This window comes from Pseudoalteromonas sp. OFAV1 (assembly GCF_021532595.1).
GTDB classification, from domain to species: Bacteria; Pseudomonadota; Gammaproteobacteria; order Enterobacterales; family Alteromonadaceae; genus Pseudoalteromonas; species Pseudoalteromonas lipolytica_C.
Window position 1 is genome coordinate 1 of sequence record NZ_JAKGBG010000025.1, and the last position, 57,671, is coordinate 57,671.

Annotated in this window: 54 protein-coding genes and 1 tRNA gene (1 of these 55 running past the window's edge); 37 read left to right on the plus strand and 18 right to left on the minus strand. The window is 39.5% G+C overall.

The window, feature by feature from the left end:
- From L1267_RS14080 to L1267_RS14110, 7 genes are all read left to right on the plus strand, one after another.
- A partial coding sequence (locus tag L1267_RS14080; RefSeq protein WP_235383205.1) for an alkaline phosphatase occupies nucleotides 1-765 on the plus strand: 765 nt, incomplete at its 5' end.
- Nucleotides 766-836: 71 nt separating this feature from the next.
- Entirely contained in the window at nucleotides 837-1,553 is a 717-nt protein-coding gene (locus L1267_RS14085) for a hypothetical protein (RefSeq protein ID WP_135922801.1), read from the plus strand.
- A 185-nt stretch (nucleotides 1,554-1,738) separates the two neighbouring features.
- Nucleotides 1,739-2,533 carry a VOC family protein gene (locus L1267_RS14090; RefSeq protein ID WP_235383206.1) on the plus strand — a complete coding sequence of 265 codons (795 nt, stop codon included), beginning with the start codon at nucleotides 1,739-1,741 and terminating at the stop codon, nucleotides 2,531-2,533.
- Nucleotides 2,534-2,650: 117 nt separating this feature from the next.
- Nucleotides 2,651-3,316 carry an SDR family oxidoreductase gene (locus L1267_RS14095; protein ID WP_235383207.1) on the plus strand — a complete coding sequence of 222 codons (666 nt, stop codon included), beginning with the start codon at nucleotides 2,651-2,653 and terminating at the stop codon, nucleotides 3,314-3,316.
- Between the two features lie 138 nt (nucleotides 3,317-3,454).
- Nucleotides 3,455-3,835: a hypothetical protein gene (locus L1267_RS14100; RefSeq protein ID WP_135922798.1), complete on the plus strand. Its 381-nt coding sequence runs from the start codon at nucleotides 3,455-3,457 to the stop codon at nucleotides 3,833-3,835.
- Nucleotides 3,832-6,168 (plus strand): fatty acid cis/trans isomerase, encoded by a 2,337-nt coding sequence (locus L1267_RS14105; protein WP_235383208.1) that lies wholly within the window; start codon nucleotides 3,832-3,834, stop codon nucleotides 6,166-6,168. The genes L1267_RS14100 and L1267_RS14105 overlap by 4 nt, the downstream gene beginning before the upstream one ends.
- A 97-nt stretch (nucleotides 6,169-6,265) precedes the next feature.
- Entirely contained in the window at nucleotides 6,266-8,017 is a 1,752-nt protein-coding gene (locus L1267_RS14110) for a hybrid sensor histidine kinase/response regulator (RefSeq protein ID WP_235383209.1), read from the plus strand.
- Nucleotides 8,018-8,025: 8 nt separating this feature from the next.
- On the opposite strand, the gene L1267_RS14115 is transcribed toward L1267_RS14110, so the two are convergent.
- Complete coding sequence (locus L1267_RS14115) at nucleotides 8,026-8,649, minus strand: hypothetical protein (RefSeq protein WP_199527134.1); 624 nt, start codon at nucleotides 8,647-8,649, stop codon at nucleotides 8,026-8,028.
- A gap of 129 nt (nucleotides 8,650-8,778) precedes the next feature.
- Here L1267_RS14115 and L1267_RS14120 point away from each other — a divergent pair, with 129 nt between their 5' ends.
- Nucleotides 8,779-10,236 carry an ATP-binding cassette domain-containing protein gene (locus tag L1267_RS14120; RefSeq protein WP_235383210.1) on the plus strand — a complete coding sequence of 486 codons (1,458 nt, stop codon included), beginning with the start codon at nucleotides 8,779-8,781 and terminating at the stop codon, nucleotides 10,234-10,236.
- Nucleotides 10,237-10,261: 25 nt separating this feature from the next.
- Here the strand turns inward: L1267_RS14120 and L1267_RS14125 are convergent, their stop codons facing one another.
- On the minus strand, nucleotides 10,262-11,140 hold the full coding sequence (locus L1267_RS14125; RefSeq protein WP_199527135.1) for a TraB/GumN family protein: 879 nt from the start codon (nucleotides 11,138-11,140) through the stop codon (nucleotides 10,262-10,264).
- 535 nt (nucleotides 11,141-11,675) lie between these two features.
- On the opposite strand from L1267_RS14125, the gene ilvG reads away from it, so the two are divergent.
- From ilvG to can, 7 genes are all read left to right on the plus strand, one after another.
- A complete protein-coding gene (gene ilvG / locus L1267_RS14130) occupies nucleotides 11,676-13,325 on the plus strand; it encodes an acetolactate synthase 2 catalytic subunit (RefSeq protein WP_235383211.1) in 1,650 nt (549 codons plus the stop codon).
- Nucleotides 13,322-13,567: an acetolactate synthase 2 small subunit gene (ilvM, locus tag L1267_RS14135; protein WP_135922791.1), complete on the plus strand. Its 246-nt coding sequence runs from the start codon at nucleotides 13,322-13,324 to the stop codon at nucleotides 13,565-13,567. The genes ilvG and ilvM overlap by 4 nt, the downstream gene beginning before the upstream one ends.
- Nucleotides 13,568-13,682: 115 nt before the next feature.
- Nucleotides 13,683-15,539, plus strand: a complete 1,857-nt coding sequence (gene ilvD, locus L1267_RS14140; protein ID WP_235383212.1) for a dihydroxy-acid dehydratase — start codon at nucleotides 13,683-13,685, stop codon at nucleotides 15,537-15,539.
- A 2-nt stretch (nucleotides 15,540-15,541) separates the two neighbouring features.
- Nucleotides 15,542-17,095, plus strand: coding sequence for a threonine ammonia-lyase, biosynthetic (gene ilvA / locus L1267_RS14145; RefSeq protein WP_138557995.1), 1,554 nt, complete (start codon nucleotides 15,542-15,544; stop codon nucleotides 17,093-17,095).
- Between the two features lie 124 nt (nucleotides 17,096-17,219).
- Entirely contained in the window at nucleotides 17,220-18,227 is a 1,008-nt protein-coding gene (locus tag L1267_RS14150; RefSeq protein WP_235383246.1) for an ABC transporter substrate-binding protein, read from the plus strand.
- 41 nt (nucleotides 18,228-18,268) lie between these two features.
- Nucleotides 18,269-19,447 carry a methyltransferase gene (locus tag L1267_RS14155; protein WP_235383213.1) on the plus strand — a complete coding sequence of 393 codons (1,179 nt, stop codon included), beginning with the start codon at nucleotides 18,269-18,271 and terminating at the stop codon, nucleotides 19,445-19,447.
- 19 nt (nucleotides 19,448-19,466) lie between these two features.
- Nucleotides 19,467-20,129, plus strand: a complete 663-nt coding sequence (gene can, locus L1267_RS14160) for a carbonate dehydratase (protein ID WP_135922787.1) — start codon at nucleotides 19,467-19,469, stop codon at nucleotides 20,127-20,129.
- 45 nt (nucleotides 20,130-20,174) lie between these two features.
- On the opposite strand, the gene ubiK is transcribed toward can, so the two are convergent.
- The gene (gene ubiK / locus L1267_RS14165) at nucleotides 20,175-20,438 is read right to left on the minus strand and encodes a ubiquinone biosynthesis accessory factor UbiK (protein ID WP_036971505.1); all 264 of its coding nucleotides are present in this window, start codon (nucleotides 20,436-20,438) and stop codon (nucleotides 20,175-20,177) included.
- Nucleotides 20,439-20,549: 111 nt separating this feature from the next.
- Between ubiK and rep the strand changes: the two genes are divergently transcribed.
- The gene (gene rep / locus L1267_RS14170) at nucleotides 20,550-22,562 is read left to right on the plus strand and encodes a DNA helicase Rep (RefSeq protein ID WP_138557993.1); all 2,013 of its coding nucleotides are present in this window, start codon (nucleotides 20,550-20,552) and stop codon (nucleotides 22,560-22,562) included.
- Here rep and L1267_RS14175 read toward each other — a convergent pair.
- The 3 genes from L1267_RS14175 to elbB form a co-directional block, all read right to left on the minus strand.
- Nucleotides 22,552-25,116 carry a bifunctional diguanylate cyclase/phosphodiesterase gene (locus tag L1267_RS14175; RefSeq protein ID WP_199527138.1) on the minus strand — a complete coding sequence of 855 codons (2,565 nt, stop codon included), beginning with the start codon at nucleotides 25,114-25,116 and terminating at the stop codon, nucleotides 22,552-22,554. The genes rep and L1267_RS14175 overlap by 11 nt on opposite strands.
- A gap of 201 nt (nucleotides 25,117-25,317) precedes the next feature.
- On the minus strand, nucleotides 25,318-25,710 hold the full coding sequence (locus tag L1267_RS14180; protein ID WP_062568504.1) for a c-type cytochrome: 393 nt from the start codon (nucleotides 25,708-25,710) through the stop codon (nucleotides 25,318-25,320).
- 182 nt (nucleotides 25,711-25,892) lie between these two features.
- On the minus strand, nucleotides 25,893-26,543 hold the full coding sequence (gene elbB / locus L1267_RS14185; protein WP_135922784.1) for an isoprenoid biosynthesis glyoxalase ElbB: 651 nt from the start codon (nucleotides 26,541-26,543) through the stop codon (nucleotides 25,893-25,895).
- A gap of 514 nt (nucleotides 26,544-27,057) precedes the next feature.
- Here elbB and polA point away from each other — a divergent pair.
- A complete protein-coding gene (gene polA, locus L1267_RS14190) occupies nucleotides 27,058-29,793 on the plus strand; it encodes a DNA polymerase I (RefSeq protein ID WP_135922783.1) in 2,736 nt (911 codons plus the stop codon).
- Nucleotides 29,794-30,052: 259 nt separating this feature from the next.
- Here the strand turns inward: polA and L1267_RS14195 are convergent, their stop codons facing one another.
- The gene (locus L1267_RS14195) at nucleotides 30,053-30,973 is read right to left on the minus strand and encodes a lipase family alpha/beta hydrolase (RefSeq protein ID WP_235383214.1); all 921 of its coding nucleotides are present in this window, start codon (nucleotides 30,971-30,973) and stop codon (nucleotides 30,053-30,055) included.
- Between the two features lie 421 nt (nucleotides 30,974-31,394).
- Between L1267_RS14195 and L1267_RS14200 the strand changes: the two genes are divergently transcribed.
- Both L1267_RS14200 and L1267_RS14205 read left to right on the plus strand, forming a co-directional pair.
- Nucleotides 31,395-31,982: a YceI family protein gene (locus L1267_RS14200; protein WP_135922781.1), complete on the plus strand. Its 588-nt coding sequence runs from the start codon at nucleotides 31,395-31,397 to the stop codon at nucleotides 31,980-31,982.
- Nucleotides 31,982-32,500 carry a DUF1285 domain-containing protein gene (locus L1267_RS14205; RefSeq protein WP_235383215.1) on the plus strand — a complete coding sequence of 173 codons (519 nt, stop codon included), beginning with the start codon at nucleotides 31,982-31,984 and terminating at the stop codon, nucleotides 32,498-32,500. Before L1267_RS14200 ends, L1267_RS14205 begins: the two co-directional genes overlap by 1 nt.
- Here the strand turns inward: L1267_RS14205 and yihA are convergent.
- The gene (gene yihA, locus L1267_RS14210) at nucleotides 32,497-33,144 is read right to left on the minus strand and encodes a ribosome biogenesis GTP-binding protein YihA/YsxC (protein ID WP_135922779.1); all 648 of its coding nucleotides are present in this window, start codon (nucleotides 33,142-33,144) and stop codon (nucleotides 32,497-32,499) included. The genes L1267_RS14205 and yihA overlap by 4 nt on opposite strands.
- A 284-nt stretch (nucleotides 33,145-33,428) precedes the next feature.
- Here yihA and L1267_RS14215 point away from each other — a divergent pair, with 284 nt between their 5' ends.
- From L1267_RS14215 to L1267_RS14225, 3 genes are all read left to right on the plus strand, one after another.
- Nucleotides 33,429-34,061: a c-type cytochrome gene (locus tag L1267_RS14215; RefSeq protein WP_135922778.1), complete on the plus strand. Its 633-nt coding sequence runs from the start codon at nucleotides 33,429-33,431 to the stop codon at nucleotides 34,059-34,061.
- An 801-nt stretch (nucleotides 34,062-34,862) separates the two neighbouring features.
- Nucleotides 34,863-35,462: a Der GTPase-activating protein YihI gene (gene yihI / locus L1267_RS14220; protein WP_235383216.1), complete on the plus strand. Its 600-nt coding sequence runs from the start codon at nucleotides 34,863-34,865 to the stop codon at nucleotides 35,460-35,462.
- Nucleotides 35,459-35,974 (plus strand): DUF2489 domain-containing protein, encoded by a 516-nt coding sequence (locus L1267_RS14225; RefSeq protein ID WP_235383217.1) that lies wholly within the window; start codon nucleotides 35,459-35,461, stop codon nucleotides 35,972-35,974. The genes yihI and L1267_RS14225 overlap by 4 nt, the downstream gene beginning before the upstream one ends.
- 60 nt (nucleotides 35,975-36,034) lie before the next feature.
- Here the strand turns inward: L1267_RS14225 and hemN are convergent, their stop codons facing one another.
- On the minus strand, nucleotides 36,035-37,408 hold the full coding sequence (gene hemN, locus L1267_RS14230; protein ID WP_235383218.1) for an oxygen-independent coproporphyrinogen III oxidase: 1,374 nt from the start codon (nucleotides 37,406-37,408) through the stop codon (nucleotides 36,035-36,037).
- A 272-nt stretch (nucleotides 37,409-37,680) separates the two neighbouring features.
- Here hemN and L1267_RS14235 point away from each other — a divergent pair.
- Nucleotides 37,681-37,757: transfer RNA gene (locus tag L1267_RS14235), tRNA-Ile, on the plus strand.
- A 223-nt stretch (nucleotides 37,758-37,980) separates the two neighbouring features.
- On the opposite strand, the gene L1267_RS14240 is transcribed toward L1267_RS14235, so the two are convergent.
- Both L1267_RS14240 and L1267_RS14245 read right to left on the minus strand, forming a co-directional pair.
- On the minus strand, nucleotides 37,981-38,409 hold the full coding sequence (locus tag L1267_RS14240) for a JAB domain-containing protein (RefSeq protein WP_235383219.1): 429 nt from the start codon (nucleotides 38,407-38,409) through the stop codon (nucleotides 37,981-37,983).
- A gap of 2 nt (nucleotides 38,410-38,411) precedes the next feature.
- Entirely contained in the window at nucleotides 38,412-38,849 is a 438-nt protein-coding gene (locus tag L1267_RS14245; RefSeq protein WP_235383220.1) for a DUF6641 family protein, read from the minus strand.
- Nucleotides 38,850-39,010: 161 nt separating this feature from the next.
- Between L1267_RS14245 and L1267_RS14250 the strand changes: the two genes are divergently transcribed.
- The 9 genes from L1267_RS14250 (at nucleotide 39,011) to L1267_RS14290 (ending at nucleotide 45,893) form a co-directional block, all read left to right on the plus strand.
- A complete protein-coding gene (locus tag L1267_RS14250) occupies nucleotides 39,011-39,205 on the plus strand; it encodes a hypothetical protein (RefSeq protein ID WP_235383221.1) in 195 nt (64 codons plus the stop codon).
- Nucleotides 39,206-39,363: 158 nt separating this feature from the next.
- Nucleotides 39,364-40,446, plus strand: coding sequence for a hypothetical protein (locus tag L1267_RS14255; RefSeq protein ID WP_235383222.1), 1,083 nt, complete (start codon nucleotides 39,364-39,366; stop codon nucleotides 40,444-40,446).
- A gap of 109 nt (nucleotides 40,447-40,555) precedes the next feature.
- Nucleotides 40,556-41,179 (plus strand): hypothetical protein, encoded by a 624-nt coding sequence (locus L1267_RS14260; RefSeq protein ID WP_235383223.1) that lies wholly within the window; start codon nucleotides 40,556-40,558, stop codon nucleotides 41,177-41,179.
- A 177-nt stretch (nucleotides 41,180-41,356) separates the two neighbouring features.
- Nucleotides 41,357-41,548 carry a hypothetical protein gene (locus tag L1267_RS14265; protein ID WP_235383224.1) on the plus strand — a complete coding sequence of 64 codons (192 nt, stop codon included), beginning with the start codon at nucleotides 41,357-41,359 and terminating at the stop codon, nucleotides 41,546-41,548.
- 104 nt (nucleotides 41,549-41,652) lie between these two features.
- Nucleotides 41,653-42,333, plus strand: a complete 681-nt coding sequence (locus tag L1267_RS14270; protein ID WP_235383225.1) for a hypothetical protein — start codon at nucleotides 41,653-41,655, stop codon at nucleotides 42,331-42,333.
- Nucleotides 42,334-42,410: 77 nt separating this feature from the next.
- Nucleotides 42,411-42,950, plus strand: coding sequence for a hypothetical protein (locus tag L1267_RS14275; RefSeq protein WP_235383226.1), 540 nt, complete (start codon nucleotides 42,411-42,413; stop codon nucleotides 42,948-42,950).
- A 1-nt stretch (nucleotide 42,951) separates the two neighbouring features.
- On the plus strand, nucleotides 42,952-43,464 hold the full coding sequence (locus L1267_RS14280) for a hypothetical protein (protein ID WP_235383227.1): 513 nt from the start codon (nucleotides 42,952-42,954) through the stop codon (nucleotides 43,462-43,464).
- A gap of 51 nt (nucleotides 43,465-43,515) precedes the next feature.
- On the plus strand, nucleotides 43,516-44,319 hold the full coding sequence (locus tag L1267_RS14285) for a bifunctional DNA primase/polymerase (protein WP_235383228.1): 804 nt from the start codon (nucleotides 43,516-43,518) through the stop codon (nucleotides 44,317-44,319).
- On the plus strand, nucleotides 44,316-45,893 hold the full coding sequence (locus L1267_RS14290) for a DNA primase family protein (RefSeq protein ID WP_235383229.1): 1,578 nt from the start codon (nucleotides 44,316-44,318) through the stop codon (nucleotides 45,891-45,893). Before L1267_RS14285 ends, L1267_RS14290 begins: the two co-directional genes overlap by 4 nt.
- A 116-nt stretch (nucleotides 45,894-46,009) precedes the next feature.
- Here the strand turns inward: L1267_RS14290 and L1267_RS14295 are convergent, their stop codons facing one another.
- Nucleotides 46,010-46,162, minus strand: a complete 153-nt coding sequence (locus L1267_RS14295; RefSeq protein WP_235383230.1) for a hypothetical protein — start codon at nucleotides 46,160-46,162, stop codon at nucleotides 46,010-46,012.
- Between the two features lie 148 nt (nucleotides 46,163-46,310).
- Here L1267_RS14295 and L1267_RS14300 point away from each other — a divergent pair, with 148 nt between their 5' ends.
- Nucleotides 46,311-46,502 carry a hypothetical protein gene (locus L1267_RS14300; protein WP_075594324.1) on the plus strand — a complete coding sequence of 64 codons (192 nt, stop codon included), beginning with the start codon at nucleotides 46,311-46,313 and terminating at the stop codon, nucleotides 46,500-46,502.
- On the opposite strand, the gene L1267_RS14305 is transcribed toward L1267_RS14300, so the two are convergent.
- The 3 genes from L1267_RS14305 to L1267_RS14315 form a co-directional block, all read right to left on the minus strand.
- Complete coding sequence (locus L1267_RS14305; protein WP_235383231.1) at nucleotides 46,494-46,754, minus strand: hypothetical protein; 261 nt, start codon at nucleotides 46,752-46,754, stop codon at nucleotides 46,494-46,496. The two genes, L1267_RS14300 and L1267_RS14305, sit on opposite strands and share 9 nt — an antisense overlap.
- Nucleotides 46,741-47,829: a tyrosine-type recombinase/integrase gene (locus tag L1267_RS14310; RefSeq protein ID WP_235383232.1), complete on the minus strand. Its 1,089-nt coding sequence runs from the start codon at nucleotides 47,827-47,829 to the stop codon at nucleotides 46,741-46,743. Before L1267_RS14310 ends, L1267_RS14305 begins: the two co-directional genes overlap by 14 nt.
- Before the next feature lie 126 nt (nucleotides 47,830-47,955).
- Nucleotides 47,956-48,975, minus strand: coding sequence for an integrase (locus L1267_RS14315; protein WP_235383233.1), 1,020 nt, complete (start codon nucleotides 48,973-48,975; stop codon nucleotides 47,956-47,958).
- 174 nt (nucleotides 48,976-49,149) lie between these two features.
- Between L1267_RS14315 and L1267_RS14320 the strand changes: the two genes are divergently transcribed.
- Nucleotides 49,150-49,305 carry a ribbon-helix-helix domain-containing protein gene (locus tag L1267_RS14320; protein ID WP_235383234.1) on the plus strand — a complete coding sequence of 52 codons (156 nt, stop codon included), beginning with the start codon at nucleotides 49,150-49,152 and terminating at the stop codon, nucleotides 49,303-49,305.
- On the plus strand, nucleotides 49,292-51,523 hold the full coding sequence (locus L1267_RS14325) for a DNA-methyltransferase (RefSeq protein ID WP_235383235.1): 2,232 nt from the start codon (nucleotides 49,292-49,294) through the stop codon (nucleotides 51,521-51,523). The genes L1267_RS14320 and L1267_RS14325 overlap by 14 nt, the downstream gene beginning before the upstream one ends.
- Before the next feature lie 18 nt (nucleotides 51,524-51,541).
- Here L1267_RS14325 and L1267_RS14330 read toward each other — a convergent pair whose 3' ends face one another.
- The 3 genes from L1267_RS14330 to L1267_RS14340 all read right to left on the minus strand — a co-directional run bounded on the left by L1267_RS14330 (nucleotide 51,542) and on the right by L1267_RS14340 (nucleotide 54,141).
- Nucleotides 51,542-52,528 (minus strand): hypothetical protein, encoded by a 987-nt coding sequence (locus L1267_RS14330; RefSeq protein ID WP_235383236.1) that lies wholly within the window; start codon nucleotides 52,526-52,528, stop codon nucleotides 51,542-51,544.
- A gap of 217 nt (nucleotides 52,529-52,745) precedes the next feature.
- Nucleotides 52,746-53,204 carry a hypothetical protein gene (locus L1267_RS14335; RefSeq protein WP_235383237.1) on the minus strand — a complete coding sequence of 153 codons (459 nt, stop codon included), beginning with the start codon at nucleotides 53,202-53,204 and terminating at the stop codon, nucleotides 52,746-52,748.
- Nucleotides 53,176-54,141 carry a hypothetical protein gene (locus tag L1267_RS14340; protein WP_235383238.1) on the minus strand — a complete coding sequence of 322 codons (966 nt, stop codon included), beginning with the start codon at nucleotides 54,139-54,141 and terminating at the stop codon, nucleotides 53,176-53,178. The genes L1267_RS14335 and L1267_RS14340 overlap by 29 nt, the downstream gene beginning before the upstream one ends.
- 401 nt (nucleotides 54,142-54,542) lie before the next feature.
- Between L1267_RS14340 and gapS6a the strand changes: the two genes are divergently transcribed.
- Complete coding sequence (gene gapS6a, locus L1267_RS14345; RefSeq protein ID WP_235383239.1) at nucleotides 54,543-54,857, plus strand: GapS6a family protein; 315 nt, start codon at nucleotides 54,543-54,545, stop codon at nucleotides 54,855-54,857.
- Nucleotides 54,858-54,869: 12 nt separating this feature from the next.
- Nucleotides 54,870-57,671 carry the 5' portion of a tetratricopeptide repeat protein gene (locus tag L1267_RS14350; RefSeq protein WP_235383240.1) on the plus strand. The gene runs 522 nt beyond the window's last position, so only the first 2,802 of its 3,324 coding nucleotides appear in the window; it begins with the start codon at nucleotides 54,870-54,872; the stop codon falls past the right edge of the window.

Here is a 57,671-nt window from a genome sequence, read left to right on the forward strand (position 1 = left end):
GTGATGGACCAAGCCGGTTTTGATGCAATCAATGCTGATACGACAGAACGTGTATTTGGTTTATTTAATGAAACTCACATGCAATACGAAGCAGATCGCGCGAACGACGTAGCGGGTGAGCCGTCACTTTCTGAAATGACAGCAAAAGCAATTGATGTATTAGATAACAACGACAAAGGCTTCTTCTTAACTGTTGAAGCAGGACGTATTGACCATGCTCACCACGCAGGTAATGCCTATAATGCATTGAGCGATACTGTTGAGTTATCAAAAGCTGTACAAGTTGCTCTTGATAAAACCAGCATCGAAGACACGTTAATCATCGTAACAGCTGACCACAGCCACGTATTTACCATTGCAGGCTACCCAAAACGTGGTAACCCAATCTTAGGTAAAGTGGTACCAGTTGGTAGTGATGAGCCATCACTTGCCGCAGATAACATGCCATACACAACCGTTGGGTATACCAATGGTGGCGGTTTCCGCGACTTAGGTGACGAAACAGATGCTGATGTAGGTTATAACTTTGCGCCAGTGACCGGTCGTGTTGATTTAACTGATGTTGATACAACCACACCAGGCTTCCATCAAGAAGCTGTTGTACCACTTGGTTCTGAAACACATGCAGCAGAAGATGTGGGTGTGTATGCAGTGGGCCCAGGTGCACATTTAGTAACAGGTACTAATGAGCAAAGCCTTATTTTCCACGTGATGGATTATGCCGCCGACCTTGTTAAGCAAGCCGATGCTAAATTAGCACAGTAATGAGTTATTGGGAGGCTTTGAGCCTCCCTGATTTAATCAGTTAATTAAAAATCAAATATAAAGAGAATCCCGTGAAAGTAGCTATCTTAATTGCCTCATTACTAAGCCCATTAGCCGTTGCTGGGCAATGCGATATGAACACAGGTTACACGCAAGCTGACTATAAAGTCACTACAGCTATTGTTGCTAATAAGCAGCAGACTGAAAATACTTTTACACTTTGGCGTACACCACATCAGGTGGCTAAGCAAAATCCACAGTTTATTGAGCTGTGGCAACAGTTACGTAATCAACAAGTTCGCCCAATCCGTTACTTCCAAGACGCACAGCGTGGTATTGAGTATCAACCATCTGAAGTACAAGGTGAGCAAGATTGGAGTAGTAAGTATCAGCTAGTAAGCGATAAATTTTTAGCCTCTATGACGCACCAAAAAAGCACCGGTGAAGGTTGTGAGCTAACAGAGTATTACACCCAGCAGCAAGGCCAAAGCAAAGTAGAGCTAAGCTGGCTTGCCAATCAAAAATTACTAAAATCACTTCGAATTTCAACACCCAGCTATAGCCGAGAGATTGTGTTAACAGCCAGCAATCATAATCAACAAGATGTACAGGCAGAGTTTGCGAAATGGGATAACTATCAAACAACCGATTACGCAGATATCGGTGATAATGAAAGCGATCCATTTTTAGCCAAAATGATTAACCAAGGTTTTGTTGAACATGGTGCGAGCGGTTTTTATGATGCGCAAGGTAATCAGCTCAAAGGTGAGCATGGGCATCATCACTAATTAATTATTGCAATGCCGCTTTTTTAGCGGCATTTTTGTCTCTGTAACTTAGCGTTGCTAGCGCTGTTCATTGTCTGTTTTAGCTAAGGCAAAATTACGTACTTTAACGAAATACCACAACTATTGTTTGGTTTGATTGGTAAATTTAGAGATTGTTGCTTAAGTTTAACCAAGGAGGAACAGCCATGACAAAAATAAATACAAAGCACCCAGCAGGTACTTTCTGTTGGGCCGAGTTATGCGCGAAAGACTGGCAAGCTGCAAAGCAATTTTATACGCAACTTTTTGACTGGGGTTTTGACGATCAGCCAATAGGCGAAGATATGTATTACACCATGCTGCAAAAGCAAGGTGATGATATTGCCGCTATGTATCAACTGCCAGCAAGTATGAGCGAGATGCCAACCCATTGGTTATTATATATTGCTGTTGATGATGTTGATCAAAGCACAGAGCTTGCAAAATCATTAGGTGCAACGGTTTTGGCAGGGCCACATAATGTAATGACAGCAGGTCGCATGGTGATGCTGCAAGAACCGGGCGGTGCAACATTTGCCTTATGGCAAGCGGGTGAGCATATCGGAGCTAAACGAGTGCAAGAGCTAAACTTGCCTTACTGGTTTGAGCTTGTGTCGAAAGACATGCAAAAAAGTCGCGACTTTTATTGTCAGTTATTTGGGTGGCAGTTTGAGGTGAAACCCATGGAGGGCATGGACTACACCTTATTTACCATCGATGAGCAACCGATTGCAGGCATGCTTGAAATGACCAGCGAATGGCCCGATGACATTCCATCTCATTGGATGCCATATTTTGCGGTAGCAGATTGCGACCAGGCAGTCGCCAAAGCAACGCAGCTTAATGGGGCTATTTGTGTGCCAGCAACAGACATCCCAGATGTTGGACGCTTTAGCGTTATTACCGATCCCCAAGGGGCCGTATTTTCCATTCTTAAGTCAACCATTGATGAATTAACTTAAGCCCTTGGTTTTTGCCAATCTGTCCCAAGGTATATATATACTCAAACCACCTGAAGATGCAGAACCTCGCACCTTGAGGTGGTTTGGGTATAGAAAAGCCAATTAAGGAGCAGATTGATGACTAAGCATGTGGTGGTTACAGGGGCCAATAAAGGTATTGGCCTTAATTTTTGTAAACAGTATTTAGCTCAAGGTTACCGTGTTAGTGCAGTAGTTCGCACTCCAAGCGAAGAGTTACAAGCACTCGATGTAAAAATTATTAGCGACATTGATGTATCTAACGCCGATGATGTTGCAACACTTGCCAACTACTTACACGGCGACAAAATTGATATTTTGGTTAATAACGCCGGTATTTTTCATAACGAAACATTAGCTGACATGGACTTTGCTGCCATCGAAAAGCAAATCAGCGTTAACAGTATCGCACCAATTCGCATTACTCATGCATTACTGCAAAGCTTAGGTATTGATGCCAAAGTGGCGATGATCACATCTCGTATGGGCTCAATTGCAGATAATAGCTCGGGCGGTTACATTGGCTATCGGATGTCAAAAGCAGCACTTAATGCCGCCAGTGTTAGTTTGGCCCATGAGCTAAAAGAGAAAGAAATTGCAGTAGGGTTATTTCATCCAGGCTTTGTACAAACGCAAATGGTTAATTTTGCCGGCGACATAAGCCCCGAAACTGCGGCAGAGCGGCTCATTAAGCGTATTGATGAATTAAACCTAAGCAACACTGGTGGGTTTTGGCATTCAAATGGCGAAACGCTACCTTGGTAGTTGTTTTTTCTGCTTTTTTTATCTTCAGCTGGTTAGTAGTGATTAAGCTGCTAACGGCTGATAACTTTCGCTAATTATTGAACTTATAGTTTGCTATACTCGTACAATTGAAAGTCATTTTGATGTAGAGAAAAGCACATGGAATTAGAGCAAAATAGCGATTTAACCCTTCCACTTTTTTATTTCGATGAAAATCTTCACAGCCGCGATATCGAATCTCCAGATTTATTATTACATGTAACACTTAGCGAAGAGTTACTCGCACAGCTTTGCCAAAACCCAGCTGTTGATAGCAGTGTCGCAATTGCCATTAATGAATACCGTCTTGAAGCGTTAAATGATGATTATCAAGTATTAATTGATGGTGAGCACAGCGCGCAACTGAGTTTAGTTCGTGGGCCACTATTAAGCGCTATGCTTAGCTGCGACAACGACCAAACCTTTGTGTCGCCGCAAGTAGATATGATGCCAACCTTCGATTTAGGTGATGACATTGAAGATATCGAGGAGGAAGGATGAGAAAACTCCTCACTACCGTATTTGGTCTCATTCTGTTAAGTGGCTGTGCTTATTTGGGTGCAGCACACTATGATAAATTGTTTGGTGAAGAGCAACCAAGAGAGCGTGTTGTTGCTGCATCAACCTTAGAAGGGGCTGAGTTTTTAAATGATGTAAAGCCTGTTCTTGATACTCGTTGTGTGGTGTGTCATGGCTGTTATGACGCACCGTGTCAGCTCAAGCTATCTTCTGTAGAAGGTATCGACCGTGGTTTAAGTAAAGAGCGTGTTTATGACGGCACACGGTTATTAGCGCAAGAGCCAAGTCGCTTACTATTTGATGCGACAACGACCGCTCAGTGGCGTGAGAAAGGTTTCACTCCAGTACTCAATGAAAGAATCCAAACAGCAGAGGCAAACCTTACCGGAAGCGTGCTTTACAATGCCTTAGTGCTTAAGCAAAGTAGCCCATTGCCTAAGCAAGCTATTTTAGGCGATGAGTTTGATTTTTCACTCGATCGTGAGCAAACATGTACCACAATGAGTGAGTTTGACTCATTTGCTAAGGATAACCCGCACAGCGGTATGCCTTATGGGTTGCCTGGTATTTCAACTGAAGAGTTTCAGCATCTGGCTAAGTGGCTTAGAAAAGGCGGCTATCTTGCTCATATAGATCCTCCTGAAAAGGACGTACTAAAACAAGTTGAACGCTGGGAAGCATTCTTAAATCAAGATGGTTTAAAGCATCAGCTTGCCGCTCGCTATATTTATGAACACTGGTACTTAGCGCATATTTATTTCCCTGAGCATGGCGATAAACATAGCTACTTTAAATTGGTGCGCTCTTCGACGCCGCCGGGTGAAGAGATCAAACACATTAGCACCCGTCGCCCATATGAAGACCCTAAAGTTGAGCGAGTTTATTATCGTTTAATGCATGACCGTTCGACTATTTTAGCGAAAACACATTTACCTTTAGCATTAAATGACGAAAAGCTTGCACGCTTACATTTACAATTTATTGAAGCTGATTATCAAGTAAACAAGCTACCAAGTTATAAGCCTGAAGTGGCATCAAACCCGTTTAAAGCCTTTGCTGCAATTCCAGTAAACTCACGTTATCAATTTATGCTTGATGAAGCTGAGCTTATTATTATGGGCTTTATTAAAGGGCCTGTTTGTCGTGGTCAAATTGCGTTAAACGTGATTAACGATCAGTTCTGGGTAGGTTTTGCGAAGCCTGAAATGGCGGCGACACCGAAAGTCGGTGAAATGTTGTTACAACATGAAGATGCGCTAGCCTTGCCTGCAGAAGAAGAAAGTAATGCTTTGCCGATTTCTAGCTGGGTGAAGTATTCAAAACGCCAAAACAAATATTTGTCTGCCAAAGTTGCACTGGCAAATAAGATGTTTGCCAACGGTCAGCACCTCACAACCGATTTACTTTGGCAAGGTGATGGTCATAACCAAAATGCAGCGCTGACGGTATTTCGTCATTTCGATAGCGCAACGGTTGTTAAAGGCTGGATAGGTCAAGAGCCAAAGACCACTTGGATACTCGACTACGCGTTATTTGAACGTATTCATTATTTGCTGGTGGCGGGTTTTGATGTGTATGGCAACATTGGTCATCAGTTATTAACTCGTTTGTATATGGACTTTTTACGCTTAGAAGGTGAAGCAAACTACCTTGCATTATTACCAGAAGCTAAACGTAAAGAAATTAAAGCCCAGTGGTATCGTAAATCGCCACCTAGCCTAACGAGTTTCTTTGAAGATGAGTTGTCGTTTAGTCAGCCTACAGGCATAGAATATAAAACCGCAGATCAACAGTCTGAACTTTATAATATGCTCAAAGAGAAGCTCAAACCAATTTTGAGTCCTCGCTACGACTATACGAAAGTGCCTGAACCACTGGCGAAAATTAACGATCTTCCTGTTAAAGCAGTTAACTTGCTGCCACAAATTTCGTTTGTGTTGGTCAAAGACAGCGATGATAAACATAAAGCCTACACCTTGATCCACCATAATGCTCATTACAATATCTCGAGCTTATTGAATGAAGAAGGTCAGCGTGCTTATGATGAAGATACCGTAACAATTGTGCCTGGATTTATAGGTGATTACCCAGAAGCAATTTGGTACTTACACAATGAACAGCAGGTTGCTGCATTTGCATCTGGGCTTGCAAAAATAACAGATGAAGCTGCCTACAGAGAGCTAAAAAGTGAGTTTGCTATTCGTCGCACGCATCCACAGTTTTGGCAATACAGCGATATTTTACACCGTGTAGCGAAAGAGTATCGCGGCGTCGAATTTGGTTTGTTTGATTATAACCGACTTGAAAATAGGTAAATTAATTTACCTATTTAGCTGATATTTAAAGCCCACCTTGAGTGGGCTTTATTGCATTATATGATCTACAATTACTCTAAAAATAAACGAGTAAAACATGTTTAAGTTAGTCACAGATATACGCAGAAGATATCGCTTCGGATTGTTAGCGATAGCAATTTTGATATCAACTTCAGCGGCGTTGATCCAAACCCTTTTGTATGTGCAAAAGGGAGATGCGAAAGTGATTAACATTGCAGGTAAACAGCGCATGCTTTCGCAAAAGATAGCTCTTTACGGTAATGCGTTAATTTATCATGAAGCTGATAGCTTTCAGCAACAGCATCGTCGATTGCTAGAGCAGGCGGTCGATCAGTTTATTGCAGGTCACCAGTTTTTAATTCAGCAAGATAGTGAAGGTGATTATATTTATCTAAACGAATCATTACAGGCTCACTACTTCTTACCGCCCACAGCTCTTGATGCCCACGTTAAACGCTACATCAGTAAAGCCCAGTTACTTCTCAATAGCCGCGAAAATTATTTAGAAATAGACAGCTCACTATTTGCCAGTAATCAGCTTGAAGCCTTACTTACAAAATTAGATCAAGCCGTAAAGCTCTTAGAGCAAAAGTCAGTGCATAAGGTCACACTACTTGCCGTTCTCGAAATGATGTTCTGGGTTATTGCAATGGTATTACTACTCATTGAGTTACTATTTGTTTTTAAACCAATGGAGAATCTAATCACAAAAGCACTTACAAGTTATAAAGAACAAAAAGATTATGCAGAACAGGTAAATAAAACTAGAGAGCGTTTTATTGCTCGCACTAGTCATGAATTTAGAACACCTTTACAAGGATTAACAGCATCCATAGAGTCTCTTGATATTAAAGAAGAGCAAAAGCTGGCTCAGCAACAAGCACTATATTGTGCTAACCGCTTGGTGGTGATGTTAGATGAGTTGCTTGATTTACAAGAAATGACTACAGGCCAGTGGCAGCCTAAACTTGACCAAGGCAACTTGTTAGAAACATTAAAACAAGCGATTGCACCCTATGAATACGCTTGTCACGAGAAAAAGATTACTCTTAGCGTCAGTTTATCTGATTCGCTTAACAGCGAATTTATTACTGATCATCCGCGGTTACAACAAGTCGTTGCTGAATTGATAAATAACGCGGTTAAATTTACGCCGGTGCAAGGGCGAATAGCAATTACAGCGACTAATCAAGGCAAGCAACGCCTGCTATTAGAAGTGCAAGATAATGGTAAGGGGTTTGACGAATTACCCTCAGATATACAAGATAATGAAAATAGAACTGAGCAACATTTTCAAGGCTTAAAAACAGGGCTATTGCGAGTCAAGCACATTGTTAAAGCATTAAATGGCGACATTCAATTTTTTAATGCGCAGCCACAAGGCGCCAAAGTGGTTATAAATCTTAACTTCGTAAGTTCACCGGGCATAGAACAGTCTGCAAAGTTGCCAGGTGCTTTAAACTGCTTAATTGTTGAGGATAATCCTCTTAATGCCACGATACTAGGTCGCATACTTAAGCATTTTAACTACAGTTTTGACGTTGCTGAAAATGGTTTAATCGCCACAGATATGGCCTTGCATACTCAGTATGATGTAATTTTTATGGACCTAAATATGCCCGTAATGGATGGTTTTAAAGCGATAGATATCATTCGTAATGAGCAAGGACAGCAAACCCCAATCTTGGTTGTGACAGCGAACACCTCTAATGATGATTTACAACGAGTATATGAACTAGGGGCTAATTTACACGTATATAAACCGATTTCTGCTGACTCGGTCGAAAAAGCCCTCAGTATTTTATTTACCGAGAGCTCACAGGGATAAACCGGTATTTAGTTAGTTACTTTGATATCGCCGACACCCACTTCAACGTCAATAGCATATTGACCATTACCACGGTAGCTTGAGTGAGAGCTGACAACTTTACGACTAGTGTTTGCATCATTTTTTAACCCACGAATTTTGGTATCGCCAACGCCCGTATCGAGTTCAATACGTTTATAGTCGTCAAGCGCACTATCAATTCGAACGGCACCTACGCCTAGCTCAATATCTACCGAGTTGCTAGCGTCGTTAATTTCAATATCACCAACACCCAGCTCAACATCAATGGCCATTGACTTCGGCATTTTTACATACCAGCTTTGTTGAATGTCATCGTTATCTAGTTTTAAGTTCAACGACCCTGCGCTTTGTGAATGGCTTAATTCGATATCAGATAAATCAACCTCAGATCCAAACCAACCTTTATCATTTTTAGGCTCAATACGAACAGTAACGACCACTTCGCTGCCGTCATAGTTTTCTACTTCTAAGCTGCCTACTGGAAAATCAATTTCAAGCTGGCTTGCACCACTCACTGCGAAGTTATGATTTAATTCACGTGAATCTTTCGCCATTGCGTATGTTGTTGTTAGTGCTAAGCCAATAGCTGCTACATAAAGTAATTTTTTCATTGTCTGTTTCCTGTTGATGACCTTTTATACCTTAGTCGCAGCTATGTTCAAAAAAGGTTTAAACGATTTTTATTTTTTTGTTGAATGTTGTAACGTCAGGCTAGTAATAAGCCGGAATGAGGATTCATAGTGCAATATGTTCAGTTGGTTAATGTTAATGCCAGCCTTAAGGGGCAGGGTAATGAAGAGTATCGTTTACGTGATTTAAGTTTAACTGTATCAGCAGCGCAGCAATGGGTATTACTGGGTGAAAATGGAGCAGGAAAATCAGCAGTAGCAGCTGTCATTGCAGGTTGCTCGCGTATTGAGCAAGGCCAGTTTACCAATAACTTTGCACGAGTTGCTGTGGTGTCACCTGATAGACAAAAGCAATTATTGGCCGATGAGCTAAATAAAGATCAGGATGATATTATTGATGGTCTTACGCCGCTAAGCACAGTTAAAGACATTATTTTGGCCGCCAGAAGCGACCATGACATTGATACTGAGTTACTTGAGCTACTCATAAAAACATTTGATTTTGATAGTAAAATGAATAATGCATTTCGTGACCTATCAACCGGTGAAACGCGAAAGCTGATGCTGATCCAAGCGCTAATTGGACGCCCTGAGTTACTTATTTTGGATGAACCGTTTGATGGTTTAGATGTAACAGCACTGCAAACTCTTAATCAGTTATTAGCTGAATTAAGCAAATACACGACGATGATTTTTGTCCTTAACAGGTTGAGTGAAATCCCTGACTTTGTTGATCATTATGCGTTTATAAAACATGCTCAGATCACTCACCAATTAGCGCAGCCAACGAAAGAGCAACGCCAAGATCTTTTTAAATTGCTACATTTAGCGCAAACCGAATTAAACGTGCCCGAGGCAGATAACGACCATCAAGCGCCAGCCTTAACTGATCCCATATTAGTAAAACTTAAAGATGCCTCTGTAAGTTTTGGCGGAACCGTTATTTTTGAAAAGCTAAACTGGCAAATTAATCAAGGTGAACATTGGCAGTTAACGGGTAAAAACGGCTCGGGTAAAACTTGCTTACTTAATCTAATTACAGGCGATAACCCGCAGTGTTATAACAACGATATTAAGGTGTTTGGCTATCAGCGCGGCAGTGGCGAGAGTATCTGGCAAATTAAACAGCATATTGGTTATATTTCAAATGCCTTGCATATGGATTATCGCGTTAATATAACAGCGCTTAATACCATTGTATCGGGTTTTTATGACAGCATTGGTCTTTATCAAAAAGCCACTGAAACACAGCTATCAATCGCTAAAAAATGGTTAGCCTTACTAGGGTTAAACGACAAACAAAATAGCTCATTTAGCCAGCTTTCTTTTGGCGACCAACGCTTATTATTGATAGCGCGAGCTATGGTAAAACATCCTAGTTTATTGATTTTAGATGAACCATGCCTAGGTCTTGATGAAGCGAATAGGCAACGCGTGTTGTTACTGATAGAAAAAATCTGCGCCGCGGGTACCAGCACTGTGGTTTACGTTAATCACCATGCCAGTGATAAAATTGCAGGCATCGACAACTATTTAGAGATGGCTGATTTCACAAAAAAAGCGCCATAAGGCGCTTTTTGCTGATGTTTATATATTAGATACGGGTAATGGTGAAACCTTTATCTGTTAATTGTTTTAATAAACCATGTTGCTCAGGTAAGTGTAAAGCACCTACAGCTATGAACAGTTTTTCTTTACCAATGCGAGTCGATAGTTGCTCAACCCAGTCATTATTGCGATCAATCAGCATAACCTGCTCACTTAATTCACCGTATTGTGAGTCGTCAAAACTTTCGTTATAAAAAGAGGTTAACGTTTTCATGTCGCCTGACTTCCACGCCTTAATCAGACCTAAAAAGTAGGTATCGACATCAGCGAGTTGCTCAAAGGTTTCCTCAATCATTTTGTCGTTCATGATCGCTAGGTGTTCAAACATTTCCATTTGTCGTTCTAGAGTTTCTAACTCACCTACGGCAATGTTATTTTCTTTAGCGTAAGCAAGAACCTGTTTGTCTATCCCATATTGATCTGAAAATCCAACGCGTTGAAATTCCATTTGCATCATCGTAATCATAACCGCCCAAGGTGCTAAGTTCTTAAACATTGCGATATCAATTGATTTGTCAGCAAAGTACTTTTGCAGTTTCGCATAGTTAGCTGGCGATAATTCTGACTGTAAGGTTTTACCATCTTTTAGCATCATAAATGGCAATGAGCGACGTTGCATCTCCATAGGAGATATTGAGCTAATATCCACTTCAACAATCACTTTATCACTATTATCAAGGGCCTGAGTTACTTTGTTTGGCAAGCCTTTCATGCTGGTATCACCCACATGAACAGTGCCAAATAAATAAGAGGCAACCCCGTTTTTTTCTACCTTCCATAAGCCAGGTTCTGCAAAAACATGCTGACTAAAGCCAAGCACTAAAACAAGACAAAACAAAACCTTGATATGCTGAATGAGTTTCATAACTTTCCTTTTAAGCTGTCGTTATTTTCAATACTAAACTAATTTTTTGTTGGTCGTTAAATTAAATCGCTCTCAAATAGAAATTCAGCAATATCCTAGATAAAAATTAATCAATCATTTAATGGCTTATTACGAGGTATGAAATTTCAAAAAACGAACGATATCGAAAAATAAATCCGTAATAATTGTTTTTGCGCATATATTTTTCTTTAAATTCGCGTTTGCCTTGTTTTTTTGAATTGATTTTTATGTTGACTTAACGGGCTTGTCGCGGTACTAATAGAAAAAGGCAGCGGGATGGCTAGATTTCCGCTACAAATGAACAGAATTTGGTTACAGATAATGCTTACTAACAAACTCACTCTTATTCTAATTAACGTCGTGGTGATTATTATTACCGCGGGGGCTAGTTAGTGCTTGGAGAAAAGTAAAGCATTTAAAAAGCCCCCCGCACTCAATAGTCCGGGGGGCTTTTTCGTTTAAAGGGTTTGAATCGCAGCAAATACACAATGTCACTGAGGAATGAGGATTTACGATGACAGGCGCAGAGTTAACAATCGATTTATTAGCCAAACATGGCGTTAAGGATGTTTTTGGATACCCAGGTGGTGCCATCATGCCTATTTACGACGCTTTGTACGGTGCGCCAGTCAAGCATTACCTGACACGCCATGAGCAAGGTGCTGGTTTTGCGGCCGTAGGCTTTGCACGTAGCACGGGTAAGTTAGGTGTGTGTTTTGCAACATCGGGCCCAGGTGCAACTAACTTAATCACTGCACTTGCCGATGCCATGATGGATTCAGTGCCATTACTTGCTATAACAGGGCAAGTGCCAACCGCTGCGATAGGCTCAGATGCTTTTCAAGAAGTGGATGTGTTGGGTATGTCATTATCATGCACAAAGCACAGCTACATGGTTGAACGTGCAGAAGACCTTGCCGAAATCCTGCAAGAAGCCATCCACCTAGCACAAAGCGGTCGCCCTGGCCCTGTGTTAGTTGATATCCCCAAAGACATTCAAATGGCGCAAGTGCCATTCCACCCTTGGCTAGCTGCAGAAGATTATTTACCTAAACTAGAACCGAACCAAGTTGCTATAGCAAATCAAATCTTAAGCGAAGCACAGCGCCCAGTAGCCTACGTGGGCGGTGGCGTACAAGCCGCTGATGCGCAAAACGAGCTTATGCAGTTTTTAGAAAAAACACATATGCCTGCGGTTTCAACCTTAAAAGCGTTAGGTAGTGTGTTACCTGATTACGATTATGACTTAGGTATGCTAGGTATGCATGGCGGTAAAGCGGCTAACTTAGCGGTGCAAGAATGTGATGTATTAGTTTGTATCGGCGCCCGTTTTGACGACCGAGTAACTGGCAACTTGAGTAAGTTTGCGGCAAAAGCAAAGGTGATCCACTTAGATATCGATGCTGCTGAAGTAGGTAAACGCAAGCCTGTAAAAGCGTCGTTAGTGGCAGATTTAAAAACCTCATTACCGCAACTTGATTGTTTTGTGACACCTGACGAGTGGTTGACTCATATCGAAAGTATGATGAAAGAGCATGCTTGGCGTTACGACTACCCGGGCGAAAAAGTATTTGCTCCATATTTGTTAAACCAACTAAGTCAAAAAATGCCATCAACCGGCGTGGTGTGTTGTGATGTTGGCCAGCACCAAATGTGGGTTGCGCAGCATATGAAATTTAGCCACCCAAGCAATCATTTAAGTAGTGGTGGTGCAGGTACTATGGGCTTTGGTTTACCGGCAGCGATTGGTGCCCAAGTTGCTCGCCCAAATGATTTTGTGATCACTGTGTCAGGTGATGGCTCAATCATGATGAACATTCAAGAGCTGGCAACGATTCGTCGTAACAACTTACCAGTTAAAATTTTAATCTTAGATAACCAGCGTTTAGGCATGGTACGTCAATGGCAACAGCTATTTTTTGAGGGCCGTTATTCTGAAACCAATCTTTCGGATAATCCTGATTTTGTAGCACTTGCGGCAGTATTTGGTATTCCAGGTCAAACCATCACTAAAGCAGATGAGGTCGATGCTGCGGTTGATGCGTTAGTGAAAAGTGAAGGTCCTTACATTTTACATGCTTGTATTGATGATAAAGAAAATGTATGGCCGCTCGTACCACCAGGTGCAGCCAATGATGAAATGATGACGGAGACAGTAAAATGAAACACACCCTAACGATTACATTAAAAAATCAAAGTGTCGCAGTTGAGCGCTTTTTACGCGTTGTTCGTCATCGCGGTTTTGATTTAACAACAATGAACCTAGAAATGGCTGATGGAACTTTTCATGTCACCATGACAGTCGACAGCGATAAGCCAATTTATTTACTAACATCACAGTTAAATAAATTGGTTGATGTAAGACAGGTCAGCATTGAAAACCAGTTTCACCAACAGGCAATGTAACAACGAATAAACTAATTCAACAGGTCGCTTAAGCGCTAAAACGACGGTTAAGCGAATAAATAAATTTTTGGAATGAGGAAGTCAGTGGCATGCCACTGCAACAACTGAGGTAATTATGGCTAAATTAAGAAGTGCAACAACAACAGAAGGTCGCAAACGTGCAGGTGCGCGCGCACTATGGCGTGCAACGGGGATGACAGATAAAGACTTTGGTAAGCCGATTATCGCAGTTGTTAACTCATACACTCAGTTCGTTCCTGGTCACGTTCACCTTAATCAGTTAAGTGAACTAATGGCCGAAACCATCACCGAAGCAGGTGGTGTACCAAAAGAGTTTAATACCATTGCAATCGATGATGGCATCGCAATGGGTCACGGCGGTATGCTTTATTCACTGCCATCGCGTGATTTAATTGCTGACTCAGTTGAATACATGGTTAATGCACACTGTGCCGATGCCATGATCTGTATTTCTAACTGCGACAAAATCACCCCAGGAATGATGCTGGCAGCGCTTCGTTTAAACATTCCAGTTATCTTTGTATCGGGTGGGCCAATGGAAGCGGGTAAAACACGCCTTGCTGATATCGATATCAAGCTCGACTTGGTTGATGCCATGGTTAAAGGGGCTGATACCTCTGTGAGCGATGAAGATTCAGAAAAAGTAGAGCGCTCAGCGTGCCCTACTTGTGGCTCGTGTTCAGGTATGTTTACTGCCAACTCAATGAACTGTTTATTAGAAGCGATTGGTCTGGCACTACCGGGTAACGGAACCACACTTGCAACGCATAAAGACCGTAAGCAGCTGTATGTTGAAGCGGGCGCACGCATTGTTGATTTATGCCGTGAATACTATCAAAAAGATAATGCAGCGGTATTACCACGTGCTATTGCAAATCGCACCGCTTTTATGAATGCGATGGTGGTTGATATTGCCATGGGTGGTTCATCAAATACGGTGCTTCACTTATTAGCTGCGGCGCAAGAAGCAGGTGTAGACTTTGATATGTCGCACATCGATGAGCTGTCTCGCAAAACACCATTCCTATGTAAAGTGGCACCCGCGACAAACAAATACCACATTGAAGATGTTCACCGTGCTGGTGGCATGATGGCCATCATCCGAGAGCTAGGCAAAGCTGGTTTAGTTGATTTATCAGTTGATCACGTAGCAGGTCATACTATGGCTGAGATGGTTGCTAAATGGGACGCGACCGATCCAAGTAACGAAGTGGCGCAAAAATTCTATAAAGCGGGCCCTGCAGGTATTCGAACTACAAAAGCAATGAGCCAAGAATGCCGCTGGCCAGAACTTGATAATGACCGAGAAAACGGTTGTATCCGCAGTGTTGAAAATGCTTTTCGTCAAGATGGTGGCTTAGCTGTGTTATCGGGCAACCTTGCCCTTGATGGCTGTATTGTTAAAAGCGCCGGTGTTGTTGAAGAGATGCTACATTTTGAAGGCCGTGCCGTTGTTTATGAATCACAAGATGATTCGGTAGAAGGTATTTTAAATGGCGAAGTAAAAGCGGGTGATGTGGTTGTTATTCGCTACGAGGGGCCAAAAGGTGGTCCGGGCATGCAAGAAATGCTGTACCCAACAAGTTACTTAAAATCGGTTGGTTTAGGCGAAAAATGTGCGCTTATCACAGATGGTCGTTTCTCAGGTGGTACGTCGGGCTTATCAATTGGCCACGTTTCGCCAGAAGCAGCAAGCGGCGGTGCAATAGCCTATGTTGAAAACGGCGATAAAATAATCATTGATATCGCGACCCGTGAAATCACTTTGGCGTTGTCTGATGAAGAGCTTGAAGCGCGTAAGCAAAAACAATTAGCGCGTGGTAAAGATGCATATAAACCATTAAATCGTGAACGCTATGTATCGCCTGCACTTAAAGCCTATGCGTTACTTGCAACCAGCGCAGATAAAGGAGCTGTGCGCGATTTAGCTAAACTTGAGGAGCTAAGTTAATTATGGTGTCCCAAGAGCTCGATTATTTTCGCGCTATCATCCAAGCGAACATGGAGCCGCTTGCAAAAGTCACTGAGGTCAGCGAAATGGCTGAACTCAGTACGCGATTAGGCAATCATGTGTGGTTAAAGCGTGAAGACCAACAACCGGTTTATTCATTTAAGCTACGTGGTGCTTTTCATAAACTGGGCAAGCTGCCAAAAGGGTCTGATGTGATCACGGCTTCAGCTGGCAACCATGCACAAGGCGTAGCACTGAGTGCCTCTTTTTTAGGGCATAAAGCAACTATTGTGATGCCAGTTACAACACCCGAAATTAAAGTCAATGCAGTGCGTGCTTTAGGTGGTGAAGTGGTATTACACGGCCATCATTTTGATGCGGCAAAAGCCCATGCTTTAGAGCTCACAGAGCAGCGCAATGGGGTATTTGTGCCACCGTTTGATGATCCTGATGTGATTGTTGGCCAAGGTACGGTTGCCCGTGAATTAATGCAACAGCTTAATGATCTTGATGCAGTCTTTATTCCTGTGGGGGGCGGTGGCTTACTTGCAGGCATGGCGGTGTACATTAAATCTTTACGTCCCGATATCAAAGTTATTGGTGTTGAAGCCGACGAGAGTGCTTGTTTAAAAGCTGCGCTTGAGGCTGGCAAACCCGTTGAGCTTGACCGTGTTGGCAGCTTTGCGGATGGCGTAGCAGTAAAAATCATCGGTACAGAAACCTTTCGTTTAGCGCAAAAGTTTTGTGATGAAGTTGTCACTGTAACGGGCGATGAAATCTGCGCAGCAATGCAAGATATCTTTGTTTCAACCCGTGCTATAGCGGAGCCTTCAGGAGCACTATCAACTGCGGGTTTAAAGAAGTGGTGCCAACAAAATGGTGTGAAAGGCTTAAACGTAGCTGCGATTTTATCGGGTGCAAACTTAAACTTTGACCGTTTACGTTATGTTGCTGAGCGAACTGCGCTTGGTGAAAAGAACGAGGCACTTCTTGCCGTAACTATCAAAGAAGAAAAGGGCAGCTTCAAGCAGTTTTGCGCTTCTTTAGGTGGGCGTGCAATCACCGAATTTAACTATCGTTATGCAGGACCAGGCGAAGCACAAATTTTTGTTGGTATTGCTTTGAGGCAAGGCCAACAAGAGCTTGATGAGCTGAAAGGCGCACTGACTGAAAATGGTTATACGTTTTGCGATCTATCAGATAACGAGCTGGCTAAATTGCATATTCGTTATATGGTGGGTGGTAAAGCACCGGCTCAGTTGCATGAACGTCTGTTACGTTTTGAGTTTCCTGAATACCCAGGTGCACTAGCGCGCTTCTTAGATACACTAGGTAGCAATTGGAGTATCACTTTATTCCACTACCGCAATCATGGTGGGTCGATTGGTAATGTTCTGGCTGCCTTTGCTATTGAGCCGAGTGATTATGAGGTATTTAACGAGCACTTGAACCGGTTGGGTTATAACGTTCAAGATGAAACTAATAACCCATGTTTTACGCAATTTTTAACCACTCAAGGCCAAGAGTTAGCTGATGTAAAAGCGGCTAATCAATAAAACCGATTTAAGGCTCCTTTTGGAGCCTTGATTTTTTATTGGTTTTTCCTATAGTTAATGGATGGTTTTCAAGCAAGGATGATGCGTGCGTGGAACTCGCTATTACCTAGGGTTACTTTGTTTAATGTGCAGCTTGAGTGCATTGAGTAAGGATAAGGTTACCCTACAATTAAAATGGACTCATCAATTCCAATTTGCTGGCTATTATGTGGCATCACAGAAAGGCTTTTATAAAGAAGCAGGCCTTGATGTAACAATTTTACCCGCCGATCCAAACGACCCTGATACCTTCCCTAAAGTGTTAAGTGGCAAAGCTGACTTTGCAATTACTCACTCAGGCATATTGCAAAAGCGCCAACAAGGAGCGCCAGTTGTTGCCTTAGGAGCCATATTGCAGTTTTCACCTTATTGTTGGATGGTGAAAAATAACTCAGATATTTTTCAGCCTCGAGACTTTGTAGGCAAGAAGATCAGTAAAGTCAGCTCGTTGGAAAACGCCGAATTACTAGTCATGCTTCGTAAAGCTGGATTAGATTATCAACATTTAATAGAGGCAAGCGCCGAAGGAGGAATTGAGCAGTGGCTTAATGGTGAGCTTGATGCGGTGCAAGTGTATGTTACCAATGAACCTTATACAATGACGCTGCGTGGTGTAGGGCACCGATTAATCTGCCCACAAAAGTTTGGTCTAAATGTGTATAGCGATATTTTATATACTTCAGAGTCGATGCTCAAAGCTAATCCTGATGTTGTTAACCGCTTTTATCAAGCAAGTATTAAAGGCTGGCGCTATGCATTACACAACATGAATGAGACGATTGCATTGACCAAAAAGCACTATGCGGTTCATAAGAGTATTCAAGAACTTGCCCATGAAGCTGATGTGTTGGTCAATTATATTCAGCCACCAGGAATTAACATCGGCAATATGTCGATGGCTAAATGGCGATTGATTGCTGACTTATATGGACTCAGCCAAGATGAGTTTGATCAAACGTTTGCCGGTTTTATGTATCAACACCAGCAAGATGAGGGATTAGAATTATCGTGGATGCTGATTTTAGCAATTTTATTAAGCATTGCCTGCATTCCATTATATATCCACTTGAACAGAAGTAATCTGCGCTTGTAAAAACTGTTATACTGCATTTTATTTGTTGTCGTTTTGTAGTTATGACCCTTGCTCAGCAGTTTGCTGCCTTAGATACTTTGCTTTTTTCAACCCGCCAGTACTGGCAATGTACCGCATTTGATTATGATGCAATCCCTTGGCCTGAACTTTCGTCTTTATTATGGGCGCTTGACGATCAACAAGTTAGTGAACTAGATAGTGACCAGAATGCGTTGTATGCCTATTTTGCAAAGGCAATTAAGGGGCTCGATGAGCTTCAATCGTTATGCGAACTTCCCACAACCCAACAAACCCGAGATGAGTTTCCATTTTGGATCAGTAACGGCATTAAAGGACGTAAGTTCGAGCAACTACAGGACTTTGTTGCAGCGATTAGCCAGCAGAAGTCACAGTATCCAGTACTTGAATGGTGTGCTGGAAAAGGGCATTTAGGGCGCATGCTCGCTTTTAATGGAGCACCGAGTATTCATAGCATAGAACTACAAGCGCATTTGTGTGAACAAGGCCAACACAGTGCTAATCAACAACAATTACCTATGCAGTTTTCGCAAGCTAATGTACTTACAGATGATGTTACTGAGTATTTTAAAGAGCAACAGCATGCCGTTGCGTTGCACGCCTGTGGTCGATTGCATCAAACATTTATGCAGCAAGCAAGTGATGCTAAAACTCAGCAAATAAGCTTTTCTCCATGTTGTTATCATTTATTCACGGATAACGATTATCAAGCAATGAGCGAGCCTGCAAAGCAAAGCCAGCTTGCGTTGACTCATCGCGATTTAAAATTGGCACTACAAGAAACCGTCACTGCTCCGAGTCGTGTTGATAAAGTACGAAAAACTGAAGTCGAATGGCGGCTTGGTTTTGATGCGTTGCGTAAATCAATCACGGCAGAGCAGCACTATGTTAGTGTCCCGTCGGTGAACAAAGCGATCTTTTCTGATTCTTTTAAATCATTTTGTTTATGGGCTGCTGAGAAAAAATCATTATCACTGCCAGAAGATATTGATTACCATGAATTTTTAGCAATAGGAAAACAACGAAAACGAGTAACTGAGCGTGTTGAACTCGTCCGACATGTGTTCAGAAGGGCAATTGAAGTTTGGCTCGTGCTCGATCGTGCTTTATATTTGCAACAACAAGGGTATCAAGTAACGGTTAGTACGTTTTGTGAAAAGCAGCTCACCCCAAGGAATATCTTGATCCAAGCTAATTATTAAAACATCGTAAAGAGGCGCAATGAGAAAGTTAAAAAATTTATTCGAAAATAATAGACGTTGGGCAGCGCGTACGAGTGAAAATGATCCTGAGTTTTTTAAAATTCTATCAATGCAGCAAAATCCAGAGTATTTGTGGATCGGTTGTTCAGATTCGCGTGTACCGGCTAATGAAATCGTTGACTTGTTACCGGGTGAATTATTTGTTCACCGTAATGTAGCAAATGTCGTTGTTCATACTGATCATAACTGTTTATCAGTAATGCAGTATGCTGTTGAAGTGCTTAAAGTAAAACACATCATGGTGGTCGGTCACTATGGTTGTGGTGGTGTGCAAGCGGTATTAAATGAAGCGAGCTTTGGTTTAATTGATAACTGGCTTCGTCATGTAGGTGATGTAAAAGAAAAACACATCGAACAACTTAACGCATTACCTGAAAAAGAGCGTTTAAATAGTCTGATAGAATTAAACGTTATTGAACAAGTACGTAATGTGTGCCGTACTAACATAGTGCAAGATGCATGGGCGAAAGGCCAAGAGTTAACAATCCATGGTTGGGTTTATGGCTTAGCGAATGGTCACCTCAATGACTTAGAGTCGGTTGTGACGTGTGCTGAAGAAGCTAATGAGACCTATGGTATTGCGGTTAAGCGTGTATTTGAACGAGTGGCTGAAAAAAGCTAATACCGAATAAAGTAGAAAAAAGGAGAGCTAATTCGCTCTCCTTTTTTATTGTTCGTCTTGTTTGCTAGCAAGTTGCTGCTCAAGTAATGCAACTTTCTCTTCAAGCTCAGTGAGTTTTTCACGAGTACGAATAAGTACTTGGCTTTGAATATCAAACTCGTCACGGCTTACAAAGTCCATCTCAGCAAGTTTGTTTTGAATAGCTTGCTTAGTTTTGCCTTCGATTGTATCGGCAAGGTTTTTCACACCTTGCGGCATGTTATCAGTAATTTGCTTAGCGATTTCTTCAAGTTTTGCTGGGTTGATCATGTTCGTCCCTTGAGTCACGTAAAAAAACAATCTTACCTTATTGGCTAGGCGTAGTGTAGTGATTACGGTAAAATTGCCCGTCCTGTCTTTGGATAATTTCTTTAGGGGCTTATGAAACTCAACCCAAAACAAGATGAAGCGGTAAAGTATATTAGTGGGCCGTGTCTGGTATTAGCCGGTGCGGGCTCTGGTAAAACGCGTGTTATTACTAATAAAATCGCTTACTTGGTGCAAAAGTGTGAGTATCAAGCACGCAATATTGCTGCGGTAACTTTTACCAACAAAGCAGCAAAAGAGATGCGTGAGCGTGTCACGCAAACACTCGGCAAGCAAGAGTCGAAAGGCTTATGGGTTTCAACGTTTCATACCCTCGGGCTTGAGATCATCAAAAAAGAGCTAACCACTTTAGGCTTTAAGCCCGGATTTTCGTTGTTTGATGATCAAGATACCAATCAGCTATTAGCTGAGCTGACCGAAGAAGAGCTTAAAAAAGACAAAGACTTACTCAACCTGCTTAAGATGCAAATAGGCAGCTGGAAGAACGAATTAATTCTACCTGAGCGTGCTATTCGCGAAGCCAGAGAGCCGCAAAAAGCTTTATTTGCCCAGCTGTATGCGCGTTATCAAAATCAACTGCGGGCTTATAATGCGCTTGATTTTGATGATTTGATAATGATCCCCACTTTATTACTTAGCCAAAACGCCACTTCTCGTGAGCGTTGGCAACAGCGTTTTCGTTACTTGCTGGTGGATGAGTATCAAGATACTAATACCAGTCAGTATCAACTGGTTAAATTATTAGTGGGTGAGCGAGCTCGTTTTACCGTGGTAGGCGATGACGACCAATCAATTTACTCATGGCGCGGTGCCAGACCACAAAACCTTGTGTTATTGAGTAAAGACTTTCCGGGCTTACGTTTGATTAAGCTTGAACAAAACTACCGAAGTGCTGGGCGAATTCTTAAAGCGGCGAATATTTTGATTGCCAATAACCCTCATGAGTTTGATAAAAAGCTATTTAGTGAGCTTGGTTATGGTGAGCCTATCAAGGTCATTGGTTGTCGTGATGAAGAGCATGAATCAGAGCGAGTGGTGGCAGAGATCATTTCTCATAAATTTATGAAACGCACCAGCTATAAAGATTACGCAATTTTATACCGTGGTAACCACCAAGCGAGAGTGTTTGAAAAAGCACTCATGAGCAACCGCATTCCTTATAAGATCAGCGGTGGTATGTCGTTTTTCTCTCGCTCAGAAATTAAAGACATCATGGCTTACTTACGCCTATTGGTGAACCAAGATGACGACAACGCATTTTTACGAATCGTTAATACGCCACGCCGTGAGATTGGTACGGTCACTTTGGAAAAGCTAGGTACGCTTGCTAATGAAAAACATATCAGTTTATTTGCTGCTTGTTTTGAGCCTGAGCTTGCACATCGACTAAAAGGCCGTGGTTTTAATGCTTTAGCTGGTTTTGCCCGTTGGGTGGTTGAGCTATCTGATAACGCTGTACGTGGTGACACCCTTGAAGCGGTTAAAGAATTAGTTAGGCAAATTAATTACGAAGCATATCTTTACGAGTCATCACCGAGTGCAAAAGCCGCTGAAATGCGCATGAAAAACGTCTCAGAGCTTTATCGTTGGATCACTGATATGCTAACAGGGGACGCAGACAACCCGCCGCTGAACCTTGCTGAGGTGGTTAGTAAACTGACCCTGCGCGATATGCTTGAACGTAACGAAGAAGAAGATGAATCTGACGCAGTACAATTACTGACACTGCATGCTTCAAAAGGTTTGGAGTATCCGTATGTGTTCATGGTTGGCATGGAAGAAGGCTTATTACCGCACCAAGTGAGCATTGATGAAGATAACGTCGAAGAAGAGCGTCGCCTTGCTTATGTAGGTATTACGCGTGCTCAGCAAGAGCTGGTAATGACCTATGCTAAGTTACGCCGTCAATTTGGTGAAACCTCAGAGACTGAGTTGAGCCGTTTTGTACAGGAATTACCGCAAGATGACCTAGCCTTTGAATCTAAAAAGCCACCGTCATCGCAAGCAGAGCGTATGGAAAAAGGACAGGCTCGTGTGGCTAATCTAAGAGCAATGCTTAAGAAGTAATCGACTTTGCGTTTGGCACGACTTGATCAAAGGGTGCCAGCGCACGTTGTTTTCCAATAAACAAAGACAAGCCATGCTTTTCTAGCAAGGTGCGGTAATTGAAAATAGACGGCCCTTTAGCGATTACTTGGATATTTTGCAGTTTAGTAATCGCCAGCACACCTTGCAGTTGTAAATGATAATTTTCTTGCTGTAGTACTCGTTTGCTGAAGGTTGAGCTTAACAGTAAGTAATCGAACTCGAACTCAGTAAGCAGATTTAGTTCACAGCGATCTTTAGCAAATTCGTTCAAGCCGATAGATACTCCTAAAGAAATAAGCTCTTTTAAGTTCTCTATTTGCACAGCTGATGCATAACGGATCTCTTGCTCATTAAATAGCAAACAGATTTTGCTCGCATGATTTACTTGTAATAGCTTAGTCAATACTTTGAAATTAATGCGTTCAAGTACTAAGCCTGAGCATGGGAATAATACTTTTTTAAGATTATTCGTATTGATTAACGTAAAAGCTTGTTCAATGAGCTTTAGCTCAACTTCAAAGTGCTGCACGCGATCAGTCGCAAACTTCTTCAAAACTTCAAAGCTAGTACTGCCTAGTACAGGGTGTTCACCAAATGCTTCGAGTAAAGACTCTGGGTGAGGTTGCTCATCAAGGGTAATGATTTCTGCACTTCTAAAGTGCATTGGCAAATCATCCAAGTGATGCATTGATTCTGATTCGTGATGAGTTAGCGACGTATTAAGCAATGGATGAAAAGATTCAAATCGATTACGACCTGCATTTTTAGCGTAATACATAGCAGCATCAGCATCGCGAATAATTTCGTCAGTGTGCTTATAACTCGGTTGAGAGTAAGTAATACCAATACTCGCACCGCTTTGAATACATTGACCTTTTAAACAAAACGGCTTTTTCATTATCTCAATAATTCGCTTAGCAACATCTTGTGCTTGCTGCTGCTCTGTTAGATGAGTCAACAACACAACAAATTCATCGCCGCCTAAGCGCGCTAATAAATCATGCTCACGAATACAGTGCGAAAAGGATTCTGCAACACTAATTAAAAACTGATCTCCGGCTTGGTGACCAAGCTGATCATTAATGTCTTTAAATTTATCTAAATCGATAAATAACACTGCAAATTGTTGTTCTGGATAGCGCTGGTAGTGCTGAAGTGTTTTCTCAAGCTGAGTTAAGAATAAACTGCGATTTGGTAAACTAGTGAGAGAATCATGATGGGCATCATGATAAAGCTGTTGCTCTATTTTTTTACGTTCTTCCATCTGCATTTGCAAGTGCATATTAGCTTGGCGTAATTCTTTGGTTTTTTCGGCCACTCTATGTTCAAGCTTTTGATGGCTTTGTTTAAGCGCTTGATTGGCTAAATGTGCTTGGATAACGTTGGCAATTTGATGTGAAACAAAGGTAATGAGCTCACAGTCATCTTGGCTAAATTCATGTTTGTTATTATATGCTTGGCAGACTATTAAACCGATAACACCTTGCGATGTTTTAAGAGGGGCACCTAACCAGCTCGTGGCTGTTTGTTCTCGGGGAACATTAACAGGCTTTTCAACTATGCCAAGTTTAACCAGTTCTTGCTCTCTTTTACTATCAATAAGCTGGCATTTTTCGGTACTTAGCACTAATTCACTGTAGCCTTTAGCAAACGGACGTGGCTTAGCATTGTTATTATATTCATCAACACAATACGGAAAGCTTAACCAGTTTGTGTTTTCATCATACAGTGCAATATATAAATTATCTGCGTATGTAATTGTTTTAATAATTTCATGCACATGCAGATAAACATCCTCTAAGTTTTCACTGAGCGTAGCTAGCTCTGAGATTTTAAACAGGATCTGTTGTCGCTCGAGGGCATTTTTCCGATGTTGAATTTCTTCGTTGAGGGCTTGGTTACTTTGCGTTAGTGCACGAGTACGAATTTTTACTTCTGATTCTAGTAATTCACGTTTTTTGACCCGCTCAATCGCTGTTGCTAAGTACATCGACATCGCTTCGAGTAGTTCAATTTGCTGCTCGGTGTAGCCATTTTGTTCATCGTAACTTTGTGCAACCATTACACCAATGATTGTTTTATCTCGGTATACAGGTACCCCCACCCAATGCTCCGCCGGGGTACCAAATACTTTAAACAGACCTTGCTGCTCTGCTAGCTCTGTTTGTTGTTTAGTAAAGTAACTGGTTTCTCCGTGTTTAAACACATACCCCGTTAATCCTTCCTTGAAGTACTGCTCATATTTTAAAGGCACCGATAAACCATCTTTTTCATCGGCAAAATAAGACAGTTCGAGGTTATCGTATACAGGATTGTGTAAAACGACGAAAAAATTCTTACTAGGAATAAAATCTTGTAAAATTTCGTGAATAGCTGGATAGAGTAGGGTTAATTCGGCAACAGTGCTGGCCTGCTCTGATAATTGTAAGAGAGCATTTTGCAGGTGATGTGATTGCTTATACTGTTGTAAAAGCGATTTTAAACGAGCATTTTTACGGGCTAGTTTATCAATGTGTGTTGCTGAATCTTCCAATGATTTAGAACCAGATCTTATTATTGTTTAAATATCGTCCTATATAGTTCCACTTTTTTATTAGATCGTCAAGTAACAGTTGTTAACAAAATACTAATTAATTGTGGGGCTAATTCGGCGACAGAGCTAGCCTGGCGAGCAAAAATGGGCACAAAAAAAGGGCTTAAAAAATTTAAGCCCTTAGTATTAGTTTTTGAATTGTTACTTGCTAGTCATAAAGTCGATAGCAGCACTGATTTCTTCATCAGAACAATCCATACATGTACCTTTTGGTGGCATCGCATTGAAGCCATTGATAGCATGATCTAATAGTGTATCTTTACCTTTAGCAATACGAGGAGCCCAATCATCAGCTGATTTAGGAGCACCTAATGCACCAGTACCATGGCATGCAAAACATGCTGCTTGATAAACTTGTTCACCAGAACGAGGGCCTGTAGGCTCAGCAGCGGCCGCAGCTTTATCACCTTCTAGATATACAGAACCAATTGGCGCTAGACGCTTTTTAATAGCATCTTCAGTCAAAGAGTTGTCATACGCTTGTGCATATGCCGTTGTTGCTAGCAGTAATAATGCAGCTGATAGTTTTTTCATTTTGCCTTGCTCACTTCGATTTGAACGTGATCAATCACGATATCTGACGGAAATTAGAACGATTATAACGCTAAGCCACAATTTATAAAATGATCTAAAAGGCTTTTTCTTGATAAAAAACGTCATTTTTTTGCGTTAGCGCAAGAAAAGCCAGCATTAGATGCTGGCCTTAACATAAATAATTAAACGAGTTCTAAGACCTTATTTACTAATTTTTCGATACCTGCATCTGCATCTAAAATGCTTTGCGCCAGCATATATGCAGGAGTCGTGACCACTTTGTGTTGCTCATCAACAACGATATCATTAACTGCACAGCTTTGGTGTGAACCACCAAGTTGTTCAATGGCCGCTGCTGTATCTGCATCATTACCAATGGTTGTTTTGACTCCTTTACCATAGATCATTGGTAACATTGCCGGTGCAATACACATATATCCAGCAGCTTTGTTTGCATCAACAAAGGCCTTTGCTGTTGTAAGTACATCATTTTGCACTTGGGCATCAGCACCTTTTACTGCAAAGTCAGATAGATTTTTCGCGGCACCAAAACCACCTGGTACGATTAAGGCATCAAACTCATTCACATTAAGCTCGGTTAATGCTTTTATTTCACCACGTGCGATACGTGCCGCTTCTACTAATACATTACGGTTTGGAGTCATTTCTTCGCCCGTTAGATGATTAATAGTGTGCATTTGCTCAATATCAGGAGCGAAACATTGATAGCTTGCACCTGCTTTAGCAATGTGTAGTAAAGTTAGGACGGCTTCGTTGATTTCTGCACCATCATAAACACCGCAACCCGCTAAAATTACAGCAACTTTTTTCATTTTTTGTCTCTCCTTAATGTGACTAACGCTAGTGTAACAATTATGCGAGTCAGGCGACAAAATAAAAAATTTTTGATGCTCAGTTACTCGCAAAGCATGATGAATGGCTGTTTATGCCATTTCATAAATAGCTAACGAAAAAAAAAGTATAAAGGATCGCTATGATCTTTGATCCATTATGCTAGAATACTCCTCCGGTTATGAAAAGGGATGTTAATTCGGTATCGAATAAGCACAAGGTAAATCGCTGCTAAAACCGTTTTCCACATCGGATAAAAATAATAAAAAAAGAACCACGCATTATCTTTTTTAAATAAAAACATAGTCTTAATAAAATTTTCCTAAGTGTTTTTACATTTTGGGAGGATTAACTGTGTCCGTTATCTACATAGTTATCCACAGGTTGCTATTGAGTTAAACGCTTGTTGGTTAATAATTCACAGTCGTTTTCTTCATAGCCTTATGGCATGCTTACAAACAATTTAATGTTATTCAATTAGGATCCAATTTCACCATGGCTCAGATCCCTGAAAATCCACTAATTCTTGTTGATGGTTCTTCTTATTTATTCCGTGCATATCATTCGCCACCGCACCTTACTAATTCTAAAGGTGAAGCGACAGGTGCTATATACGGTGTTGTAAATATGCTGAAGAGTTTGATCAAACAATATGATCCATCACATATGGTTGTAGTGTTTGATGCGAAGGGAAAAACCTTTAGAAATGATATGTACAGCGAATATAAAGCTAATCGTCCACCTATGCCGGATGACTTACGCACACAAATTGCGCCCTTACATAACATTATTAAAGCAATGGGCTTTCCGCTTATCAGTATTGAAGGTGTTGAAGCCGATGATGTGATTGGTACATTTGCACGTATTGCCTCTGAGCAACAGCGCCATGTGCTGATCTCTACCGGCGATAAAGATATGGCGCAGCTAGTAAATGAACATGTAACGCTTATCAACACAATGACCGATAGCATCTCAGATCCAGAAACGGTCGTTGAAAAGTTTGGTGTTGGACCTGAGCTGATCATTGATTACCTTGCCTTAATGGGTGACAAAGTCGATAACATTCCGGGTGTTGATGGCTGTGGTCCAAAAACGGCGGTGAAATGGTTACAAAAATACGGATCATTACAAGGTGTTATTGATCACGCTAGTGAGATCAAAGGCAAGATTGGTGAAAAGCTTGCTGCAGCACTTGATCATTTGCCACTTAGCTATGAGCTGGCAACCATAAAATGTGATGTTGAAGTTGAAACGGACCTTGAAAGTTTCAAACTACAAGAGCCAAACCGTGATGAACTGATTGCACTTTATGGTGAATGTGAGTTCCGCCGTTGGTTAGCTGAGCTACTTGATAACCCTAAAGATGCTGACACTCATTTAGATGTACCAACAGAAGCCAACGAACTACCTAAAGTGGCTGATGCGCACTACGAAACAATCTTAACTGAAGAGCAGCTTGATACCTTAGTTGCGCAGTTAAATGACGCCGAGCTTTTTGCCTTTGATACTGAAACAACCAGCCTTGATTACATGCAGGCCCAATTGGTTGGTATGAGCTTTGCGGTTAAAGCCGGTGAAGCGGCTTACCTTCCGGTTGCTCACGATTACCCAGATGCGCCAGAGCAATTAAGCTTAGACACAGTTATGGCAAAAATTGGCCCAATCTTAGCTGACGAAAACAAGGCAAAAGTAGGCCAGAATCTAAAATACGATAAAAGTGTATTAGCGAATGCAGGCTTTGAATTAAAGGGTATTAAGTACGACACTATGTTGGAGTCGTATGTATTTAATAGTGTAGGCAGCCGTCATGATATGGATTCGCTGGCACTTAAATACCTAGGCCACAAAAATATCAGCTTCGAAGATATTGCTGGTAAAGGTAAAAAGCAGCTGACATTTAATCAAATTGAGCTCGAAAAAGCCGCACCATACGCTGCTGAAGATGCAGATATAACGCTTCGTCTTCATCAAGTGTTATGGCCAAAAATTGATGCTGATAGCCAATTAAAATCGGTATTCGAAGACATTGAATTACCACTTGTGTCGGTGCTTTCTGATATTGAACGTACCGGTGTTGCAATTGATAGCAACATGCTGGCAGCTCACAGCCAGCGTTTAGGCGAACGTTTATTAGAGCTTGAGCAAGAAGCCTATGATATGGCTGGTGAAAAGTTTAACTTAGGTTCACCTAAGCAGCTACAAGCAATCTTGTTTGAAAAGCTAGAGCTTCCGGTTATCAAGAAAACACCAAAAGGTGCACCGTCGACGGCAGAAGAAGTATTGCAAGAACTTGCTCATGATTACCCGCTACCTAAGGTAATTATTGAACACCGTGGTTTATCGAAACTGAAATCAACGTACACAGATAAACTACCGTTAATGGTGAATGAGCGCACTAAGCGTGTGCATACTTCTTACCATCAAGCGGTAACAGCAACGGGGCGTTTAAGTTCAACGGATCCAAACTTACAGAATATTCCAATTCGTTCGGAAGAGGGTCGTCGTATTCGTGAAGCCTTTATTGCTGCACCTGGCCATAAAATTGTCGCTGCCGATTACAGCCAAATTGAATTGCGTATCATGGCGCACTTATCACAAGATAAAGGCCTACTTACCGCGTTTGCTAATGGCTTAGATGTTCATAGCGCCACCGCAGCAGAAGTATTCGGCGTTAGCCTTGAAGAGGTTACCAGCGATATGCGCCGTAAAGCCAAAGCGGTTAACTTTGGTTTAATTTATGGCATGTCAGCGTTTGGTTTATCACGTCAGTTAGATGTTCCACGTCATGAAGCACAGCATTATATTGATAAATATTTCGAGCGTTTCCCGGGCGTACTTGAGTACATGGAAACTACCCGTGAAAAAGCGGCAGATAAAGGTTATGTAGAGACTATTTTTGGTCGTCGCTTACATTTACCAGAAATCAACGCCCGTAACGGTGCTCGTCGCAAAGCCGCTGAGCGTGCAGCAATCAATGCGCCAATGCAAGGTACTGCTGCTGATATCATCAAAAAAGCGATGCTTAAAGTTCATCAGTGGGTAAACGCACAAGCTGAAGGGTCAGTGAAGCTTCTAATGCAAGTGCACGATGAATTAGTGTTCGAAATTAAAGAAGAGTGTGTTGACGACTATAAAGCTGAAATCTGTAAGCTAATGTCAGAAGCTGCCACTCTTGATGTGCCACTGATTGTTGAAGCCGACAGCGGTGACAACTGGCAACAAGCACACTAATAGTCGCAATAGGTGAGAGCTGTCAGCTATCAGCCGTCAGCTTTCAGACTGAAAGTTAGCGATTTGCTTGACCGTTATACCGTATTTATCTCGAATCTAGCTTCCAATTTAAGGGTCGCGGCATAAAGGCGCTGCTACAGGTAGGCGTGAAGCTTGTTTCGCGCGTCTGACCGCTGAAGGCTGAAAGCTGATCGCTTATGTGTATAGAACATCACTTCTAGCGACCCGACTTAACCAAAAATAAATCATTACTCGTTAACTATAACCCCAACTCTTGTAACCTTTTTACATGTTGACGATAAAGCTCAACAGGGTCGACTTCGCGTAAATGATGCAAACCTATAAATTGATTGATTTCGTCTAAATGATTCATTTTATAATCATCTTTAATGACATGACCTAAGTGGCTACTACAGCGTGAAATCAGGCCATCATCTTGACCTACGATCAATATTGATCCAAGCAGCATAGATAAGTCGGTTGGATCAAGAATATTGGTAAGCGCTGCTGTGCCACTCCACGAAAAATAATACACCCCATTACTGGCAAGCATTTGTCCTTGCTCGCATGCCGTTGGCGGTAAACCTTCTGGGTACTTTTGATTGAATACAGAGGCTCCTTGGCTGGTTAAGCTATATAATGCTGCTAACGGATCTTGCGGTAAATCACTGTGACCTGATAGTAACGAAATCATGCTGCCTAGTGCTGCAAATGCTAGCTTAAACGAATGTTCAGATGGTGAGTTTGGTTTTATTTCTTCGCGAATAAGATCAGCAAGTGTACTGCCATAGTTTGCCCCCCCGATACTGGTCACAGAGGCAACTAAGTTAGGCGAGATCGAAGCGACATAGCGAACCGTTTGCGCTCCTTGACTATGACCAATTAAGTTAACCTTTTCTGCGCCCGTGAGTGCCAAAATATGATTAACCTGAGCCAGTAATTGTTGACCACGAAACTCTGAACTGTGAACAGCTGACACAGCAGCAACAAAAACCTGATGGCCATCAAGCGATAAAGTGCTGGGGATATTATGAAAATAGTCAACGCCTAATAGGCTATCAAAACCTAACAGCCCATGTACCAAAACAATCGGGTATTGAGTGTTATTATTTTTCGCGTGACAGGGCAAGCTCAGCGAAATGAGTAAGATGGTAGCTAGTGCTAGGAGGCATTTTTTCATTCCTTTTTACTCTTGTGCTAAGTTTTTGCCATCAACATGTATTAATAATGCTGCTATTTTCTCTTATTAATTTAACGATACCTTAAATAACCACTTGATGTAATGTTAATTATAGGTAAACAAGAAAAGATAGTTTTAGAGTTTCGTTATATGTTTATCAAATCGAGCGTTTTCTTTGCGGATGCAATTTCTTTTTAACGCGGACTTTGTTAAAGTCCGCGCCGTCCTCATCCTGTAGGACATCCTGTTGATGATGCATCTGAAAAGATGCAACGTATTGATAGCTTCTCCCCAGTTTGCTATACCGGCTCGCTTGTTATTGAGCGAGCCGTTTTTTCTCTTCTTATCATACAATTCATTGCACAAATTAACGCAGGTGATACCATCTAATAGATTGTTATTATCTTCGAAGGAATGCGTTATGTTTAAATCTGTGGCCTTTGCCGCCTTATCATTATCAAGTTTATTAGTTGCTCCTTTTGCTAGTGCAAACTGGCAGGTTAACAATGAGCAAAGCAAGGTTAGCTTTGTATCTATCAAAAAGAATTCAATTGCTGAAGCGCATCATTTCAAAAAAGTATCAGGTACGTTGAATGAGCAAGGTCAATTCAAGTTAATGATCGATCTTAGCTCTGTTGAAACGCTAATTCCTATCCGTAATGAGCGCATGACTAAATTGTTGTTCGAAACAGCTGAGTTTCCTCATGCAGTTTTAACTGCTGATTTAAGTAAATCATTATTAGCACTGAAGCCAGGACAACATGTATTAACTGGTTTGAAAGCCGAGCTTGACTTCCATGGCAATAAAAAAGAGTTAACGATTGATGTACTGGCAAATATGTCACCCAATGGTGATGTGACAGTTTCTTCGTTCTCACCAGTGATTATTAATGCAGATGATTTCAAAGTAACAGAAGGCATTGCACAGCTACAAAAGCTTGCTGGTTTACCATCTATTGCAACAGCTGTTCCTGTAACTTTTTCTCTGACGCTCGATAAAGATAAGTAATGCAGTCGCTTGCCGAGCTAGAAGCTGCACTTGCAGAGCCTGATAAACCTTTTGATCAATGGCAACCAGACAATTGTGGTCAGTTGCCTATTGAGATCAATGGTCAAGGAGTGTGGTTTTATGCTGGTAGCGAAATTCAACGGGAGGCAATGGTCAAACTTTTTGCCTCCGTACTTTGTAAAGAAGCCAATACTTACTATTTAAAAACGCCAGTAGAGAAAATGGCGATTACAGTCATTGATGTGCCTTTTGTTATTGTTGATTGGTATTTTGAAGAGACCGAGCAAGGGCAGGCTTTATGCTGTGTTGATAATCTACAACGCACTTGGTTAGTGACATCATCGCAACCACTACAATTACGCAAATTTGAAAATCTGCAGGTACCTTATTTAAAGTTAGCACATGGGTTAGCGGCAAGAGTATCGAGAAATGTTTATTATCAATGGGCTGAAATAGCCTGCTCAGACGAGCAGGGCTACTTTATAGAGTCATTAGGTAAGCGTTATTACTTGGCCTAAGCTTCTGGTTCTTCCTCAGATTCAGGAGTTTGAACTTCAATTGGCCCTAAGAACCATTCATCTAGCTTTTTAGCAACTTCTGGTAAGCCTGTTCCTTTTAATGATGAAAATGCATGAACAGTAATATCACCTTCCAAGCTACTTAGCTCACGGCGAACTTGTAAAACTTGTGCTTTACGTGCGCCCTGTTTTAATTTGTCGGCTTTAGTTAAAAGTGCAAGTACTGGGATCTCACTGCCAACGGCCCAGTCAATTAAGTCACGATCAAGATCTTTTAGTGGATGACGAATATCCATTAAAATAACAATCCCTTTCAAACTTTGGCGCTTTTGTAAGTACTCACCTAACGATTTTTGCCATTTCTTCTTCATTTCGATTGGCACTTTCGCAAAGCCATAACCAGGTAAGTCGATAAGGCGTTTATCAGCATCAAGCTCAAAAGTATTGATCAACTGAGTACGACCCGGCGTTTTAGAGGTACGTGCTAACTTTTGATCAGTTAGCGTATTAAGGGCACTTGATTTACCCGCATTAGAGCGACCAGCAAACGCGACTTCAATCCCCGTATCAGCAGGCAAGCGTGAGATGTCAGGTGCGCTAGTAACAAAGGACGCAGTATTGTATTTGATACGAGATTTGAGCACAGGCTCTCCTAATCTTTTATAAATAATGTTGAACAGTGACTAAAATTCACTTAAGACGCGTATTTTATACTATTAAAGCAGCATTCAAAAGCGTATTTAAGCGTGCTAAATTTAGTTACATAGTGGGAAAATTTCTAGATAGAAACTTAATCTAAGTCAAATCCCTATAAATTATGAGCTTAAAGTGGGCAGAAAACGTGCCAGAGAATTTATTATCGTGTAGAATATAGAAATCACAACATCCATATTGTAGATGATACAGGGTCGGAAACAGAGAATTCACCATGAAAAAAATAGCACTATCTTTAACTATATTGCTTGGAACGTTGTCAGCAAGCAACGCAACAGCATTTGATGGCGATGTAAACGCAGGTAAAGAGAAATCGGCAACGTGTGCGGCCTGTCACGGCCCAGACGGTAATGCACCGGTTAATATCTACCCTAAAATTGCAGGCCAACACGCAGATTATATCTATAAACAATTACAAGAGTTTAAATTAGGTATGACGTCTGGCGGCAAAGAAGGCCGTATGGATCCAGTAATGAGTGGTATGGCTATGCCGCTTAGCGATCAAGACATGAAAGACCTAGCAGCTTACTTCTCTTCTTTAAATATGTCTGAAGGTTCAACACCTAAAGATGTAGTAGAAGTGGGTCAGCAGCTTTATAAAGCCGGTGATGCAGAGCGTGGTATTCCAGCATGTGCTGCGTGTCACGGTCCTCGAGGTAACGGTACATCACTTGCTAAATTCCCAAAAATTTCGTTCCAACACCCAGAATACATCAAGTCTCAACTTGAAAAATTCCGTGATGGTACACGCAATAATGACCTAAACGGCATGATGCAAGACATCGCTAAAAAATTAACAGACAAAGACATCGAAGTTCTTTCAAAATACTTAGGTGGCTTACACTAAAGTCTGATTGCCGAATGTAAATATTGGCATTAAAGTGTACAAATTGTAAAAAAAGCAGCGCAAGCTGCTTTTTTTCATATTTATCTCATCGAAATTTCTTACTTCCTTGTGAGACATTGCCCACACTTCAATGTGAGCTAAATCTTATTTTTATTTTTTTTTATAATATAACGAATTGTTTTAAAAGGTAATTGTCGTTTTTTAATCTTTTGACTGTAAGAAAAGTTATATAAATTAGTTGTAACAAAATTATTAATGAGTAAATTAACCACTGTCGCTGAGACAATAAAAACAACAAGGACAAAGCAATAAGGAAAGTGATTGCGGCAAATCTTTAGGGGGTTACATCGTTTGATGTACTAAAGGAAATAACAAAAAAGTGTCAGGATTGACCGAGAATAATAAAAGCTCACGGAAGTTTAATAATAAAAACAAAATGGAATGCTACACGGAAGGTTTAAAAATAACAAAATGGATAAAAAATAATAATAAAAATAATAAAGACTAAAAGTCGAAGGGAGAAGTGTCCAAATTATTGGCGCTCAGATTAGTAGGCGGTAGAGATGTTTTCTCTACCGCCTTTTTATTTGTCCTGTTACAATAGCCACCGTTTGTACTAATACCAATCGACTTAAATATTTAGCTGCTAAATAACTTAACACGATTGATATGAGAGTATGAAAAGTGCGCAGTTCGTCATGTTGACAAACCACATCCGCACACCGAATTCTTCTGGTTATGCCAGCATTACAATGCCGCTAAAGGTGTTGTGCACAACCTCTTAAGTGAGACGATCAAGATATGAGTAGAAAGAAAAAGTCGCGTAAAATTCCATCAAATGGCCCGGTACGTCTGAGTAAAGAAAAACTTAGAGAGATGCGAGCGTTGAAGAAGCAGCGAGTTAAAAAGACCAAAGGTGCTAAACCAGGTTCTCGAAACGCCCCTGACGTGCAAAAGGGAGAGAACACAAAGGCTAATAACCAACCGAAAGATAAACGTGTTGGTAGCAAAAAGCCAGTTTCATTAGTTGCGCCTAAAGCTGAACCAAAAGTTGAAATGAAACGTAACTTAAAACCAATGGTTGAGCTTAAGAAAGTTAATGAGCCAGAGCTAACACCAGAGCAAGAGCTAGAAGCATTAGAAAATGATGAGCGCTTATTAAAGCTTGTTGAGCGTCACGAACGTGGTGAGCTGTTGACAGGTAAAGATGCTAAGTACTTCAATAGTCGTATCGCACGTCACCAAGAGTTATGTGAACTGCTAGGTATTGAAGACGAAGACGAGTACGAAGATGACTTTGAAGATGATTCATACGATGAAGGTGAATCTGACTTCGATAAGTACTTATCTGATGACCTAGCAAACGAATGGTTAGATGACGAAGATGAGGATGAACGATGAGCATACCCTTGATTATTGCCATAGTTATTGGTGCGGCAATTATCGCAGGACTTGCGTTTTATGCAGGACAACTTCTGTATAAACTAAAAGAGCAAAATAAGCTTATCGCTAAGAAAGAAGCTGAGTATGCGCTAAAGCTTGCTGACTCAAAAGCAAAGCGTAATGCAAAGTTAGCCGACAGCATTCATTTAATTGCCCGTGCGATGAATGAAGAGCAATGTGAGTTCTCAGAAGGCTGTCTACGCATTTGGGTGCTGATCTCTCAATACAGCTTTGCAGAAGAGTTTGAGTTAAGTGAGCGCTACCCAGGCATATTCAAAATGTACGAAGTTGTAAAAGACATGCCAACGCACGATGCCCGTAAAAAGTACTCTAAAAAAGAGATCTTTAAAATGGACACCACTCGTTGGCGTGCTGAAGAGCAGCATAGCGATGAGATTAAAGCCGATTGCGCACGTATCATTGAAGAGTTTAAAGCAGCTCCAGGCAGCGAAAACGTAGTATTTAATTAAGCCGACGTATCGTTGAATTAAGCTAGTTAAACAGCAGAGCCTAGGCTCTGCTTTTTGTTGTTAAATTACTCGTGAGAAACGAGTTTGCTTGATTTGTTGTTGTAGGTGCGCATCAAAGCACATACAAATAATACGAATAAATAAATTACCGCGGGCTGTTACTGTGATCTTATCTTGGCTAACAGACACCAAGCCATCAGCTAGTAATGGGTCCAGTGCTTGCAATGCCTCACAGAAATAGCTGGCAAAGTTGATATTAAACTGTTTTTCGATTGAGGGAATATCCAGCTCAAACTGGCAGATCAATTGTTTGATCACCGCTGCACGTAACGTATCGTCATCAGTTAAAGCAACACCTTTACAGATTGCACTGCCATAGCCTTCTTGCACAGCTTTGTAATAGTGCTTCAACTCTTTTTCGTTTTGTAAAATGGCATTGCCTATTTGCGAAATAGATGACACACCCAAACCTAATAAGTCACACTGACCATGTGTTGTGTAACCTTGGAAATTACGGTGTAATTTACCTTCATTTTGGGCAATCGCTAGTTCATTATCCTTACGAGCAAAGTGATCCATACCGATAAACTGATAGCCCGCCGCTAACATTTGCTCAAGTGTATTTTTGAACATAGTAAGTTTATCGCCAGCAGAAGGTAAGTCAGCGTCTTTAATTTTACGTTGCGCTGCAAATCTATCTGGTAAATGAGCGTAATTAAACACAGACACTCGGTCAGGATTTAGCTCAATCAGCTGTGCAATTGTCTCTTTAAAGCTTTCAGGTGTCTGTAATGGCAAACCGTAAATCATATCAGCATTAATAGATTTAAAGCCAAGCTCACGAGCCTCGCTAATTAAACCTTTTACTGACTGCACGCTTTGCGGACGATTAACCGCCAGCTGTACAGCATCATTAAAATCTTGAATACCAAACGAGACACGATTGAAGCCAAGCTTACGTAGATGTACTAACATGCCATCAGCTAAAGAGCGAGGGTCAATCTCAATTCCGCGCTCAGCATCATCAGCAAAATTAAAATGCTGCTCAACTAACGCCATTAAGCGGCTCATTTGCTCTGCAGATAAAAACGTTGGCGTACCACCCCCTAAATGCAGTTGCTCAACGTTATAATCAGCAAAAAGCGTTGCCTGCTCAGCAATCTCAAGCGCTAAATTATCGAGGTATAAATCGGCTTTAGACTGATGACGAGTGATCACCTTATTACAACCACAGTAATAACAAAGCTGACTGCAAAAAGGGATATGGATATACAACGATAAAGAACGACTTTTCGATGCCGCAATCGCGTTAATCATATCTTGTTGGTTATAACCATCAGCTAGAGACAACGCCGTGGGGTAAGATGTATATCTTGGCCCTGAAATATTGTATTTATTGATCAAAGATTGATCCCAGCTTGGTAAATTTATCACAGTCAGCACTCCGCAATTGATTGAGCGGCTATTTTAACGAGTTTAGTGATTTAGCTATTTGATCTAGAACAATGTCGGAGGCTAGAAATCAATCGACATGCTTTAAGGTCGTTGAAAAAACAAAGAGTTTACTATTTGAGCAAATAGTTTAAGGATTTTTAAAATAAAGAGTTTTGCTAGTGACAAGGTTACAAAAACTTTTTATACTGCAACCCGCTTTAGTGAGTTAACCCTCCTAAACGCATCTCAAAATTAGCAAAAGCTAATACAATGGCCCCTTAGCTCAGTTGGTTAGAGCACACGACTCATAATCGTTAGGTCCCCAGTTCGAGTCTGGGAGGGGCCACCATCTCCACTAAATATGTGGTCTGTATGGTGAAAGACCATAATCTTTTTACTGTTTTACCAGATAAGTCGCCAATCCCGACCAAGGTCAACTAGGACCACCTCAATTTTCCCTAAATTTCATTTTAAAAAGTAGTCACGTTTGATAGGGGATCGCCCCTAGTAACGAAATTCGTGTAATTTTTTAGTAACTATGAATTTGGTTGAAACCCTGATTTTAACAGGGCTTAATCTCTAACAGCTCTATCAAAACGCTCATATCCAATAACAACATGGTCAAGCACATCGATACTGAACATCTTTGCGGCTTGTTTAATTTGTTCGGTAAAATGAAAATCTTGCTGACTTGGTTTTGGATCACCTGATGGATGGTTATGAATTAGAATAATAGCTGGTGCGTTAATTAAAATGGCTGTTCTCAATACTTCAGCCGGACGAAGTGATATCTGATTTACCGTGCCAATCGCTATAACTTCATAATTGATGATTTGATGCTGGCTGTTCAAGTTCACCACGATAAAACGCTCTTTGGTTTCATATTTCAAATGCTTAAACACTTGATAGACCTTCTTTGGACTATCAAGTGTTACATTCAAAATGTCATCATCTACTTCCCTAAAGGTATATACACAGCTTATTTCACGTAATATAGCCAAGCCTAGACCTTTGCTTTTCTTGGTCCAGTAACGGCTTTTAGCTGAGTATCTAACTCTCCTTTTTCAACACCCTGAATTAAGGTGTCGATTGTTGTCAGTAAATTTTCTTGCTTACCCACTTCAATCGCAACTTTACCTTTCTGTAATTCCAATGACTTGTTGCCATACTTTATTTCAAAGAACCAAGTATCATTCACTTGATAGAACCACTGTCTTAGCTTCTTAGGTTGCTTTACTCGTTTCTTCTCTCCGGTAATACCATCGGTTATCCAAACCTCTTTATAAGCGGTATACACCTCATTTTCCAATAAGCAAGCAGCCATAGCACGTTGTTCGTTTAATCGGGCAATCAGTTTTTCGCGTTTAACTTGAATAGGCTCGATAGCTGGAATAGTCGGGCGGGCTGTACATTTCAGTTTTGCTAGTGTTGATTGACTCATTACTTCACCTGTTGGTTAATTTAGACCCAATTACCATCCAGCGATTAACCTATTGTTGGCAACAGCCAATTTCTTTATTTAGATGACGCCTTTTTACTGTGCTCCCGTTGTCTCTTGCAAGAAGGTGCAAGAAAGTTAACTGATACTTTCAAGGAGGCACCATGCTAACGCAGAAACAAATTAACCAGATCGCTGAAATGCTAATTGAATCAGATATCCATAACGATGATGATATTGGTGAACACATAGGATTAATTTTGGAGAACATTGCTGGTATTGAGCTATTGGATAATGACCAACTTAATTCGCTGCATTCAAAAATTGAGCAAGCAGTAAAAAACCTCAAAAGCTCATAGAAAGCCCACCTGCTTAGCCTGAACCCGAATAATTTGGTGCAGAGTTTATTTCACCTGAAAGGATATCCAGATCCGCTCACTTTTTTCTACTTATCAGGTAACGACTTCAAGGTCTATTCATGTAAAATCTGCGTAAGGATCCCATAAGAGTGCTGTCTATGAATTACATTGATTTTATAAAAAGCAGAGAATTTTCAAACACTTTTGAAGTTATAATTCCTGAGGACTTAAGCTTTCCTATAAGCACCATAAAAAATACAATATTCGATTATCTCAGCGAAGATGATGGCTTTTTCGATGAAGGTTTTATCGCTGATATGTTCGAGTTTCTTGAACAATTTAACTTTGGTGAATTTGAGTTACGGCTAGAGAGGTATACAGCAATCGTAACTGAAGTTCTTCGGGGTGATAATCAAATTACAGATTTTGATTTTGCGATTTTTATTGACAATGACTTTATAACTGGCGGTGAAGTAACGTTTTTTATCATAAGAACCCTCGTTGACATGGCTAACGCGAAGTCTTTTGACCTACAACGAATATATAAACTTAACTCGATGGCAGCACAGATAGTATGGTTGGATGCTACCTTTCACTCATTGCTTCAATTTGAGTATTTTCAAAAGGTTCAAGAAAAAGCTCGTAAACCTAAAGTTGCTATTAATGAATATAGTAAGCGCTTAATGGCTGTTATATGGGAGAAACACCCCTATATATCAAATAGACTAGCAACTCAGCTATCGATTACTTATGCAGAAAAAATATTAAGCGATAAAAACGAATTTGGTTGCTTGCAATTTGAACAGGTGGGCCTATATGACGTGTTTGCTAAATACCCCAAGTCTGAAGCATTTAGATACCGTGGCATAGAGTTTGAACTCCGTAAAGAATCTCAGTACGACCGTAAATTTGGTGAAGGCAATTGGACATCGAAAACAGACAAATACGCAATTACTTATTTTAAGCCTACTGAAGTGTTTGATTCTTCACTTTCAAGGACTGATCTTCATGTGCCGTCTGTAAAACTTAAGGTTAGCGCCATTGAAAAAGCATTAGAGCGTTTTAAAAATACATTGGGCATCCCTAAAGGTAGTGATGGCAAGTTGGCTTTAGCCAAACTGAAGCAAGAGTATTTTGTGGATTACGATAAAAAAACAAAAACTTTCACCTTAGAAAAGGGGCATATTTTATGTAAAGATAAAAGTTGCCCATGTCATAAAAAACGCAAAGCTCAATCTTAATTTATCACTTTCCGACAATTGCTCTGTCGTAAAAAGCTCGTAGCCCTAATAGCAGTGATCATCTCCTTTGTTGGCAATCAAGCCATAGTCTTTACGAAGGAGAAGTCTCATGACTAACAAAAATGATACATTAGCTTTTAACGAATACCCAGCAATTAAATATCTGCAGAGAGAGAAAGGTGATTATCTAATTGGCAGTGATTTAGAACCCATGTTTGTCTTTAGTGCTTTTGGAGCGCTAATATTAAAGGTTGTGTTTGCTCATAAGAAATTACCGAACAAAATCACTAAGAAGCTTCAAAAGAAACTAAAGCCGTTTAACAATCAAAAGCTTACCTTTGAGCATCATGATAAGCATATCGAGCAAATAATTAACGATGCAATTACATGCGAATTAGCCGTTTGCAAATTTCATAATGAATCCTTCCGCTATGTAAATGTAACAGCAATAGGAAACTACAGCCATTACTCAAATGAAGATGCAGTACGTTACCCTGTTTCAAGAAAACACTTCGGTGATTTTTTAAGCATAGTTGAAGATTTTACTTGCAAACTTCGCGAAGACGGTTCGACAGCGATCAATTACCTCAAACTTAAATCAGGGCTAGAATTTGACCTAAGACCGGAAATTGGTCCATTTTACATGGACGGCATTACTTTAACGGCAGAAAGCCTTCTCATGTTTAAAGACATGGTAACCAACTACGAGTTTAAAGAATCGGAGATATTCTAGATTCCGTTAAAAGTAAAAAGGTGGTGATGGCCACCTTTTTTTATACCTTTTCCAAGCTTTACGACAAATGCCTTGTCGTAAAAAAATCCAATCTGATTTTGCCTCTATTGTACCTACCGAAACCTTGGTTAAGGCTGCTTAACCACTCTTTTAACTAAAAACTACGAGTAAGTATAAATGACTGAACATACGAACAATTCCAGCCATGTAAACCAAAATAAATTCATTACTGATGAGCGTATAGAAATCAAACTATCCAAGGGTAACGATTATGAAGAAATCTTGCCAGATGGCAGTGTCAATTACCCCTACATTCATGGAATTCCGGCTTTTAGTGAAGGTACCACTTGGTTCTGTGTGAAACCTTAATTTTTATTTTAAAGCGTAAAGCTCATTATCTTTACGCTAAACAAACCTACTTAAACGCTTCACTTTTGCATCGAGTGCCTGTCAGTGAAGCTAAGGAAAATTAAATGTCTAATTCAAATGTTCAATACCACAACTCAATTAAAGCTCAGATCAAGACGTTCAAATTATCAGGCGAGCGAATTGAGCTCGGTGAAAGGGCTTATAGTTTAACATCAGGTTTTATCGCTGATATGTCTAACTGGAAAGTTAGTCTAATTAAAGACTCTACACTTGCTAATATTTCAATTTTTCAAGGCGTAAGCAAAGACTCGTTAGTTATTGAACTCGAACACTCTGATAAGTACGTTACTGCTGATCATTTAAGAGATGTTTATGCGGTTGTAATTACTGAGAATCAACTAGAGTACGTCGTTGTTAAATCGTGGTATCAAAAAGGAGGAATGGAGCTTGATACGTTTACACTACCTACAACTTCTTCATTTGGGTATTTCTCAGCCACAACGTGCTTAAACATCTTACTCGCTTGCAAAATAAGTATTAAAGCATCTACAAAAATCAATGAGCAGAAGAAGCAAGCAATACTCAAGTTAATCGAAGTAGACCACGCTTTTGTTCTTGGGTTTATACAACGCATACCTGCTTCACCGCACGAGAAACAAGCGCAGTGGCTCCATTATGAAATTCAAAGGATGACTGCAGCCTTATATACCAACAGTCGGTATTACTGGTCGCTACTGGTTGATCACAAGCCAAGTGATTATGACCTCCAAGCACTCAACCGTTAACCAAAACTTTTAACTAAACATCTAAATGTATAGGGCGAGCACCATTCTGTGGTCAAGTGCGCCCTTAAGGAATTGAAATGAAAAAAGAACTCAATATACCCAAAACATGGCAATACCAAGTCAAAGAAGCTGTTATTTCGTCGATTGATATGAGTTTTGCTGTTGATATGGTGTCACTGATGCCTGTCGATAATTGCTCACACGAAATTAACATTCTACTTCTACCGAATAATGGCCTTAGTTTTACAGTAAAACAAGATGAAAGCTGGCAAAGCTATGAAAACCTAGATGAACTAGCTAAGCACTGCAGTAACCCTAAAATCATTCAAGACGTGTATTTTGGCCTTTTTAAATTATGGCAATGCTTAACACCAGCAAAAGCAAGAAAAATGATACTTCGCAATAAACTGTATCAAGAAACTATCGGCGATGCGGCAAAAGATAAAACGTCGTCAATTTATTTTGACAGACTCGCTTATGTTACAGGTCACCTATACCGCTTTATTAAAAGCTTATTACAAAATAAGTCACCCAATTGGTCAGTGATAGCTGCACCTATAATTTATGACTACACCCCGCCTACTCATCCGCAAACACTTAATGATGCAGAGGCTTAATATGAAATATCTAGAGAATTACGTTTGGCAAAAGCAGCCACTATCCATTGCATATATCTTTGGTGATATTGGTGTCAGTGATGATGTTTGTGTTGACGCAATAGCACTTAAGGGCGGTGATTTCGGTGAAATTGCGATTATCAATAGAGAGCAGCGTGAACTATTGGTGGCATATAAAAAAGTTAGTTACCAAACAATGCAAGTAGAGGATTGTGATCCTGCACGGTCAGAACCAATTAATATCAAAATACCTGACACTAAAGGACAAGCATCGATTAGCAATCTAGAAGATTGTTACTGGCTCTACCGTGATGTCCCGTTCACTCATGCAGTATTAACCGGTGTATTTCGATTAGCACAAATCTTAGGTGTATTAAAAGGTCACGCTTTAATCGAAAAAGCAACACGCATTAATAAGTTAATAGAACAGTACATTGGGCAAGAACCTTGTACCGACTACCACCAAACGCTGTTTAATGAGCTAACTTATCTTGCTCGTATCATTCGTCATTAACTTCAAACGATAAGCACGCTGATATCGTCAGCGTGCTTTTAAGGAATCATTATGAATAAAGTTACAGCTGCACTGTATTTTGCAGGCATGGGTATTCATGTTTTTCGGGTAAAAGAAAACGGTAAGACACCTTTAAACACTGGCTGGCAAGATGAAGCAACAACGGACATTAACACACTAAAAAACTGGTTTAACAGTGGCAAATACAACCTTGGTCTTGCAACGGGTGAAATATCAAAATTTAACGTCATTGATGTTGACGTTAAAAACGGTGTTGATGGTCGAGAATCACTCAAGGAAAGGTATGGAAAGATTGTTAGTCAATCGCCAATTTTACAGTTTAAAACACCAACAGGCGGTTACCATATTCCAGTGAAGTGGACACCTGAAACTAACGTGTCAAATGGCTCAAAAGTTTGTGGTTTGGATGGCGTTGATGTTCGTGGTAACGGCGGATATATCGTTGCTGCACCTTCTACGAGTGTTATCAATGGCAAACTTGTCGAATACGAAATTAATGATCCGGATTTACCAATGGCAGAACCTATTGGCTGGATGGAAGATCTACTGCTGAGCCATAAAAACAAACAGTCGGATAAGTTTAATCCAACACAAGTGATGCAGGGCTTGTCTCAGGGAGAACGCAATGAAACCCTATTTCGTTATGCCTGCCACTTACGTGCATTTGATATTGACCAAGTATTACTCATTGAATTCGTTCTAGAAGCAGCCAGAAGGTGTACTCCACCGTTCCCTGATGATGAAGCTATGCAAGTGATCAAAAGCGCCTATAGCTACCCTACACAAGTAAGAAAACATAATAAACCACTTACTTTATCGGAGGTATTATCATGAGTGAGACTTTACAGCCGCGCGATACGTTATCACTGGCAATATCAGGTCAATTGGAAGCCATTGAAAAACTAGATTTTAATCAAATAAGGGAGCTTTGCTATTTAGATCCAGAGTTTGATTATACAGATTCTGGTAATGCAAAACTTCAAGTTAATTTAGTAGAGAATAAAGTTGTTTGGGTAGATGAGCTTGGTAATTTTGCTTTTCATGATGGGCGTTGGCAACAAGACGTTAATGGAGCGACAATTCGATTAGCAGACTTGTTGTTGCAACGAAGAAAACAGGAATTATCTGTCTATCGAAAATTAGAAAAGAAGCTTCAAAGCTTCGGTGATGAATTCAATACTAAGCCTGTTATCAGGATGGTTGAAGCACGTATTAAAGAGTTAGTACAGCACTGTAAAAAGGTACAAAGCAAAACTACTATATTTGCCATACGTGAGCTATTTAAAGCGCAAAAAGGAATTACAGTGCCACTAGCAACCTTTGATAGTAAAGCGCATTACATTGGCGTAAAAAACGGAATTGTAGATTTGAGAAATGGTAATTTTATTACTAATAAACCAGAATATCTGATGATGAAATCGATGGCTGTTTCATTTGATAAAGATGCTACTTGTCCGCGCTTTGAAAAGTTTGTCAGTGAAATTATGTTGGGCAATAAAGAAATGGTAGCATTCATCCAGCGGCTTGTTGGGCAAATGATATTGGGCATTACCAATAAAGATAAGTTCGTTATTTTAATTGGCTCAGGGCTTAACGGTAAAAGCGTTTTAATTGATTTATTGGTACAAATACTTGCCGATTACGCTGAGCAAACTGAATCCGATATCTTTACCGATAGGCGTAATAACAAGGAGTACTTTAAAGCGGAGCTTGTTGCAAAACGTTTAGTATCTATGAATGAATCAAGCCGTGGTGACAAACTTGACAGTGCTATGATTAAGTCGTGTGTACGCAGTGGTAAAGTGGTTGCTCGCTCTCCGCACGGTAAACCCTTTACTTATCAACCAATGTTTACACCAGTATTATCAACAAATTTCCTATTGGATATACCTCAAGATCCAGCGGTATGGGAGCGATTATTAATAGTACCATTTGATTATGTCGTGACTGATAACAAACGAGATCCAAAGCTCAAAGAAACACTGTTTAAAGAAGAAGGTGCTGGCATCTTAAATTGGATGGTAAAAGGTGCTCAAATGTTTCTAAACGAAGGGCTCAATGTACCTGAAGAACTTTTAGCGAAACAAGATGGTTATCGACGTAAATCTGATAAAGTTGCACAGTTTTTAACCGACAGTTGTACTGAAAATGTATCAATTAAAGACACCCTATATTTACAAGCAAGCTATAATCAACTGCGTGATGGTTTTTTTATCTGGTGTAAGCAGAATAATTATCCACAACCAACTAGTGGTGATTTTAAAGAAGAACTCCGTAAAAAAGGCTACAAAATCGGTAAAGATAATAAAGGTAGTTTAGTAGTAAATGGCGTATCAATAAGCGATTTTACAACGTATATCTCACTTAAATTACACGACCCGAACATAGAATCAGTAGTAGGGCTTTGATTCTAAAAGCTAGCAGATGATACAGACCAAGTTTCAGGTGACAATATTGTAAAAACTATAAGCTGAATTAGTTTTTATATATTTTTACTTGAAAAGTGGTCTGTTTGGTCTGTATATCATTTAACTTGCTTACTTTTTATTTTTTGGTAATACGTTGAAGCCCCAGCTGGAGTTAAACCACAAGTGTTAATAAATTCTGAAATAATATCTTTACGTCTGACACCTTCCTGATTTCTCATTTTCAAATAAACGCGTGTGGCTTTATCCATCTTGGTTTCCGTTGATTCACTCTTGATTATATCCACAATAGTTCTCCATAAATCTTATTTTAGTATCTACGTTTAACTGGGCATCCAGCAACAGTTGAAAAACAACTAACCCTTGTTGATGATTAATTAACTAAATTACGAGATGTTTATGATGATTGAGAAACAAATACGATTACCTAGTGGACAACTGATTGGACGAATTACTGATGTTGGTAATCGTATTGAAGCAAGAAGAACAGACGGTGTATTACTTGGCTGGTATTGTAAAGCTTCGGACAATACCCGTCTGGCAAACGGACATTTATATTGCTGGGGGAATGGGGTTCAAATGTTACTTTGAACCCTTCTTATTTTTATCAACTTTCACTTTTGAATTACTGTTCAAATGTGTTTGTATTGGTGACTGATTAGCGGCTCTAACACGATATTCCAAGTAAATAACATGTTCTCCTGATTTCTGATCAAACACTTGTTTAACACGCTTCAGCTTTGAATTACCGCCAGATTCGAAACCGAACAGTTTATCAAGTATATACAGCGCCTTATTCCACCAGCCAGCTGATGATTCATGTAAAACATCATTTAGCAACATGGTTATCTCCATTTGGTTGTAATCGTTCCAAAATATCACGTGCTTTAGCTGTAATATCTTTTCGTTCAAGGTGTGCATAAATTTGAGTGGTTTTTATGTCTGTGTGACCAAGCACTTCTTTTACTTCATAAAGGTTTAAACCAGCTTGTACTAATCGACTTGCACAGGTATGACGTAAATCGTGAATTTTGAAGTTCTCAATACCAGCTCGTTTTATAGCCGCTCTAATCCCCTTGGCTTGATAACCTCTTGGCTGTCCTGTTGAGTTCGTAAATACAAATTCTTCAGATAACCGATTTTGAAATCGACGTTTAAAAATCTCTTTAACACGGTTTGTCATGTAGATAATTGATTCGTTTCTAACCTTGGGTCGCCATAGGTTTAATGTACCTTCGACAATATTTATTGAATCCCATTTAATAGCTGCAATTTCTGAGTATCGCGCTCCAGTATCTAGAAGGCAGACAACCAAATCGTAATTATCTTGATATCGACGGTTTTCTTCCGCTGTTCTGTACTCATAATCAGGGCGAAACGGGCGTTTGCGTTTGGGGTCTAATTCGGTAAGCAACCTTGCTTCTTCTTCGTGGGATAAGTAACGTAAACGATGCTTAGGTAACTTAATTTTAGGGAACGAAACTTCTTTCACACTGTAACCATGCTCTTTAGCCCAATTTACAGCACTTCTAATCGCTTGAAAGTTATGTTTAATTGTTTGCGGTGCTATACCTTCTTTTTCACGAGACACCTTAAATTTAGTTAAATCTGAGTCACGAATCTGGTCTACGTAAACATCGACATTAACTCGCTCTGTTACTGTTTTGACATTGGAAAATGCATAATTTTGGCTTCCAGTACCTTGCTTTTCGTTAAGGTAACCATTCAACGCATCACGCAATGTAATTCTTGGTCGTTCTCCTAATTCATCAATCTTATGGAGTTCATCTCGCCATTCTCGCTCCATACGCTCAGCTGTACGTTTATTGGTCGTCTTTGAGCTTTTACAGTAAGTTTTTCCGTTGAAATTAAACTGGATGTAATAATTACCAACACCGTTTCTTTTAAATACACTCATAATCATAAATCCTATCAAATTGACTCTTACCGAGTCGTTTAGCTTCATAGTTATTTATGCTTGAGTTCAACGGGCTTACCAAATCTCGGCGAAACTTTTATCAGCGTTCAGTGCCAAGTTAAGTTATTAATTGTTATTGAGAATTTCAACTGCTTGATTTGCTACAGCCTTTTGCTCCAAGTGAGAATAGCGCTGTGACATTGAAATATTTGAGTGCCCTAAAAGTTTAGAAACTGCAAATAAGCTCATACCGTTTTTAACTAGTTTGGACGCTGTTGTATGACGAATGGAGTGAGTGCAAAAACCTTGTAAGCCAAGTTCTTTATAAACATTTTGGATAGACTTAGGTGTTGTTCTACGTAACCCCCCCTTTTTCGATGGAAAAACTAACTCTGAATGCTTAGTTGTGGTTTGTCTTCTATTAAGAATATCCAACGAACGATCCGTGAGTTTTACTATCGATTCAGTATTAGTTTTAGTGCGCCATAAGTGAATTTCACCGTTTTTTAAATCAACCGAATCCCATCGCAATTGTTGAATTTCATTTAATCTAGCCGCAGTATCCAATAGCAAAACTACTAGATCATAATCATCAGGATTCTTGTTCAGTCTTAAGCGCTCAAGCAATTGAATTTCTTCGCTCTGAGATAAGATTCTGGTGCGTTGGTTGTTTACACGTATTCTCGGTATAACTAAATTATCAGGCTGTAAATAACCTGCTGATTTCGACCAATTAAGAATCCCCTTTAAAGTGGTAAGCATCAACCTGATAGTACCTTCTGTTACCCCATCTTTACGCCTGAGGGACACTAATCTAGTCAAATGACAGCCATTCAAACCATGTAATTCCGCTTGAAGTGAATAAACTCGAGACAACTGAAAGTTCAGTGTTCTAATTTGTGTATCAAGGTTTTCCTGATTGACCGATCCCATCTTACTACTTGCGTATTCCTGTATTGCATCAGCTAAAGTGATCGTAGGTCTATCACCTAATACTTGCTGTCTATAAAGTTCCTCTCGTAGTTGGCTCTCAAAACGCAAGGCCAACGACTTCTTAGTGGTCTTAGTACTGCGAATTACTACATTGCCGTTGATTTTGATTTCGCAGTAATAGTATCTTGAATTCTTACGTTTATAAATTGACATATTGCCTTCCAAAGTCTCTTTTATCCAGTTTCCAACTTTTTTCTCCTGATAGACAACAGTATCAATACCTTCTATTCGACCTTTAATTCACTAGTACACCTAAATCATTTGAACTGTTGCCATAGCACCACACGACACCGTACAATGTACGTATAAAATATAAGTGTAATGCGTATGAAAAACGAAAGAATAGAAATTAGAATTCCAGAAGAGCTTAAAGAGCGCTTAGAAGCTCATTGCAAGGATTACTACACAACGCAAAGTGAAACAATTCGTCAAGCATTGGTGCAATACTTAAACAAAGAGCGGAAAAAAATTGAAAAGAAATAATGTTCCATCAGGTGGGTTAGTTTCACTTATAGATACTTTTTTTGAAATAATAGAAACTCCAAAAGTACAATTTTCTAAAAAGCTACTCGAGTCTGCTGAAGATTTTCTAAATAAACTCAGCGCAAGCCAAGAACCAAAGAGAGCAAGATCAGCAGCTATTAGAGCGATAAAAAGAAAGTTAAAGCTAGAAGATAGTAATTTTAAAGAAATAGTTAACTCTGCAGCTACTTACAAAGTATATTTCAACACCGTTGAAAAAAAGGAAATATACGAAGCACTTTGCAATAATAATTTATTGCAATTAGAACGATTGCTTGATTCAAAAACTCTATCCAGCAATGATAAAGATCATATTTTATCTCAAATAAAGTTAATCTCTGATAATAAAGTTTTAGAAGAATTCCATAATCAAGTTGATTCCCCACTAAATAGAAGAACTAAGGAAGTAGATTCATCATTGAAGGAAACAATGTTAGAGGCCATTTTTTCCAACTTTATATATGAGCTTTTTGACGAAAAGCATATACATTGTCTAAACTCTGGCATTGACGAGTCGGAGTATGAGTTTGACTATTGGGACTATATAAACTCTAACGACAACTTTAGTAGAACGAAGTCTCTACAATATATTTTTCTAAATGAAGAAAAATATTCCCAATTAGACTACTCATGTATAAGAGAGCTTGTTTGTCAGTTTATTTCTGAGTCTTTTGACGCTATAGATAATCACGGTTATTTAGCCATACACATTCATAAATCGCAAAGCCACTTATGGGAACTTGCTTCAGATATTGTGCTCTTTGCAGAAAAATTCTACGAACATAAAGAAGAAATCAATTATTTTAAGCCTGAAAAAATTGAAAAAATAACGTCAGATTATTTGGACATAATATTTGATGAGGGTAGTTTCACTAAGATAAATGAAGGCTTTTTCTATAAAGATACATTTTGCTTATATTCTGATGATGGAGAGACGGCTCCAGATCTACTTATTCTTTTCAGAAAAGATGTAAGAGACGAAACAAAAATTCCATGCCCTAAGTGCAGATCTAAGCAAGTTCAAGGAAATAGCTATCCTAGGCTTGGAGTTAAAAGCTGGGAATGCAAAAACTTGATTTGCGCAGATCGAAGTATGTCTAATAGAGGGAAACGCTTCTCCTATGAAAGCATATTAAAACAACAGGCTATTGATTGCCCAGACTCACAAATAAGTAAGAGTATACTTAGTCGCTGGAAACGCGACATACTTTACAGCGTTAACAAATCTGAAATTTATGAGTATTTAATAAAGTGTTATTCTTTGCCAGGCGATGGAATAACATTTTTTAACGCTAAACCAGTTAATGATTTTGGTAGAACAATAAGCACAAATAGTCACGTAACTGGAAAACTTGATCTTGGATGTTGGGAAAACTTCATTTCATCTGATTTTTTTAAGCGCTGGAATTTTGACCGTAAAAGTTGTATGTCATCAGAATTAGTTGCTCATGAACTAAGTAATCAAGTACATCTACTTCAGGGTGACAGTGAATTTACACTAAAGAGCTTAGCCAGCGACTCTATTTCAGGGGCTGTAACTTCCCCACCATACTATAACGCACGAGAATACTCTCAATACCCCAATTTATATTGTTATTTACATAAGATGCGAATGATTTCTAGTGAAGTATTCAGAACTCTCGAGCCTGGTTCTGTATTCGTATTTAACATTTTTGACTACTTTGATAATGAAAACATTATTATAAGTTCAGCAATGGGTAAGAAACGCATGATATTAAGTTCGCTCATTGTTCATTCATTTCGTACTCTTGGCTTTGAATATATTACAAATATACCTTGGGATAAAGGCGAAATTGAAGGTAATAGAGCCTATAACTCGGGTAATTTAACCCCTTATTATCAGAGCCCTCTCAATTGCTGGGAACATAACTTAATATTTAAAAAACCAGGGAAGCGAACTTATGAATGGCCATTTGTATTAAGGTGTAAACCCGTTATAAAAATGGTGAAAGGAAAAAATACTTATGGGCATACAGCGCCGTTCCCTGAGTCAATTCCTAACTTACTAATGAAAAATTTAAAACCAGGTGAATTAGTATTGGACCCCTTCGCAGGCAGCGGAACTACAGCTATCTCAGCAAAAAAGCATGGTATAAGATGCATATTATCTGAAGCGATGGATGAATATGTGGAGTTAATTAAGAAAAAGCTCAATTAATGTAATTGAGCTTTCAAATTAGTCCTCGTTTGATTCCATAGAATCAATTTCATAGAGCCCTTCTTTTGATAACCAGATTGCAAGGGCCCAAGCCTCTTGGAAGCGAATAGCAGCCATAGTAAGGCCATAATTTCGACATAACTTTCCAAAATCTTCGATGTTTTTAGGTTTATATCTCAGCAGTACGTATACTAGCACCGCAGAAGCCTGAGCAAACGATAATCCACCCAATCGATGAGAGCCTCTTTTTATGACATTTTCCCTTTTCGTTAGAAGTTGGAAATTGTCTAGTGTGTTTGCTTCTTTTGGATCTTTTCCTTGTCGAATAAAATGCTCTTTGGGAACCTTATGATCAGCTTCTAACCAAAGCCTTTTGCCTGAAACTTCACACTTTCCAGACTGCTCATAAAACCACTTAAATACATGTTTCATTGCTTGTCTTGGAGGATAGTTAGGCTTTACTTGTTCCGCAACAGCTGTGCCTACTTGTGGAGGGTTTAACTCCGAGCACATGTTGATGGCAACATCTTCCCAAGTGATCAGGCCAAAATCAATCAAGTGCAATACAAAACTTTTCCACTCATCTTCGCCCCAGTTTGGTTGTTCAAAACAAACTTCTGTTTTAGATGCCAATATTATTACTAAGATTTCTTTTGCAGGATTAAAGCCTATGAGCTCATAAATATCAGGGTAATAAACACCATTAAAATCGCCAAGTGAGCTATACCCTTTCTTAACTAATTTATCTTTATTTCTCTTTGATAATACTGGTAAGTCGGATACCGCACTTGTCTTCTCGAAGAAAAAATTAACATTAGCCTTGTAAACAATTTCGTAAAAAGATTTCTGCTGTTCTTCTTCGAGATCAGATATTAATTCCATAAAATTAACATCGCTAACATCCGCCAACACATCGATACCTCGGTTATTAAGGACAACACGAGTATCTTTTGTCAGCTCAGTCAATTCATCTATATTTGTCGTCAATGTATTTTTGGTCGACATGTAAATCCCTTTTTAACTTACTTATAAAGTATAAGTATGCCTTGCTCAGAAAGCCCTGTAAATCCATAGAGTTAGTTGGATTGAACTATGCGCTATTAGGGGAAGTGTTAGCTGAAATTAGATTGATACTCTATATACTGGAGTATTTTGCACTTTTTTGAATAAACTTAAGGTTTAAATAAATTAAACAAACAAAAACGTTAGGTATGAAGTATCGTCACTGCGTGTTTTGGATTGATGATATTTTATTAACTAAAACTAGCGTTATTACAGATAACTGTACGATATTATTGATGATAAACATCATCATTATCTTAAACGAAAGGTGCTGCCCTTGACTTGTGAACGTTATCAAGCTTGCTGCAAACGTTATAAAAAGACAAACAATTGATACTTTATAAAGGGAAAAAAACACTTCTGCATTTCCATCTTCAAGCCACCGTTTGAAGAACTTATATTTCTGTAATGAAAATAGAAAAGTTGCCATAGCCGCAAGGAAGCCAAGCATTGTGAAGCTAAAACCAGCAACAATAGTAGCCAGTGTTCTTATGTCAGTGAAACCTAAGCTGATACTATATTTGGCTTTTATAAGAAAATAAATGAACCCAATAATCACACCAATTGCGGGAGAGAAATAAACCCACTTTTTAAGCTTTTTGATTTCCGTCTTTCTCATTGCCCCCCCCTAAGTCATCAAAATACTTTTGATCGTTAGCAGATACAAGGTTAGCATCAGTATCTGTCTTTGCGTTCGTCAGGTTGCTTATAAATGAGTTATATAAAGTTTGGAGTTGAGCATTTGAGTCAAACTTTTCACCTATCTGATCGGCAAGAGACTTACGTTTAGCTGAAGGCGATAATTTATCAGAAAGAGCGTTTTCATTATCCAGCCAATAGTCCATCAACTGACCTTTGAGTTCGCTGTGTTTCGCTTTAGCACCAATTCGAACGATCCCAGATTTATCTTTTTTATTTATAATTTTCTTTAAAGCTTCTTTGATATTCCCCTGCGTAGACTCTACAGTAATCTTAAACCCACCAATGCCAGAATTCGTATCTCCAAAGAGTTCAGAAAGTATAGCTTTACCAGAGCCATTATCCGCATCGACATCAACAAAGATGCTATTCACAACCTCCATTTCTAGTAAGTCTTTTTTAGTCGCGTTGGAAGTTAAAGCAGTGAATTCAATTTCGTAATCGTTTAATCCTAACTTCTTTATCAAGTTATTAAAGTAGTCTGCAAAAGTATCAATTCTTGGACAGCTAACCCCACTAGCGATTGCTAAGATAGAGCGATCAGATGAAAGGTGGATGTGGGAAGTAAAAGCAACTTTTTCGTTGTTATGCAACTTGTCCTTGATGTCACCAACTGAAATGCTGTTTTCATTTATCCGCTTTAACAAGTCATTATTATTGGTTTTCAAGAAATAATACGTATTTTTATAACCGTCTATTTTGGCTAGATAAAGCTTTTCATCGCCATATTTAAAGCTTCCTTTTAATGCATTATTGTTAGATTTACAATAAGCAGTCAAAAGATCAGAGATGTTGTGAATTAGTTTCTCTTGTGTTGATATTTTCCTTATAAAATAAGAGAAGTAATACAGCTTCATTTGCAACATCCATATATAGTTTAATAGTGATTAAATCTGGTACGGATTAACTTACCATAACTCCCCAAAAATGTAAGCACTTGCTCTTTTGAAAGAAAAACTTTAAAAGGTAACGAACAAATACAAACCTCGTTACGAATACGGTACAACCAGTCTTGTGTTCTCACTAAACTTCGCTATATCTGCACGGAGGCCACCTTGCCAACTGGGCCTCATAATCGTTAGGTCCCCAGTTCAAGTCTGGGAGGGGCCACCATTTTTACAAGCTTCCCAAGTAACCACCTACTAACAGAAATTATCCTGTGCTACCTCTGTGCTACTTTAAAATTAACATAAAGCATGTAATATGCTTAGTATACATAATGTTTTTTAAATATTACTTTTGTTAAAAGGAAGTCGAAATGGACGGATTCACAGTATCGCTACTTGCATCTGCAACATATAGCTTAATCTCTAAAGGTGTAGAGCTTACAACTTCTACATTAAAAAATGCACTTCAGAAATGGTTGCTTTCAGATTCAGATTTAGAAAAGATTGTTAATTTATCTAAAGAAGCACGTATCGATGAAGACTGGTCTGAAAGAAAAATTGAAAAACACTTTAATAATTTACCTGAGGTGTTAGATATAGTTTCAAAAACTAGGACTAACCAAAACGTAACGGTGAATCAAACACACTCTGGTATAGGGAATAACGAGGCAAATATTAAATTTTAGGGTTAATTCTATATGCAAAAATCAAGTATCAATTCATCGCAGGTACATAACGGGAATGGTCAAAATGAATTAAACTTGAATAATAGCAGAGTCGACAGACTTGAGTTGCAGCAAGTTACTAAGCATGTAGTTGAACTCGCTCCCGATAAAATTAGACAACCTTTGTCAAACGCTATAAGTTTAATAACCCAAGGCAAGCAAAATGATGCAAATCTCATAATATCCACTCTTGAATTGACCCATTCATTAAATAATGAAGCTAGGGTTGCATTAGTCGCTTTAAAAGTATTATCAGATAAAAGTCCTGAGTCAGATGCCATAACACTTTTACTTGAAAATAAGAAATCATGTCATAACCCCTTTGTACAAGATCTTATTGTTGCCTCTTTGATTAGGAAAGACGTAATAAATGAGGATTTTGATGTTGCGCTTGAGCGATATTTGAGTACACCTGAACCAGGTACTTTAACAAATACCTTATTCTTAAAGTGGTTAGCCGATTACCAAAGCATTAAAGATTTTTACGAAAATAATAAACCAGACCTTACAGAGGATACCCTTGTAGCTATCATTTATGGATACCTTAGAGTTAATGCTGTTCAAGAGGCTAAAAAAGTTGTTGATAGTATTAGAAGAAGAAAACAAGAGTTCCCTCAACTAAAGAAGCTTGATTACCTCTGTAGAGCAGCGCAATTAAATAACATTTTTAGTGAATCTCATTACTGGACTATAAATTTCGAAGAAAAGGCTATTCTTGATAGTGTTATTGAAGACTCAAAGTACTTCATTAATTGCCAAGAGATTGATAATAATGTCATAAGTATAATCTGCGCTTGTTTATACAATACTAACTTTGAGGATTTTGAGCTAGTTGATCTATGTGTGAATAACGAAAACATTCAAAATAAGTTACCGCAAGAAATTAAAGAGCAACTACTATTCTTAAAATTTGAAAATCCTAAAGTATTTAGTGATCAAGAATTGGTTGAACTTTTAGAAACTAAATCAAATCCTGAATTAAGCACTTCAATTGCAGATAAAATTGCTACAGAGTTGAAACTAAGTAGCCTTCAGTTTTTATATATTCAAAATATATTCAATAAAGAACGGCTTAGGGAGTTATTAGCTAAGGGCCTTACTGTAGATATTGATGATGAGTTCACTAGGAATGTTTGTGAATTAAAACTCTCATTAATTGCTAATAAAGAGTCTGCTGAGGCGGCTGGTATATCTGTTCTTGCGGATAATTTAATTCAACATATTGAAAGGCAAGGGACAAAAATTCAACCACCATTTTTAATGGAAATAGCAAAGGGACTGCAAGAGAAGAGGCTTTTTGAGCAAGCGATAAAACTAATTGAACTCGGTTTACCAAAAGAGGCATGGCTTTCTCCTCTTTATGACTATTACTTAGAACTACTTTTTCAGTCAAAACAGTATAACAAGCTCACTAAATCGCTGGAATTTCTATCCGAAGCTAGATGGAATTTTAACTGTTGGGCTCTGAGGGTAAACTTATATCAAATAAATACAGATCTCGATTCAGAGATTGCCACTCTTGAGCATTTGATAAAAAATCATGCAAAAAACATATCAGTTTGGTGTTCGCTTACGCATGCATATGAAAGAGCTGGAGCAAAGAAAAAAGTCATCGATTTATCTCGTCAAATTCCTACTATACTTTTTGAGAAACCAACTGATGAAGCTTGGAAAATTTTTTTTTCGATGATGAGAAATGGATTATTTAAGTTTATAGAGCCGTTCTTATTAAAGTGGTTTATAGATAGCCCTGAAACTATATCAAAACCTCTTACTGATTTTGCTCTCAATGGAACAATCAATGGAGTTGAATATGAGTTTTCAGATAAAGTAGATAATATCTGCTCATGTTATGTTTTAAAGACCTCTCAAGGTAAAGAGTTAATCAAACTTATTATTGATGGGTATGAAGGAAAACATAGTAACCTCCTAGATTCGCAATCTTCCCATGCTGAATCTCTGATCCAAGGTACTGTGGGGGATACTATTCACTTTGGCGTTGAAGAATTTACAATTATAGAAATAGTGCCCCCATTTTTGGGTGCTGCATGGAGAATCGCTCCCAAAATAAGAACTCAGCAGAATGATGGTTCTGATGCGTTTCAACTAATAGAGCTCCCTTCAGGACAAGACGAAAATATCACTAATTCAATGGCTCAGGTCATTTCAAAATTAACACGTACGAAACAACCGAATGAAATCCAAAGGCACTCTCAATTGCCAATACAAATAAAAGGGAATTGGTTATTCGAGACTAATAACCTCGAAAATGTCATACAAGTGATTCTTGATAAAGATTGTTTAAAAAATCAGTTTCCAGTAACAATTTCAGAGTCGAAAAACATAGTACTTGATTTGTATAGTGTAGGTTTTATTTCACTTTTAGGTTTCTATGAAGTGTTCTCATTCACAGATCGAAATTACTTTATCACCCCAATTACCAAGTCTCTTTTGGAGAGTTGGTTAGAACACTCAAAGAAGGAGCACTTACGAGCCAGCGTGGGAGCAGCCGGAAAACTTATAGTTAGTAATGAAAAACACATTTTAAATCAGAGATTAGTGAAAGGTGTAGAATTTGTATTAAAGAATGCTGCACTAACCCAGACCCAGCTAGAAGATATACCTATTGGCCTTGTAAAGTTTGAAGACTTTATGGATAGTTCGACGTTTTCCAGTTTATGTGCATGCTCTCTGCTTGGTTATGATTACTTATCTTTTGACAACAGTTTTGTTATGTTATTCAAAGACTCTGACTTAACTTTCGCTAACGCTAAT

Excerpts from the sequence above, each read along its gene's own strand:
- L1267_RS14090 (WP_235383206.1), top strand. The coding sequence starts at position 1,739 with ATGACAAAAATAAATACAAAGCACCCAGCAGGTACTTTCTGTTGGGCC.
- L1267_RS14095 (WP_235383207.1), top strand. The coding sequence starts at position 2,651 with ATGACTAAGCATGTGGTGGTTACAGGGGCCAATAAAGGTATTGGCCTT.
- L1267_RS14100 (WP_135922798.1), top strand. The coding sequence starts at position 3,455 with ATGGAATTAGAGCAAAATAGCGATTTAACCCTTCCACTTTTTTATTTC.
- L1267_RS14105 (WP_235383208.1), top strand. The coding sequence starts at position 3,832 with ATGAGAAAACTCCTCACTACCGTATTTGGTCTCATTCTGTTAAGTGGC.
- L1267_RS14110 (WP_235383209.1), top strand. The coding sequence starts at position 6,266 with ATGTTTAAGTTAGTCACAGATATACGCAGAAGATATCGCTTCGGATTG.
- L1267_RS14115 (WP_199527134.1), bottom strand. The coding sequence starts at position 8,649 with ATGAAAAAATTACTTTATGTAGCAGCTATTGGCTTAGCACTAACAACA.
- L1267_RS14125 (WP_199527135.1), bottom strand. The coding sequence starts at position 11,140 with ATGAAACTCATTCAGCATATCAAGGTTTTGTTTTGTCTTGTTTTAGTG.
- ilvG (WP_235383211.1), top strand. The coding sequence starts at position 11,676 with ATGACAGGCGCAGAGTTAACAATCGATTTATTAGCCAAACATGGCGTT.
- ilvM (WP_135922791.1), top strand. The coding sequence starts at position 13,322 with ATGAAACACACCCTAACGATTACATTAAAAAATCAAAGTGTCGCAGTT.
- ilvD (WP_235383212.1), top strand. The coding sequence starts at position 13,683 with ATGGCTAAATTAAGAAGTGCAACAACAACAGAAGGTCGCAAACGTGCA.
- ilvA (WP_138557995.1), top strand. The coding sequence starts at position 15,542 with ATGGTGTCCCAAGAGCTCGATTATTTTCGCGCTATCATCCAAGCGAAC.
- L1267_RS14150 (WP_235383246.1), top strand. The coding sequence starts at position 17,220 with ATGTGCAGCTTGAGTGCATTGAGTAAGGATAAGGTTACCCTACAATTA.
- L1267_RS14155 (WP_235383213.1), top strand. The coding sequence starts at position 18,269 with ATGACCCTTGCTCAGCAGTTTGCTGCCTTAGATACTTTGCTTTTTTCA.
- can (WP_135922787.1), top strand. The coding sequence starts at position 19,467 with ATGAGAAAGTTAAAAAATTTATTCGAAAATAATAGACGTTGGGCAGCG.
- ubiK (WP_036971505.1), bottom strand. The coding sequence starts at position 20,438 with ATGATCAACCCAGCAAAACTTGAAGAAATCGCTAAGCAAATTACTGAT.
- rep (WP_138557993.1), top strand. The coding sequence starts at position 20,550 with ATGAAACTCAACCCAAAACAAGATGAAGCGGTAAAGTATATTAGTGGG.
- L1267_RS14180 (WP_062568504.1), bottom strand. The coding sequence starts at position 25,710 with ATGAAAAAACTATCAGCTGCATTATTACTGCTAGCAACAACGGCATAT.
- elbB (WP_135922784.1), bottom strand. The coding sequence starts at position 26,543 with ATGAAAAAAGTTGCTGTAATTTTAGCGGGTTGCGGTGTTTATGATGGT.
- polA (WP_135922783.1), top strand. The coding sequence starts at position 27,058 with ATGGCTCAGATCCCTGAAAATCCACTAATTCTTGTTGATGGTTCTTCT.
- L1267_RS14195 (WP_235383214.1), bottom strand. The coding sequence starts at position 30,973 with ATGAAAAAATGCCTCCTAGCACTAGCTACCATCTTACTCATTTCGCTG.
- L1267_RS14200 (WP_135922781.1), top strand. The coding sequence starts at position 31,395 with ATGTTTAAATCTGTGGCCTTTGCCGCCTTATCATTATCAAGTTTATTA.
- L1267_RS14205 (WP_235383215.1), top strand. The coding sequence starts at position 31,982 with ATGCAGTCGCTTGCCGAGCTAGAAGCTGCACTTGCAGAGCCTGATAAA.
- L1267_RS14215 (WP_135922778.1), top strand. The coding sequence starts at position 33,429 with ATGAAAAAAATAGCACTATCTTTAACTATATTGCTTGGAACGTTGTCA.
- yihI (WP_235383216.1), top strand. The coding sequence starts at position 34,863 with ATGAGTAGAAAGAAAAAGTCGCGTAAAATTCCATCAAATGGCCCGGTA.
- L1267_RS14225 (WP_235383217.1), top strand. The coding sequence starts at position 35,459 with ATGAGCATACCCTTGATTATTGCCATAGTTATTGGTGCGGCAATTATC.
- L1267_RS14245 (WP_235383220.1), bottom strand. The coding sequence starts at position 38,849 with ATGAGTCAATCAACACTAGCAAAACTGAAATGTACAGCCCGCCCGACT.
- L1267_RS14250 (WP_235383221.1), top strand. The coding sequence starts at position 39,011 with ATGCTAACGCAGAAACAAATTAACCAGATCGCTGAAATGCTAATTGAA.
- L1267_RS14255 (WP_235383222.1), top strand. The coding sequence starts at position 39,364 with ATGAATTACATTGATTTTATAAAAAGCAGAGAATTTTCAAACACTTTT.
- L1267_RS14260 (WP_235383223.1), top strand. The coding sequence starts at position 40,556 with ATGACTAACAAAAATGATACATTAGCTTTTAACGAATACCCAGCAATT.
- L1267_RS14265 (WP_235383224.1), top strand. The coding sequence starts at position 41,357 with ATGACTGAACATACGAACAATTCCAGCCATGTAAACCAAAATAAATTC.
- L1267_RS14270 (WP_235383225.1), top strand. The coding sequence starts at position 41,653 with ATGTCTAATTCAAATGTTCAATACCACAACTCAATTAAAGCTCAGATC.
- L1267_RS14275 (WP_235383226.1), top strand. The coding sequence starts at position 42,411 with ATGAAAAAAGAACTCAATATACCCAAAACATGGCAATACCAAGTCAAA.
- L1267_RS14280 (WP_235383227.1), top strand. The coding sequence starts at position 42,952 with ATGAAATATCTAGAGAATTACGTTTGGCAAAAGCAGCCACTATCCATT.
- L1267_RS14285 (WP_235383228.1), top strand. The coding sequence starts at position 43,516 with ATGAATAAAGTTACAGCTGCACTGTATTTTGCAGGCATGGGTATTCAT.
- L1267_RS14290 (WP_235383229.1), top strand. The coding sequence starts at position 44,316 with ATGAGTGAGACTTTACAGCCGCGCGATACGTTATCACTGGCAATATCA.
- L1267_RS14295 (WP_235383230.1), bottom strand. The coding sequence starts at position 46,162 with ATGGATAAAGCCACACGCGTTTATTTGAAAATGAGAAATCAGGAAGGT.
- L1267_RS14300 (WP_075594324.1), top strand. The coding sequence starts at position 46,311 with ATGATGATTGAGAAACAAATACGATTACCTAGTGGACAACTGATTGGA.
- L1267_RS14305 (WP_235383231.1), bottom strand. The coding sequence starts at position 46,754 with ATGTTGCTAAATGATGTTTTACATGAATCATCAGCTGGCTGGTGGAAT.
- L1267_RS14310 (WP_235383232.1), bottom strand. The coding sequence starts at position 47,829 with ATGAGTGTATTTAAAAGAAACGGTGTTGGTAATTATTACATCCAGTTT.
- L1267_RS14315 (WP_235383233.1), bottom strand. The coding sequence starts at position 48,975 with ATGTCAATTTATAAACGTAAGAATTCAAGATACTATTACTGCGAAATC.
- L1267_RS14320 (WP_235383234.1), top strand. The coding sequence starts at position 49,150 with ATGAAAAACGAAAGAATAGAAATTAGAATTCCAGAAGAGCTTAAAGAG.
- L1267_RS14330 (WP_235383236.1), bottom strand. The coding sequence starts at position 52,528 with ATGTCGACCAAAAATACATTGACGACAAATATAGATGAATTGACTGAG.
- L1267_RS14335 (WP_235383237.1), bottom strand. The coding sequence starts at position 53,204 with ATGAGAAAGACGGAAATCAAAAAGCTTAAAAAGTGGGTTTATTTCTCT.
- L1267_RS14340 (WP_235383238.1), bottom strand. The coding sequence starts at position 54,141 with ATGAAGCTGTATTACTTCTCTTATTTTATAAGGAAAATATCAACACAA.
- gapS6a (WP_235383239.1), top strand. The coding sequence starts at position 54,543 with ATGGACGGATTCACAGTATCGCTACTTGCATCTGCAACATATAGCTTA.